Source organism: Gimesia alba (genome assembly GCF_007744675.1).
GTDB classification, from domain to species: Bacteria; Planctomycetota; Planctomycetia; order Planctomycetales; family Planctomycetaceae; genus Gimesia; species Gimesia alba.
The window spans coordinates 6757103-6814773 of record NZ_CP036269.1 but is presented as its reverse complement, the minus strand read 5'-3'; the positions used below and the strand labels follow the sequence as shown (position 1 = coordinate 6814773).

General features: G+C 44.9%; 49 protein-coding genes and 1 tRNA gene (2 of these 50 running past the window's edge). 25 read left to right on the top strand and 25 right to left on the bottom strand.

Going from position 1 to position 57671, the window contains the following annotated elements; genetic code table 11:
• The 3 genes from Pan241w_RS25375 to Pan241w_RS25365 form a co-directional block, all read right to left on the bottom strand.
• Positions 1-25: the 5' end (the start) of a helix-turn-helix domain-containing protein gene (locus Pan241w_RS25375; RefSeq protein ID WP_145221378.1), read on the bottom strand. Its footprint begins 248 nt before the window's first position; 25 of the gene's 273 nt are visible here — the first part of the coding sequence; it begins with the start codon at positions 23-25; its stop codon lies beyond the left edge, outside the window.
• A gap of 461 nt (positions 26-486) precedes the next feature.
• On the bottom strand, positions 487-2781 hold the full coding sequence (locus Pan241w_RS25370; RefSeq protein WP_198000147.1) for a serine/threonine protein kinase: 2295 nt from the start codon (positions 2779-2781) through the stop codon (positions 487-489).
• Between the two features lie 351 nt (positions 2782-3132).
• Positions 3133-3726, bottom strand: a complete 594-nt coding sequence (locus Pan241w_RS25365) for an RNA polymerase sigma factor (protein WP_145221372.1) — start codon at positions 3724-3726, stop codon at positions 3133-3135.
• Positions 3727-4144: 418 nt separating this feature from the next.
• On the opposite strand from Pan241w_RS25365, the gene Pan241w_RS25360 reads away from it, so the two are divergent.
• The 4 genes from Pan241w_RS25360 (at position 4145) to Pan241w_RS25345 (ending at position 8203) form a co-directional block, all read left to right on the top strand.
• Positions 4145-4933, top strand: a complete 789-nt coding sequence (locus tag Pan241w_RS25360; protein ID WP_145221370.1) for a hypothetical protein — start codon at positions 4145-4147, stop codon at positions 4931-4933.
• Positions 4934-5000: 67 nt separating this feature from the next.
• Positions 5001-5477: a hypothetical protein gene (locus Pan241w_RS25355; RefSeq protein ID WP_145221367.1), complete on the top strand. Its 477-nt coding sequence runs from the start codon at positions 5001-5003 to the stop codon at positions 5475-5477.
• 15 nt (positions 5478-5492) lie between these two features.
• Complete coding sequence (locus Pan241w_RS25350; RefSeq protein ID WP_145221364.1) at positions 5493-6419, top strand: hypothetical protein; 927 nt, start codon at positions 5493-5495, stop codon at positions 6417-6419.
• A gap of 23 nt (positions 6420-6442) precedes the next feature.
• Complete coding sequence (locus Pan241w_RS25345; RefSeq protein WP_145221361.1) at positions 6443-8203, top strand: type IV secretory system conjugative DNA transfer family protein; 1761 nt, start codon at positions 6443-6445, stop codon at positions 8201-8203.
• Here the strand turns inward: Pan241w_RS25345 and Pan241w_RS25340 are convergent.
• A complete protein-coding gene (locus Pan241w_RS25340) occupies positions 8143-8565 on the bottom strand; it encodes a hypothetical protein (RefSeq protein ID WP_145221358.1) in 423 nt (140 codons plus the stop codon). The genes Pan241w_RS25345 and Pan241w_RS25340 overlap by 61 nt on opposite strands.
• A gap of 158 nt (positions 8566-8723) precedes the next feature.
• On the opposite strand from Pan241w_RS25340, the gene Pan241w_RS25335 reads away from it, so the two are divergent.
• From Pan241w_RS25335 to Pan241w_RS25280, 13 genes are all read left to right on the top strand, one after another.
• Positions 8724-13313, top strand: coding sequence for an NACHT domain-containing protein (locus Pan241w_RS25335; protein ID WP_145221356.1), 4590 nt, complete (start codon positions 8724-8726; stop codon positions 13311-13313).
• A gap of 544 nt (positions 13314-13857) precedes the next feature.
• Positions 13858-14118: a type II toxin-antitoxin system ParD family antitoxin gene (locus Pan241w_RS25330; RefSeq protein ID WP_145221352.1), complete on the top strand. Its 261-nt coding sequence runs from the start codon at positions 13858-13860 to the stop codon at positions 14116-14118.
• Complete coding sequence (locus Pan241w_RS25325) at positions 14115-14429, top strand: type II toxin-antitoxin system RelE/ParE family toxin (RefSeq protein WP_145221348.1); 315 nt, start codon at positions 14115-14117, stop codon at positions 14427-14429. The genes Pan241w_RS25330 and Pan241w_RS25325 overlap by 4 nt, the downstream gene beginning before the upstream one ends.
• 281 nt (positions 14430-14710) lie before the next feature.
• Complete coding sequence (locus tag Pan241w_RS25320; RefSeq protein ID WP_145221345.1) at positions 14711-15583, top strand: replication-relaxation family protein; 873 nt, start codon at positions 14711-14713, stop codon at positions 15581-15583.
• Positions 15580-16002 carry a hypothetical protein gene (locus tag Pan241w_RS29510; RefSeq protein WP_198000146.1) on the top strand — a complete coding sequence of 141 codons (423 nt, stop codon included), beginning with the start codon at positions 15580-15582 and terminating at the stop codon, positions 16000-16002. The genes Pan241w_RS25320 and Pan241w_RS29510 overlap by 4 nt, the downstream gene beginning before the upstream one ends.
• A 219-nt stretch (positions 16003-16221) precedes the next feature.
• Positions 16222-16434 carry a hypothetical protein gene (locus Pan241w_RS25310; protein WP_145221342.1) on the top strand — a complete coding sequence of 71 codons (213 nt, stop codon included), beginning with the start codon at positions 16222-16224 and terminating at the stop codon, positions 16432-16434.
• Positions 16435-16753: 319 nt separating this feature from the next.
• Positions 16754-16879: a hypothetical protein gene (locus Pan241w_RS29950; RefSeq protein ID WP_261344270.1), complete on the top strand. Its 126-nt coding sequence runs from the start codon at positions 16754-16756 to the stop codon at positions 16877-16879.
• Positions 16880-17140: 261 nt separating this feature from the next.
• Complete coding sequence (locus Pan241w_RS25305; RefSeq protein WP_145221339.1) at positions 17141-17416, top strand: hypothetical protein; 276 nt, start codon at positions 17141-17143, stop codon at positions 17414-17416.
• Between the two features lie 85 nt (positions 17417-17501).
• A complete protein-coding gene (locus Pan241w_RS25300) occupies positions 17502-17717 on the top strand; it encodes a helix-turn-helix domain-containing protein (protein ID WP_145221336.1) in 216 nt (71 codons plus the stop codon).
• A gap of 20 nt (positions 17718-17737) precedes the next feature.
• Complete coding sequence (locus tag Pan241w_RS25295) at positions 17738-19369, top strand: tyrosine-type recombinase/integrase (protein WP_145221333.1); 1632 nt, start codon at positions 17738-17740, stop codon at positions 19367-19369.
• Between the two features lie 819 nt (positions 19370-20188).
• Positions 20189-20653 carry a BLUF domain-containing protein gene (locus tag Pan241w_RS25290; protein ID WP_145221330.1) on the top strand — a complete coding sequence of 155 codons (465 nt, stop codon included), beginning with the start codon at positions 20189-20191 and terminating at the stop codon, positions 20651-20653.
• Positions 20654-21053: 400 nt separating this feature from the next.
• Positions 21054-21767: a GAF domain-containing protein gene (locus Pan241w_RS25285; RefSeq protein ID WP_145221327.1), complete on the top strand. Its 714-nt coding sequence runs from the start codon at positions 21054-21056 to the stop codon at positions 21765-21767.
• Positions 21768-22651: 884 nt separating this feature from the next.
• Positions 22652-23230 carry a response regulator gene (locus Pan241w_RS25280; protein ID WP_145221324.1) on the top strand — a complete coding sequence of 193 codons (579 nt, stop codon included), beginning with the start codon at positions 22652-22654 and terminating at the stop codon, positions 23228-23230.
• 503 nt (positions 23231-23733) lie between these two features.
• On the opposite strand, the gene Pan241w_RS25275 is transcribed toward Pan241w_RS25280, so the two are convergent.
• Positions 23734-23973, bottom strand: coding sequence for a hypothetical protein (locus tag Pan241w_RS25275; RefSeq protein ID WP_145221321.1), 240 nt, complete (start codon positions 23971-23973; stop codon positions 23734-23736).
• 756 nt (positions 23974-24729) lie between these two features.
• Here Pan241w_RS25275 and Pan241w_RS25270 point away from each other — a divergent pair.
• Entirely contained in the window at positions 24730-26073 is a 1344-nt protein-coding gene (locus Pan241w_RS25270; RefSeq protein WP_145221319.1) for a sigma-54-dependent transcriptional regulator, read from the top strand.
• 100 nt (positions 26074-26173) lie between these two features.
• Here the strand turns inward: Pan241w_RS25270 and Pan241w_RS25265 are convergent, their stop codons facing one another.
• Positions 26174-26593, bottom strand: coding sequence for a hypothetical protein (locus tag Pan241w_RS25265; protein ID WP_145221316.1), 420 nt, complete (start codon positions 26591-26593; stop codon positions 26174-26176).
• A 429-nt stretch (positions 26594-27022) separates the two neighbouring features.
• Between Pan241w_RS25265 and Pan241w_RS25260 the strand changes: the two genes are divergently transcribed.
• The 3 genes from Pan241w_RS25260 to Pan241w_RS25250 all read left to right on the top strand — a co-directional run bounded on the left by Pan241w_RS25260 (position 27023) and on the right by Pan241w_RS25250 (position 31067).
• Entirely contained in the window at positions 27023-28261 is a 1239-nt protein-coding gene (locus Pan241w_RS25260; protein ID WP_145221313.1) for a sensor domain-containing diguanylate cyclase, read from the top strand.
• A 417-nt stretch (positions 28262-28678) separates the two neighbouring features.
• On the top strand, positions 28679-30049 hold the full coding sequence (locus tag Pan241w_RS25255; RefSeq protein ID WP_198000145.1) for a sigma-54-dependent transcriptional regulator: 1371 nt from the start codon (positions 28679-28681) through the stop codon (positions 30047-30049).
• A 496-nt stretch (positions 30050-30545) separates the two neighbouring features.
• The gene (locus Pan241w_RS25250) at positions 30546-31067 is read left to right on the top strand and encodes a hypothetical protein (RefSeq protein ID WP_145221307.1); all 522 of its coding nucleotides are present in this window, start codon (positions 30546-30548) and stop codon (positions 31065-31067) included.
• Positions 31068-31146: 79 nt separating this feature from the next.
• On the opposite strand, the gene Pan241w_RS25245 is transcribed toward Pan241w_RS25250, so the two are convergent.
• From Pan241w_RS25245 to Pan241w_RS25230, 4 genes are all read right to left on the bottom strand, one after another.
• Positions 31147-31899 (bottom strand): PilZ domain-containing protein, encoded by a 753-nt coding sequence (locus Pan241w_RS25245; RefSeq protein ID WP_145221304.1) that lies wholly within the window; start codon positions 31897-31899, stop codon positions 31147-31149.
• A 222-nt stretch (positions 31900-32121) separates the two neighbouring features.
• Positions 32122-35313, bottom strand: a complete 3192-nt coding sequence (locus Pan241w_RS25240) for a bifunctional diguanylate cyclase/phosphodiesterase (RefSeq protein WP_145221301.1) — start codon at positions 35311-35313, stop codon at positions 32122-32124.
• A 32-nt stretch (positions 35314-35345) separates the two neighbouring features.
• Positions 35346-35747 carry a transposase gene (locus Pan241w_RS25235; RefSeq protein WP_145209663.1) on the bottom strand — a complete coding sequence of 134 codons (402 nt, stop codon included), beginning with the start codon at positions 35745-35747 and terminating at the stop codon, positions 35346-35348.
• Positions 35744-36190, bottom strand: a complete 447-nt coding sequence (locus tag Pan241w_RS25230; protein ID WP_145209666.1) for a transposase — start codon at positions 36188-36190, stop codon at positions 35744-35746. The genes Pan241w_RS25235 and Pan241w_RS25230 overlap by 4 nt, the downstream gene beginning before the upstream one ends.
• A 570-nt stretch (positions 36191-36760) precedes the next feature.
• On the opposite strand from Pan241w_RS25230, the gene Pan241w_RS30050 reads away from it, so the two are divergent.
• On the top strand, positions 36761-37387 hold the full coding sequence (locus Pan241w_RS30050; protein WP_145223513.1) for a tyrosine-type recombinase/integrase: 627 nt from the start codon (positions 36761-36763) through the stop codon (positions 37385-37387).
• A 131-nt stretch (positions 37388-37518) separates the two neighbouring features.
• Here Pan241w_RS30050 and Pan241w_RS25220 read toward each other — a convergent pair whose 3' ends face one another.
• From Pan241w_RS25220 to Pan241w_RS25165, 12 genes are all read right to left on the bottom strand, one after another.
• On the bottom strand, positions 37519-37794 hold the full coding sequence (locus tag Pan241w_RS25220; RefSeq protein ID WP_145221298.1) for a hypothetical protein: 276 nt from the start codon (positions 37792-37794) through the stop codon (positions 37519-37521).
• A 155-nt stretch (positions 37795-37949) separates the two neighbouring features.
• A complete protein-coding gene (locus Pan241w_RS25215; protein WP_145221295.1) occupies positions 37950-40016 on the bottom strand; it encodes a GAP1-N1 domain-containing protein in 2067 nt (688 codons plus the stop codon).
• The gene (locus tag Pan241w_RS25210; protein WP_145114298.1) at positions 40007-40870 is read right to left on the bottom strand and encodes a TRAFAC clade GTPase domain-containing protein; all 864 of its coding nucleotides are present in this window, start codon (positions 40868-40870) and stop codon (positions 40007-40009) included. The genes Pan241w_RS25215 and Pan241w_RS25210 overlap by 10 nt, the downstream gene beginning before the upstream one ends.
• Positions 40863-41813 carry a TRAFAC clade GTPase domain-containing protein gene (locus Pan241w_RS25205; RefSeq protein ID WP_145221292.1) on the bottom strand — a complete coding sequence of 317 codons (951 nt, stop codon included), beginning with the start codon at positions 41811-41813 and terminating at the stop codon, positions 40863-40865. Before Pan241w_RS25205 ends, Pan241w_RS25210 begins: the two co-directional genes overlap by 8 nt.
• A gap of 2 nt (positions 41814-41815) precedes the next feature.
• Positions 41816-42934: a GTPase-associated system all-helical protein GASH gene (locus Pan241w_RS25200; protein ID WP_145221289.1), complete on the bottom strand. Its 1119-nt coding sequence runs from the start codon at positions 42932-42934 to the stop codon at positions 41816-41818.
• Positions 42935-42955: 21 nt separating this feature from the next.
• Positions 42956-44284, bottom strand: coding sequence for a metallophosphoesterase (locus Pan241w_RS25195; protein ID WP_145221286.1), 1329 nt, complete (start codon positions 44282-44284; stop codon positions 42956-42958).
• Positions 44285-44630: 346 nt separating this feature from the next.
• Positions 44631-44704, bottom strand: a tRNA-Arg gene (locus Pan241w_RS25190).
• A gap of 308 nt (positions 44705-45012) precedes the next feature.
• Complete coding sequence (locus Pan241w_RS25185; RefSeq protein WP_198000144.1) at positions 45013-45411, bottom strand: hypothetical protein; 399 nt, start codon at positions 45409-45411, stop codon at positions 45013-45015.
• Between the two features lie 492 nt (positions 45412-45903).
• On the bottom strand, positions 45904-46191 hold the full coding sequence (locus Pan241w_RS25180; RefSeq protein WP_145221283.1) for a hypothetical protein: 288 nt from the start codon (positions 46189-46191) through the stop codon (positions 45904-45906).
• Positions 46192-46511: 320 nt separating this feature from the next.
• Positions 46512-47444, bottom strand: coding sequence for a fumarylacetoacetate hydrolase family protein (locus Pan241w_RS25175; RefSeq protein ID WP_145221278.1), 933 nt, complete (start codon positions 47442-47444; stop codon positions 46512-46514).
• A 150-nt stretch (positions 47445-47594) separates the two neighbouring features.
• Positions 47595-49814: an ABC transporter permease gene (locus tag Pan241w_RS25170; RefSeq protein WP_145221274.1), complete on the bottom strand. Its 2220-nt coding sequence runs from the start codon at positions 49812-49814 to the stop codon at positions 47595-47597.
• Positions 49811-50944 carry an HlyD family secretion protein gene (locus Pan241w_RS25165; protein ID WP_145221271.1) on the bottom strand — a complete coding sequence of 378 codons (1134 nt, stop codon included), beginning with the start codon at positions 50942-50944 and terminating at the stop codon, positions 49811-49813. The genes Pan241w_RS25170 and Pan241w_RS25165 overlap by 4 nt, the downstream gene beginning before the upstream one ends.
• A 590-nt stretch (positions 50945-51534) precedes the next feature.
• Here Pan241w_RS25165 and Pan241w_RS29945 point away from each other — a divergent pair.
• Both Pan241w_RS29945 and Pan241w_RS25155 read left to right on the top strand, forming a co-directional pair.
• On the top strand, positions 51535-52086 hold the full coding sequence (locus tag Pan241w_RS29945; RefSeq protein ID WP_198000143.1) for a type II secretion system protein: 552 nt from the start codon (positions 51535-51537) through the stop codon (positions 52084-52086).
• Between the two features lie 498 nt (positions 52087-52584).
• Positions 52585-53421: an OmpA family protein gene (locus Pan241w_RS25155; protein ID WP_145221266.1), complete on the top strand. Its 837-nt coding sequence runs from the start codon at positions 52585-52587 to the stop codon at positions 53419-53421.
• Here Pan241w_RS25155 and Pan241w_RS25150 read toward each other — a convergent pair.
• Genes Pan241w_RS25150 through Pan241w_RS25140 form a run of 3 tightly spaced genes read right to left on the bottom strand, consistent with a single transcriptional unit; the run spans position 53418 to position 57115 of the window.
• Positions 53418-55058, bottom strand: coding sequence for a hypothetical protein (locus Pan241w_RS25150; RefSeq protein ID WP_145221263.1), 1641 nt, complete (start codon positions 55056-55058; stop codon positions 53418-53420). The genes Pan241w_RS25155 and Pan241w_RS25150 overlap by 4 nt on opposite strands.
• Positions 55055-55687: a MarC family protein gene (locus Pan241w_RS25145; RefSeq protein WP_145223511.1), complete on the bottom strand. Its 633-nt coding sequence runs from the start codon at positions 55685-55687 to the stop codon at positions 55055-55057. Before Pan241w_RS25145 ends, Pan241w_RS25150 begins: the two co-directional genes overlap by 4 nt.
• 27 nt (positions 55688-55714) lie before the next feature.
• Positions 55715-57115, bottom strand: coding sequence for a sulfatase (locus Pan241w_RS25140; protein WP_145221260.1), 1401 nt, complete (start codon positions 57113-57115; stop codon positions 55715-55717).
• Positions 57116-57230: 115 nt separating this feature from the next.
• Here Pan241w_RS25140 and Pan241w_RS25135 point away from each other — a divergent pair, with 115 nt between their 5' ends.
• Positions 57231-57671: the beginning of a neutral/alkaline non-lysosomal ceramidase N-terminal domain-containing protein gene (locus tag Pan241w_RS25135; protein WP_145221257.1), read on the top strand. The gene runs 1017 nt beyond the window's last position; 441 of the gene's 1458 nt are visible here — the first part of the coding sequence; the start codon lies at positions 57231-57233; the stop codon falls past the right edge of the window.

The following is a 57671-nucleotide window of genomic DNA, read 5'->3' as shown; positions in this document are numbered from 1 at the left end:
CCTGGGTAAAAACGGACTTTTCCATATCGCCTCTTGAAATAAAGAAAGGCGAATCGTATAGTCCGTATTGGAATAGTCCAAAATGGACTATAATGAGATTTTATGTCAACTGAGGAGAAAAGAGATGACCAACGGTGGCTCAAAAAGTCCAGAAGAGAAAAAGCAGGAACAGAAACAAGAGGCCAAACCTACATCTGAATCAAAATAGTGTGGTTTGAATCTTGAGCGCATAGACGAATATTCCCGTTTATGCGCTCTTTCATGTTTCAGAAAGTCGCACCAAATAAGGATGTTTTTTCGATTGAGGGTCAGATAGCGCGAAATGTTATTCGGAAAAGCAAATTGCTTTGCACAGCATGAAGCCGCTATAGCGGTTTAGCTGGAGTCTGATATCTACTAAATTGGGAGACTATTCAATATTTTGCCCGACATAATTTTACTGGTAAGCACTGAGGGTTAAGAAGGTTTTCACTAAATTATCTGAACTTACTGATACTCGATCAGATACGTTTCACCCGATTTGCTCTGAAACAAGATTTTTTGGAACCGGACAGCATCTTGGTCAACACCGAGTCCAAGAGCTTTGGGATAGATGCGCCACATCTCTCTGATGGATAATTCCGATTGTTTTCCTTCCCAATGAAACACTTCATTCTCATCGATTTGAAAATGAATGGCTACTTGATTATCGAGTTCCAATTGCACATCCACTTCTATGGTAAATTCTTTTCTATTTGCAAATAGCCCTGTTTTGCGCATGTCCCAATATCTTCCATTGACGTGTTGTATTCCAAATTGATTCCCATCTTTACCGAGAGAAATCATGCAATAGGCTTCTCCTACAGGGAGCATGAGGTTGATTTCCCCATTACCCTGGATGCGTGTCAGTTGAACCTGCAATTGGTAGCTGCCTGTCGGAACCACCGGCAAAATCAAGCTTGAAAAATCGCTTCCACCTTCGATAAAGAGTTCTTGTCTGAACTTATTCTCGTGTTCTTTCTCTGGAACTTGAGCGGTTTTCCAGTTTCCTCTGAATGCATGCTGGCTGGAATCGATTTCTTCCAGTAAGTTTTTTGGCTCTAGATAGTGATCGGTCCTGTGAAACTTCCAGCGGTTTTGAGAAATTATGCCCTTGTCTTCAACATTGAGTGAGAGACTGTGAAAAACTACTTCTGCCTGCTGGGCACCCAAACCAAAACTATGCTGCTGGACCTGCCAATCACTACGCAGTGAAAGCGATTCGAGGGAGCCCTGCCAGCTCAGTACAGTAGAGCCATTTAGATCTGCTGAAATGAAAGCCCGTGAATTGTTTGTGGCTACTTTTAACAGTAATTGGTGACGCTGAAAATTTGGAAGATGTCCTGGAAGATGATTTCCGAGTTCCTGTCCGTAAGGAAGTGCCAATCCACACCATTGATCACGCCCCACTGATAGCATTCCGCTCTTTTTGCCAACTGGGAAGATCAGGTTGATTTCTCCAGTCCCCAGTTTGCGAGTGAATTCGAGCTCCAGTTGGTAGTCGTCTTCTGTTTGAACGGGAATCGACAAGCGAGAAAATCCCCCGGGCAACACCCTCAATCCCTCCTGAGTCTTGGACCAGTCTCCAACAACAGTGTCTACAGGCAGTTGAACTTCTTTCAGGAGATCAACGTTTGCCCAGAGTGAGGGGCTAGAGGCTTCTGGTTGTGTCGAGGGATTTTGTGGAATAGCGGTTACCTGATTATCTGATGGCTTCAGCTGCGAGAACCACCAGATGGCCACAAGAATTAGAACAGCAACTCCAATTGCAGTCTTGTAATTACTCGAAATGGATAGATGAGGCAAAACTTTAGCTGTATCATCAGTGTTAAGTTGTTTCAGCGCAATCGCAAACTCTTGCATCGAGCTAAATCGGTCTTCCGGTTTCTTGGCGATTGCTTTAAGGATAATTTGCTCCAGTTCAGGACGAATGCTGGAATTGAGTGAAGAAGGGGACATCGGTTTTTTAGAGAGAATTTGACCGATCACCTGATTCACCGACCCGGTAAAGGGTAGCTCACCAGTACAAAGCTCGTACAGGATCATCCCCAGTGAATAAATATCGCTGGCAGGTCCGATTATTTCTGTCTCACCCCCAGCCTGTTCGGGAGACATATATGCAGGCGTCCCGAGAAGTTGTCCCTGCTGCGTCAATTTGGTTTCATCGCTCTGGTGAAACAACGATAAACCAAAATCAGTAATAACCGGTTGGTCTCCTTCTCTGTCAAGCAGAATATTGGCGGGTTTCAGATCACGATGCACGATTCCCGCATCATGAGCAGAAGCCATTGCTAAAGCCAGTTGTCTAACCAGCTTTATTGATTGATCCAGAGTTGGATTTTCTTGTTTCTTCCTTTCTGCCAATGATCCCCCGTCTATATAGGGCATCACCAGGAGGACACAATCATCTGTCTCTAACAAATCATAAAGGGGGCAGATATTGGGATGGTTGAGTGCTGCAATTGATTTTGCTTCTCGCAGGAACCGTTTTTCCTCTTCAGAACCAGGTTGTAAATTGTGTCTGGGGATTTTCAGGGCGACATCGCGCTCTGTCTTAGGATCATGAGCTCGTAAAACCTGTCCGAAAGCACCTTCTCCTAGAATTTCTTTAACCACATACCGTCCATATCTGCGACGCGCCAACTGGTGTCCTTCTGGAAGAATTGTGGTCTGATTTGCCAGTTGTGATTCGGTCCAGGGCTCTGACAGATTGCCGCGATTAGGCAGATCTTGTTTGGCTGCCTGTTGTAATCGAGGAATCAATGACTCCCTCAGTTGCGGAAATCGCGATTCATATTCGGAAATATCTAAATGGGAGTCGGCTCTTAATCGCAGAATATATTCTGCGACAATCAGTTCCTGGTACGAATCGTGATCTTGAATCAGTTCCGGAAATCGTTCCACATACTCTTCTACTCGAACTGATTGGTCTGCTTTCAGCCTCTGTTCCAATTCTGCATGAACAAGTTCGGTGAGCAAAACTGATCGATCAATTCCATCCTGAAGTAAAAAGTCTTCGATTGGGGATGAGACATTCGAGTGGAGTGAGTCTTCAAACTGTGCGACAATTGCTTCCAGTTGTTGCCAATCTGAGTGTGAATCAGACATTACGTACTACTCCAGCAATTCAACGAGTTCTGTCCTGGCCCGGCTTAATATCCTACGTACGGTCCGTTCGCTTCGGTTGACTTCCTGACTGATTTCCCGCTCACGAAATCCCTGAAGACGCATGGAAATCATGGTTTGTCCCTGTTCATCAAAAGGGCGCATTAAGTGATCAACGATTTCCGTCAGTAAAACTGCCTGCTCGGAAGTGGGCTCACGAGAAATTAACTCCCATCCTCCTATTGCCTGATTTTCAATTTCTGGACGATCGATGGCGTCTTCACGTGAAATGTCTCGTTTCTTTCCTCGGAAGTACCGAGCCTGTTTAGCACATTTTCGTACGGTGATTGTGACTAACAAAGCCCAAAGCCCATCCCAACTTTCCAGATCGAAATCATCACTTTGATTTCGACGAAAGAAACTCTGATAAACCGACTGGAGAATATCTTCCGGATCTACTTTCTGTTGCAACCTCGCATTGAGGCGGGAGCGTGCCAAGAGCAGTAATCTGCCTGTAAATCGCTGAAAAATCTCATCGGCAGCCTGCTCGTCTCCTGTTCCCAAGCGTTTCATGACTTGCTGAAAAGTGGATGTGGAGTCCATTGATCAACATCCAGAAACTATTTCAGAAAATTTGTGAAAAGCCATGTTTTACTGTCCTCAAAAAAACTGTTCCTCCAATTGGTCAAATAGGGGGAGACCTTGGAAATGAACCTAAGGCTCCATGATGAACATTTTGTCCCAAGAAAGAGGAAAGAACAATGCCATTGATCCTGATTACAGCTGCTTTCGTGAGAACTCTTTCCACCGAAACCGAACTATTCAATCGAGAAACGGTCGCCTTACCCGTCGTCAAGTTAGTTCTCGGGAGCCTGAAACTGAGGATTTAACTCGATGTTAAAACAAGTGAGCTCAACTGGCTCCCTTTCTGGCAAGAGAAAATGAATCAGGTTTGACTGAAACAACTCAGTTTATGACATACCCATTTCACAACAACATCGATTCAAAACAGGAGAAGACAATGTCACGATTCTTTTTTATCACAGTAGTATTTTCATTTGCATCACAGTCACTTATCGCTTTTGCAGAGAGTAAGCCGATCTACAATGCCAGATCATTGGTCGATCGAGACTGGGCTTGCGCCTACAGCATCACCCATACAGATTACAACAGATCAACCTTTGCAGATAACGATCAATCAACAAACCGTCGTACAACTCGCTACGGAGCTTCTCAGCCTTCGAAATACAATTCAACAGTTTCCACGATTCTCTCGTTAAAACCAGTAGAGGCTTGGGATGAAGGAAAAGCATGGATTCTCAAAGCAACTGAAAATGACGGGAACACAAATCAAACCACCTATGAATCCTGGAAGGGCTTTTATCAGTTTCTGGGGGATCCGGACGATGATGAGAACTTGGTTTTGCGTCTTGGTTTTACCAGAAAATATTCCGGTAAGAAAAGTCTTAACGGTATTACATGGTCCCTGGATACCCGCTATGAGAAAAAGGGAGCTGACATTTTCATTCCTTTGGATGGACGGACTGTCCCCAAAAATCGAATCACCCTTTCAGTGGTAGAAGGTTTTTTTGTTAATTCTCAAGGAGAGCCGACTATCGTCCGGCACGAACCCTATGGTTTTCTGCAAAAGCTTTCCGGCGTTGGGGATATTAAAACGGTCTATTCCACCGGATTTATCGGATTGGGTGATACCGTTGTGATGAAAGATGTTCCTGTCGAGGTTCTTCTGAAATCAACCGGACTACTCAATTCTCTTCCCACTGGCTGCAAGCTGCATCTCAGTAAATAAACCATCCAAAGCTTCATACCTGTTACAGACGTTCCATAGAGAATTAGAACCAAGAAAGGAAGTTACCATGTATGCCATCATCATCGCCGTTGCTCTGGGGAATTTTCAAGGACTTGATCAAATAGAGCCAGGGAACTGGGTTCACAAAAGTAATGATCAGTATCTGCAGCTCAACATGCAGTTGTTTGGACGGAATTCAAAATTGAAAACGGTTTCGTTTATGTTTACTAGAGTGGGTAAAAATCCGTCTGGAAAGCCTTATTTTGAGATCAAGCAACTTGGAGGACTGTATTCGGTCGAGCAGAAAGGAGATGAAAAACTCATCTATTGTGAATTTGCACGGCTGACCGAACTTTTTGAAAACAGGGGAAAGGAGTCCAGCAAGCGAAATGTTGATTATACAGTCGTATTTCACGCAAAAGTGACCCGCTCAGGAGAGCTGGAAATTTACTATACCAGTGACGATGTGAAAAACCTGATTGGATGGCCTGTGAATCAAAAAATGAGATTCCAGAAGAAAACGAAGGATTCGATTTCAAAATAACTTTTTGAACCAGAAATGCTGCCAATATTCGAATCAGATATCGGCAGCATTTTTTTTACGCTTGGGAATCTTTCATCGAAGGCGATAAAGATGGACTCATTATTCAGTGATACCGACTTATTCAGTTTGTTGTTTCCGGCACTGATTTTTCTTTATGTCGGACAGCTGTGCGTGAAGTCGAATTCAAAAGCTGACCTCTGGAGCAAACGGATCGCCTCTTTCCTGTTTGTATTGATGATTGGTGTAGAAATTCTTACTGGAGATGTGATTGATCCCTATCAGTTTGGTGGGACGGTGACCACGGCCTTGGTAGTCGCTGGCATGGCACTGGGACTTTGCTGGATCTTGCTTCCCATACTCTTTTCGCTTTATGAACAAACAATTGGGGCTGGTGTAGAACGCTTGAGATCTTTCCTGAGAAAACGACGTGAGCGTTTACAAGAAAAGAAACTGGAACAAGAACGGAAGCGAAGTCAAAAAGAGAGAGAAGCTGAATTAAGACGGAGAAAGCCCGAACAAGAACAACAGCAGCAAGAAGCAGAACGCAGGAAACAATATCAAGAGGATCAGCAGCGTCGACGGGAGGAAGTACGCCTTCAATGTCAATTACTATACGACCAACATGCCCTGGAATTGAGAGATAAGCTCAAGCCGGAACGATTGGAAGCTTATTTTCATGAATATCTCTCCGACCAGTATTCCGCAGAAATGGTGGAGAAACGGGGTGAATTACTCAAGGAGATGATTGCTCAGTCACTCGGCAGAGAACCAAATGGCCAGACTAATTTTAACTCGTTGCAGGAAATTGCTCTCTATTTTCGAGAACAGAGAATCGAGATTGAAAAACTCGAATACGATCCAATCACTCTTCAGACGATTCAAGCTTCGCTCAGTGCACAGGAGGAAGGACTGATTCGAGCATTTTTATCACGTAATCACTAACCTGCAATGATCAGGAGATTGTCATGATTCCTATTCAGCTCGGAGTAGACCGGTTGACTGATTCTCAGATCAATATTGAACCGGATCAGTTTCGTACGCATTTTCACTTAATTGGAGCTACCGGTTCAGGAAAGTCGACCGCCATTCAGACATTATTACGGCCGATTTTGATGCAGCCACGATCAGAGATGTGTGCTCTCTTTCTAATTGATCCCATGGGCAATTTGTCCCGGGATTTACTCGGTTGGATGGCCAATGAACGAATTTGTCCACAGCATGTGCGGGATCGCCTGGTTTATATCGAGCCAGCGCGGGAAGACATCATTATGCCATTCAATCCACTTTCGCATACGTCTGAAGCGAACCGCTATTACCAGACCATGCGCTCAGTCGACATTGTGCTGCGGGCCTGGGCAGCTCAGGATGTTTCTCAGCAACCCCGTTTATTGCAGTGGACATACAAGGCCTTTTGTGCGGCAGCGATGATGGGGCTACCCATAGCGATGTGCAAACATCTGTTGCATCCTGGATCTCCGGAGCATGAAGCCATTCTGAACCGGATCCCTGGCGATATCCGCTTTCATTGGAATGATATTCTGGGAGCACGTGGCAGTGAAGCGGTACGGATTCTGGAATCGACACGCAATCGACTGGACCCGTTTTTTGAATCCACCAACCTGCGTCGTATGTTTGGCTGTACACGAAGCCTCTTTGATTGCGAGCGTTTTATCAAAGAACGAAGGATCGTCATTCTCAACCTGGGAAAATACGGAAGGCTTCCTGGATTCGTTGCTGATACGATTGGTGCTTTGGCTCTCAATGAAATCGTGGAGACTGCCAGTCGACTTTCAACGAATGCAGGAAAACAGGCCGTTGATCCGACTTATGTTGTAATGGATGAGTTCCAAAAGTATGTCTCCGTTGATATTGAGGATGCCCTCCCTACTGTCAGGCAAATGGGACTGAGGTTGATTCTGGCCCATCAATCTTTTGCACAACTGGATCGGGAAGACGTGGATTTGACGCAGATGATCTGGCAAGCCCGTAGCCGGCTGATGTTTGCCAACAATGCCCGGGATGCCGACATCATTGCGGATGAACTGACCAAACTGACGTATGAATCCAGAAAAATCAAAGACATACTCAAGAGCAAAAAACAGTTGATTATCGGTTACCGCAAAGAATGGCTCGAAACGGAATCGAGCACCAGTACCAGATCGACTTCCAATATGGAACAAAATTCAACCGGTTACAGTCAGTCCAGCGGCGAATCAATTCCACCAGAAACATATCGCCCGACAAAATCTAAAAAAGATGGCAGGAACTCTTCTACTTCAAAAGGTCATACGCACGCTGACAGTACAGGGAACACCTCCGGACGCAGTGAGTCGAATGTACCGATCCATGATACGTTCGAGGAGATCAGCAACATCACCTACGAAAGTTTTGAAGAGCAGTCCCTGCAATGGGGCAAGCAGATACGTGGATTGCAGACGGGGGAAGCGTTTGGCATGTTTGCCGGTGACCCTGATGTGCATTTCGTGAATGTCGATTATTTGCCGATATACGACTCTCCTCAGCTGCGGGAGGCTGTCGATGCACTCATCGAAAAGAACTTTGAGTCAGATTTTTTCATCTCAGCCTCCGAAGCAGATCGGGAAATCGAACAGTACCGTAAACAACTCCTGCAAGTGCCACCGATACAGCTGTCCGATCAGGATTATCAGGTCAAACCGGAAGTGACCAGTGATGATCCAGAAAAATCCTCTGATCCGTTCCGTTGAGTGATCGCGTGTGTCAGGTTCGCTGCTTCTCGGAGCGAGAGTCCTCCATGTTCGGTGATCTGCTCCAGTACTTGCTGAAACTGAGACCGTTCATCAGCGCGAACGCCGAATTGAATCAGATATTGCATATTGAGTTGGTGTTCTGCCTGTTCATGTGCGATGTTATCGTTAATTTGTGTATTGAGTGCTTCCTGATGTTTTACAGCCGCTTCAGCTTGCCTGATTTCCTGAAGGCGGAGCCGTGCATCACCACGACGGATCGCGATACCGATATCCGAACTCGCCGGATGTTGTTCAAACAGCTTGGGTGCGTAGCTATCGAGCGGGTTGTCCTCTCTGATGTGACGAGAAGTCTTGCGCATGCAGGGATTTTATGCCCCAATCATAGTTATTGTCACTTGTGCGAAGGGCTTAACTATGGTGTAGTTTGCATTTCCTAGGCACATTGGCAACGGTATAATTTAATTTTGTGAATCAGTAACTGGCTCCTTGGTTATAAAATCAAATACTTGAAAGTGATATGCCTCGACCCGGTGGTGAATCTGACAAACTTGGAAACCAGTACGAAGCGATTTGGACTGTTGAAGCAGTCATTGATGTCGTTGTTGGAACATTTAAGTCGATCACCTGCGAAGCGTTCGGCAACGATTCGATGGGGGTCGAATTCCACCTAACAAATCATGATGACTCTTCTCAGTTTCATTCCGTCAAGCGGCAGAAACAAGGTGGTGATTGGTCAATTGCGGACTTATGTCGAAGAGACAAATCAACTGGGCGCAGCATTCTTGGAGACTTATTTGAAAAATGTCGTAAGTGTCCAAATGCGCGAATATGCTTCATTTCATCAACTGGTGCTAACGAACTTCGTGAATTGTCGGAGCGAGCAGATGTTCCAACTAACGTTCAAGAATTCAGAACGGCTCTTTCTTCTTCTGCGAAACTACAATCTGAATTTATAAAACACATCATTCCAATGTTCGATGATTATCAGGAATTTGCATTCAAAGCATTGAAGGCATTAGAAGTAATCCCACGAGGACATCGTGATCTAACTCGAACCGTAGACCGAAGAATTGACGAGCTCTTTTATAGTACGGATGGTTCTAATTTGAAGCCAGGCGATGTACGAAGAATGCTTGCAGAGTACATCCTAAATAACCTTGGGCGGAGGATTGACCATGATGACTTGACCCAAGTCCTTATGGAAAATCAGATAGGATTACGTGATTGGAAGTCCGACAAATCTATAAATGAAACTGTGAAGGCGATCAACAATCGTTACCTTTCAGTGGCTGAAAACGAGCTCATTAACTCGGCTCAAATTTCTCGGGAAGCCACCCAACAGATTATTGACACTTTGACAGATGATGCTTCACGCGGAGCTCTACTGGTGGCACCAGGAGGATTCGGAAAAAGTTGTGTTTTAGCTCAATGCCTGTCTCATCTTTCAAAAAATAGCACACCTTACTTATGCTTGCGAATGGACTCACTTGAACTTTGCAACACTTCTAGGCAACTCGGTAAGCAACTTGATCTACCGACATCTCCTGCAGTTGTACTTGCAGGAATTGCTAATAACGCTCCTTCAGTTCTCGTTGTGGACCAATTGGATGCAATGAGTCTTGTCTCAGGTCGAAATCCTCGCATGTGGGAAGTATTTAGTGAGCTATGCGACGAGGTGCAATCCTATCCTCATATGAAGATGATTCTCGCATGCAGAGATTTCGATCTAAAACATGATCATCGTTTGCGGAGTCTAGGAGACGCACAATCTGGCTATACAAAATGCACTCTAGATAAATTATGCAAAGCCGATATTTTGGCATCCCTAGACTTGGCTGGGTATGGACAACTCAACCCCGATGCCAAGCAAATTGAGATACTGGCAGTTCCCTTTCACCTGTTATTGTTCCTGGAAGGCGATCCGACACGAAGTTTCGCATCCGTTGGTGAATTGTATGATCGATACTGGGAACGTAAGCGGCAGAATGTTCGAAGGTACCTTGGGCGCGATCCTTATTGGAATCAGGTTATTGATGCCCTGACGCAAAAAATGAGTCAACAACAGGTTTTATTTGCTCCAAAGATAGTTACAGATGATTGGGAAGACGACGCCAAAGCAATGGTCTCTGAGCACGTGCTTGTTGAAATACAGGAGCAGCATCAATATCGCTTTTTTCATGAGTCATTTTTTGATTATGCATATGCTAGGCGTTTTTGCATTTCGGGGCGAGGTGTAGTCGATTTCCTAGAATCGACGGAACAACATCTGTTCCGTCGAGCGCAAGTCCGTCAAATTCTTGCTTACCGGAGAGAAAATGAATTTGATCTATATATCTCTGACTTATATGAGATCCTTAAGTCTCCCAAGGTTCGTTTTCATATAAAGCAAATGGTAGCGTCAGAACTTAAACGAATTGAGAAGCCAACACAAAAAGAGTGGGAGGTGATAGAGCCACACGTTTTGGATGGAGAACTTTCGCGTTATATTTCTCAAGCTTTGCGTGACCATGAAGGGTGGTTCGACTTACTGAACCTGCTACAAGTATTCAATAATTGGCTCGAATCTGACAATGCTCAACTGATTAATGCTGCAATCTGGTTTCTAGAATCCCATGGATTACATGATTATAGATCCGCACAAATTGCCGAACTGATTTCACCATATGTGGATCGCGAAGACAACAACTGGCGAGAGCGAATTTTGAGGGTCATGTCATGGGGAAAATCTCATCTTAGTAATGAGATGGCAACGATAGATCTTCGCCTCATCGCGAGCGGCGCGTATGACGACTACGAAAGTAGTGTTAGTGGCGGAGATTTTTGGAGTCAGTATTTCGATGCAGGGAAAAACTCTCCTACATTTTTCATTGATGTTTTAGCAACGTGGTTTGACCATGCTATAGAACAGTATGACGATGGTAAATCGTGGAGCTTTCTGCACAACTGCAAGCAGAATCATTCTCACGCGGGTGCGATGATGGTTGGCGAGGTTGCTTCTAATGAACCAGAGTATTTCATTGCGCAAATGCTTCCTCGGGCAGCTACTACTGTCCTGAACACGGGCGATTTGAGCAAAGAAGATGCACTCAATCGGATGTGGCCCTATCTTTACAATAATGGTGATCCATTTTACATCGACGAAGCAATCTTACTCCATTTGCGAAAGGCGCTCCAATATTTGGCTCAACAAGATGTCGAGTGCTTTCGCAAATATATGGCGACTATTATGCCATACCCATATCAGACCTTTGGATATTTACTACTTCGATCATGGACCGATAATCCAAAAGAATTTGCTGATGAGTGCGCCAAATATCTCATTGCTGATCAACGTCGATTCTATATTGGTTATGGAATTTATACGGGTGATGGTGAAGGAACTGGAGAGAGTGCAATAAGCCGGACTGCGTTAAGGGCAATTTCTCCACACTGCTCGAATAAACTATTCAAGCAAATGGAATCACTGATTATTGGCTATTGCGATGAGTACGAGAAAGGTACACCCAGGTGGCGTGGTTCCACAGAGTTGCTCGTGCTTCGTTCTCTTGACGTGTCCAGAATCTCTAAACAAACAGCGTTGAGGATTGAGGAACTCGAAAGAAAGTTTCCTAGTCTAACAGATGCAATCGTAGAAGAGGATAATACAGAACTTATGAAGCAGGTGGGATCACCAATACCGCCGGAAACAGCCAAACTCATGACAGACGAGCAGTGGATTTCGGCAATGCAGAAATATGACGGCTCGACCGATCGCTTAAAAGGTGGGCCAGCTGAGCTCTCTTGGCTTCTCGCAGACTTCGCGAGAAAGGACCGTGGTCGCTTTGCCTCACTCGCTGATCGGATGCCTGAGAACCTTAGTCCTACGTATTTCTCGGCCATTCTTGATGGGCTATGCGGGAGGTATACTAACTTCAATAAAGAAGAAAAAGTAGCTGATCAAAAGGTCTTCGAAGAGACACCAACGGCTACCTTCTTAAAAGTAATCGATCGCCTTCACAAATTGCCAAAGCGACCATGCGGATCTTCTATCACTAATTGCATCGGCCTGTTGTCTTCGCGGCAACTTCCCAAGCAAATTCTAGAGATTGTAATGTATTACGCTACAAGTGATCCGAATCCAGACACGGAAATGTGGCAGCAGACTTCAGGAGGTAATTATTATCACGGGGGTGACCCTTATCAGCACGGTATTAATTGTGTTCGAGGGCAAGCTGCTGAAGCAATCTCATCTCTACTTTTCAACGACGAGACGCGTTTCGAAATATTATTGCCGACGCTCGAAGCCCTATCACAAGACCCTATCATTTCCGTTAGAACTTGTGCGATCAATGCATTTTGCCCCTTGCTTAATTTCTCAAGAGACATAGCCGTTGATTTATTTTTTAAGGCGTGCAACGGTTCTGAAGCAATATGTGCTACACGTCCTTTCAATCACTTTATTCACTATGCGATTTATTCTCACTACGAGCAGTTGCGTGATTTATTGCAATTCGCACTTAGTTGTGAAAATACCAAAGCAATAGAGAATGCTGCTGGAGCAATTATTCTGGCAGAACTGTTTGAAGTCGATACTGGAGAAGATGCATCTAAAGTTCGTGCTGGGAATGAAACGATGAGGCAGGCAGCGGCAGATGTGTATGCAAGACACCTTTCACATGATATTGTCGGGGATAAGTGTGCCGAACATTTACGAGAATTCCTCAGTGATAATGCTGAATCCGTGCAACAGGAAGTATCCAGCGCCTTCTTCCACGTTTCGGGTGATCGCCTCCTTCAACTGGGAGGATTTATCGCTCAATTCATTGAAAGTAAATGCTTTGAGAATAAGCCTCAGCGGCTTCTCCATGCTCTTGATGAGTCGAACGTCGAACTTCCACAGATAATCTGTCGTGCAGCCGAACGCATCCTGGAATTTCTTGGTGAGGAAGGAACACATATTGCCTATCACGGCTCGATGATTGCTCATGATATTTCAACGCTCGTCGTACGTCAGTATGAGCAGACAACGGATAGCGCAATCAAATCTCACTGTTTGGACTTAATTGATCAAATGGAAAAAGTCGGTTATTTAGGAATCGGTGATGAGCTGAACCGGATTGATCGGTAACAAGTCCGTAGCTTTCTCCAATCTGAAAAAATGTTACAACTTGATTTCCAAGGAATTCCACCGGGGCCAGATAAGGGGGCCAAAGGGGATCCAGGCCGGGTCTTCGCATTGGCCCCAGCTACGATTTTCTAATGTATTCCCACCCAGCCGTTTAGGGGTCGCCAGGGTCGTGATTCGTGGCCTCATCAAACCCTGGCTATTATTGCTGCGTGGGGGTGGTATCCAGTGTTCGATTTCTCACACTGGTTTTCCCACCATTGGTCGGTCGTTCCACACCGCGATTCCCCCAATAATAGCCAGGGTTGCGACCCTGGCGACCCATCGCACGACGATCGACATAAGGTTTATTTGATCGATAACAGGAAAGAGGGCAAAACGACCGGTTCTATCGCCGGGTGCGATCTCGGCGGGGCCGAGTCTAAACGGCTCCTCCCCCCCTTTGTTGCAGGGAATTTGCCGATCAACGAAACAATCAGTTTTTGACACATTCACAATATTCATGGTATAATTGTTCCGTAATTACTTTCTTTGTCTGGAGACACTAATGTCAACCGCTTATCCCCCGGAGATCATCAAGTTCATCGAAGAAGAGATGTCTACCGGTAATTATGAAGATGAAACAGCCCTGGTGACGGAAGCATTGGAAGTCTTTCGGGAGTTGAAGCAAAGACACGCTGAGCTAAGACAGCAAATTCAACAGTCACTCGATGAAGAAAAAGCAGGTCGGGTGGCCCCCTTTGATGTTGATGAGATTATTTCAGAGCTGGAATCAGAAGTGGACGAAACAGGCCAGCCGATCTCATGAGCCAAGTCCTGCGAACAGATCAGTTTCGGTCTGCGATCAAAGAGATCGGAAAGTATATTGCCCAGGAGAGTGGCAGCCGGAAAATCGCCACTGATTTTTTACTTCGAATCGGTGAAAAATGTCAGGCCTATGCACGCCAGCCTGAAATGGGAGAGCTGAGATCCGAATTGGGCGAGGAGATCCGTTGCTTTCCCGTGGGCAGCTATGTGATTTTTTACCGTCCCATTGAAAAGGGAATCTTACTGGTTGCCATCATTCATGGGGCACGTGACATACCTGCCGTATTCAGAAAATTGTTTGATGCCAAATAATTCTTCTTGACATTTGAAGCTCCACGTTTATAAATGATGCATTGACCTTTTCAAGGTTGCCTCCGGTTGACGGATTGTCTGACACAGTCGCAAGGCTGTGAAGCCATTTCGCCCGGTTGTAAATTCATCCTTCGGGATCGTTTCACCGAGCTGCTTCCATTTTCGAAGTTTCGCTCGGTGCTCTTTTTGGTACCTGAGAGGTACACTGTTTTTACAGAACAGGGCTCCTGGCCCGGTTGCTGTGAAGAGATGAGAATTCAGAACGATCATCGGAGTGAAATATGCCCGTTACCGAAGCGGATATCCAGATTCTGGCCACGCTGGCTCGCTATTACGTTTTGACACGCGAACAGATTCAGCGACTTTGCGCTCCCCACTTGGCTTCAGGGCGTTCTCTGCGGAAACGTTTGACCAAATTGCGTCAAGCTGGTTATCTCACCAAGCATGCGATGCAGGTCACACTGCCTGGGGCGAATGGGGCCGCTCCTGTCTATTATCTCACAAAACCGGCCACGGAATTGTTGGCTTCCTATTATGATGATGAGACGTATCTGTCTGTCAGTACGCGCCAGCCCCGTGCAGATCGTTTAAATCATTGGATTGCGATGAACAAAACCCGGACAGTGATCGAACAGGGAATTGCATTACAGAGTGAAGTCAAACTCGATCGCTGGATCAACGAGTGGGAGACTGTCAACAAAACCGATCACGCCAAAGAACAGTTCTTTTTACAGACCAAACTCAACGAACAGCCTCCCTTGTCCTGTTCGCCTGATGCCGGTTTCGTGCTCTCATTACGGGGACATAAGAAAGTCTTTTACCTGGAACAGGATCTGGGAACCAGTTCACCGAAACAGATCGCGGCCCGGAAAACGAAAGGGTACGCGGAACTGGCCAATCGCAGGCTGCATCGCAAGCATTTTCCGGATACCACACTGGATGTTTTCAGTGTTTTGTTTGTCACTACCAATGCGTATCGCTGTAAAACGACGGCAGAGAAACTCAAGACACGCCCACGCCCCGATTTATGGCTCTGCATCGAACAACACGAATTAACGCCGGAAGCATTTTTACACGAACCGATTACACTGAATTGCCAGGGGGAACGGGCGCCGTTGGTCAATCCCCTGGAAACAGAATTAGAAACTCCATGACAGTAACCGTTACTAAGCAGCCACACCAAACCACTGTGACCGAGTTTGACGACGTTCAGGGACGTCAGCAAGCCAGAAAACAGGGTGTGGAGTTTTACGGTGGTTCATTCACAAAAGCTGATGAACCCCATTTTTGTTTTGTTCCCCTTTTTATGATGTCTGATAAGACCGATTCCAAAAAACCCGTGCAGTCATTCCGGCTGCGCGGCATTACTGCCAGTGTCTTCGAAAATCAATCCGAAGACGGCAAAACGACCTTCTATAAGGTAACGCTCCAGCGTTCCTATAAGCAGGGCGAGGAATGGAAATCGACCAACAGTTTCGGTCGGGATGATCTACCTATTGTCAGTTTGCTAACCAAGCAGGCCTGGGAGTTCATTCTTAACACCGAAACTAACGGTCAGAAGGAGAACAAGTGATCGTACTGGAAACGGGTGACCCTGATTGCCCGTTTCCCTCCTTCCATCTGGGAAGGGAAGCTGAGTGAGATTGACTGTGTTCAGCCCAGGTTGAACCTACTTAATATCATCGGCTGATCAACCGGATTTCAAATCATCTTTTCCGAGACAGGCAGACCTTTCCTGTACTGAACTCAACTTCGTTTTCTCAAATCCATTTAATCGGGAAAGGTCCGGATCATGAATGTCACAATTACGCAGTATCATTCGACAGAAACATGTACCTGGTGCGAAAAGAATAAGGAATGCGTCACCACTGATTTTGACGACGGATTCATCGGCAAGGCCCCTTTATGCTGGAGCTGTCTGCAGAAGGCCATCAAGGTACGTAGCAGGCAGGCTGGCTCCAAATCTGCTGAATCGGAGACAAAACCTGTTAATAAATCGAACTAAAAACCTTTCATCTTTTTTACTGGTCCTGCACACAGGGATGTAGGAACGGTCGAATCCGATGTTGAGGTGATAAATGATTCGATTCTGCACTGGGCAGATCGACATAATTTCTTTCCCCTCTTTTCTATGATTAACCAAATCATTCAAGCGTTTTGCAGGTCGTTAATGAACTGGATCAGCAGGTTCTGGATTTTGTTGAGACGCTTCTTTCGATACTGCAGAAGACGTTGTTTACGGGCTGGTAAATTCGTCTATGTTGAAATGCTGAGACCGCCAAAACGAGATATCCGTCCTACTCAGATACCTGGGGCAGGATTGGATGTCGCGATCAGCGGTCTCACATTGCTCTGCGGCGTTATTTACTTCCTGCTATGAACAGCGAATTGATGGGAGCCATTCCCTGGGGCTCCCCCAGTTTTATCTCTGCCAGGCGATGATTGGTTGAGTCTTCTATCTGGAAGACCTGCCGATAATCACTGGCTGTACATGATGGATTTCGTAGCTGAATCCCTTTCTGACCTGGATTCCCTCTCTCGGAACACCAATACCCCTTTTTCAATTCTGTCCTGATCTTCTTGCGCAGTGAGAGATCAGCTGGCATTGTTGCTTTCTGTCTGCATCGTGCAGGCACAAGCGAATCTAACGGGTTGCTGGTTCATTTGGAGAAGCAATCTAACACTGTTCCTTCCACAGAAAGGTTGAATCGATGGCTAAGAAAAGTGCAAAGCGAAGCAGTAGTAATCCTCCGGAAAAAGTGTTCCGGATTGGATTCATCTCGGCTTCCGTTTTCGGACATGAGATCGAAACAGACGAAGGCCCCATCACGGTCCGCAGCGTCAATGTGCAGAAACGGTATAAGGATGGAGAGGACGTTAAATATACGTCGTCCTTTAATCTGGCGGAATTGCCCCAGGCCATCCGCGTGCTGCAGATGGCACAGGGATACGTCGAACGGGCTGAAGCCGAAATCTTTCTGGACTAGAACTTCGGCAGATTCGTTTCTGGACGGTGATTGATCATTCGATCGCCGTCCTGCTTTTCGATTCTTTAATTCCAGGAACAGTACGATGAATAAAAATAGTAGTGGGATCATTCACGCAGCAGAAGCCTACAGTAAGGCGATGGTGATGCAACGCCTCGGTATCTCCCAGCGGTTCTGGGACAAGATGCTGGATGACGGCTTGCCGTATGTCACGGTAGGGCACACGCGTTGGATTACCGGCCAGAGCCTGCTCGAATTTTTCGAAAGTCATTCCCAAACAAAATCGAGTGAGGCAGAATAGCCTCTCCCCTCTGAACTGTCATGCCTCGCAAACCTGAAATCGGAAATGTCCAGCTCTACCCGAATCGGCCTCTCAAAGAGAAAGATAAGAACGGGTATGTTCTGAAATTCTATTGTCCGCTGCATCAGAAACGGATCCGGAAAAACTGCGGCACCCGGGATCGGCGTGAAGCCCGCCGGATCATGCGCGAGTGTCGTGAGCGATTATTGAACGGTCGCTATATTGAGTCTGGAGGCGTGATCACGGAAGCTCTGGAAATCCAGACTCACGTTCCACCCCCTGCCCCAGAGCCCCAGGAACAGGTTGAATATCTGAGCGATATGCACTGGCAGGATTGTGTGGAACACTACTATGAACACTGCAAAAAGCGTTTCCGGAATAAATCATTAGATAATTCCATGTCGCGAATCGGAATAGCTGGCCGGATCCTGGAAAATCAGCGGAAGGAGCAGGAACTTCCGGAGAATGGAAACATCGAAGAATACACCACTCTGACGGCGTTGGAGTATTTACAGGATCGGCTGCTCGCTGGTGAAGAAAGCCGGCAGGATTACCGGGCTCCGACGACGGTCAACTCTTCGATGGGGGCAATTATGGCATTCGTGCGGTACTGCTATCGTCACGACTGGATCCGGAAGATCCCTCCTCTCACCAAACTGAGTGTGGATGATGTGATGAAAGGGCGGCCGGTTAGCAGTGAAGAATTTGAAAAAATGCTAGAGGTCACTCCTGAAGTCGTAGGTAAGCAACCGGCAGATTCCTGGAAATTCGTTTTACAGATACTTTGGGAAAGTGCCTTTCGCATCAGTGATGTGATGAACTTTTCCTGGGATGATGAACGAAAGTTACACCCCGTCTGGCCGGACCGTCAGGATTTGCATCCCACAATCGTGATTCCCTCAACACAGAAGAACCGCAAAAACCAGGAAATTCCGATGCTGCCAGGTCTGCAAGATTTGCTCGAACAGGTTCCTGAAAAAGAGCGACGGGGCTGGGTGGTAAATCCTCAGCCGATGGAATATCAGATCGAAGCAGACGGTCAATGGTTCAGACCAACTAACCGGGATCTCGCCAGGCTGGCAGAACAGTACAGCAATACTGCCATCGGCCGAGCCTGCGGGGTTTCTGATACCACCATCCGGAACTGGCTCGGTAAAGCGAAAATCAAACGCAAGATCGAATTCAATCAGCATCAGGGGGAAATCGCTCCCAATTCCATTGCGAAACTCAGAAAACGAGCTGAGAAACAATCCAGCAGGCAGGCACAGAGAGCGGAGAAACGACTGTCAACAGACCGAGTCAGCCGAATCATTGCTCAGATTGGAGAGCAGGCCCGGATTATCGTTCAGCAGCCAGATGAAGAAACGGGACGCCGTCTGAAGTATGCCACTGCCCATGACCTGAGACGGGGTTGTGCTCACCGGCTGATCAACGCCGGGATCTCTGCTGAAACACTCAAAGTCATTTTACGGCACCGAGATTTTTCAACGACTGAGAAGTTTTATGGTGCGACCAAAGCTGCCCAGGCTGCTGCTTCTGAGGTTCGTGAGAAATTGGAAAATAAGAACTCTAATAATGAGCCCGCAGAATCAATGTCTCTGCTTTCTGCTGAAGAGATCCAAAAGCTCAAGATCATTCTTAATTCAATTTGAGAGGATCAATTTATTTTTGATCGGCTTTCTCAAATATATCGGACTTTTCATCCACACGACAAAGGCATCATGGAGCGCAGTGCCATAATGTCATAATATACTGAGCTGATTGAAGAGTAAACCTTGCCTATCGATAGAGCAAAACGTGTGATGTCCAAGAAATAGACATTATTCGGACTTGAGTCAGTGGTCAACTCCCCGCACACTCATCCCAATCGTCATCCATAAATGGGAATTCCAACTGTACTTCCCATGGTGGCAATTTCCGGAATGTTTTACCACGGACCGCTCTCCACAGCAGTCCAGGGGCGATTTTGAAAGTACGACGAATGGCATTCGCTTCAGCAAGCGTTAACCCTTCGAGAAACAACTTCTTGGTATCTCTCTAATATTTCGCTCCCAAGCTGCGGTCGATAGTGTCGGCCCAGGGGTTCTCTTTCATGCTTGGCGCTGTTGAAATTGACGGTTGTAGACGCGTTGTCCCAATACTGATCGGTAATGCGGTCTGCGTAGAACCAGCTGTCTTTTTCCAGAGGCATATTCAGGATTGTGATCTGGAAACGCTTGGGCGGAACTCAATGAGTGGATGGAGTAACCTTGCAACGAATAATGGCCATGAGATCACATATAGTGCATTAACAATAACCTAAATTGAAATAGAGTCATGCTATTTTGTTAATCTGGTCCGACAATTATTCGATAATTTTATCTGATTGTATTTAATGTCATCGAATTTTGAGGCTTTTACCTCCATTTGAAACCGATAAGCCAAATCAGGTATTTGAGAATTTTAAATTTAGATCTCCTGGCTGATCTGCAATGAAACTCTATCAACTTATCTATGTCAGTAAGAGTGTCGTTCCGATGTCAAAAGAGGGACTAAATGAAATCTTGGGCGTTGCCTGTCGCAATAATGCAACCCAGGAAATTACCGGAGTATTGGTCTATGATCGTGGTCATTTTTTCCAAGTACTGGAGGGGGAACGCGATGACGTAGAGTCTGTGTTCTCCAAGATTCAAAAGGACAACCGACATTATCAAATCAACCGAATCATTTCCGATACGATCAAAAAGCGGTTCTTTCCTAACTGGAATATGGGTTTATACAATATGGACGATTGTAAGAAGATTGACTTCTATAAACTGAAAAGATGTATGACGTCACTCCACGAAAAAACTACCGTGAGTGAAAAGAGAGCTTTGGCAAAGTACGCCTTAAGATTATTTATGGAACTAAAAAAGCACAGAACGGATCAATCAGAAGACCAGATCCAGCTAGACTGAACTGATGAAGAATGAATACCCCCTCCCTCTCAAACATGAAAGGAAGGGGATCTCATGCCTGCCTTAGTGCCTGCTATAAGGAGGCCCGACTGCCACTGGACTGCGAAGATTTTCTGGAACTCAACTTAGAATCAATATATTAAAGTACACTTTTGGATAATGGTATCAAGATTCTTATGTTTGTAAAACGGACATTTTGTGTTTTTTATCAAGAGTAACAGGAGCATCAAGGCAATCACCCCTCATCATTATCGATCTGGAGGGGAACCGGTTAAACCATCATTAAGATTGAGGCTACAGGACACATATCTAAGAAAAAAATGGAACTGTTCATACATCTCGAAAACAGTAGTCTACAATTGCAGGTAAGGGTGTCATATTTACACGCTGGAATTGAATAATGAATGATTCACATACTGAAGGATCTCAAAACCTTGTTGAGAAAATGATTCATGCCTACCTTCACAGTCAGTTATCAGGAATACCAGGAGAAAAAAGTAGTGATCATAGAAGCCGACTAAGCTTGGCTCTATCAGAACTTTCTCAAAACCTTGATCACAAATTTGTTCAGATGCAAAAACTCAATGATGATGCAATCCACCTCAATTCAGGGTATTTTTTAGACGAAACGCTAAACCGGTTATACGATTCATTTCGTAACAGTATCCCATACGACAGAGTCAGTTTTGCGGTTCTAGAAGAGGATGGACGTATATTGCGAGCTTATTGGGAACGGTCTGAAGCAAATCATGTTTACCTCACAGCAGGATTTAAGGCTCCAATGGCAGGGAGCAGCCTTCAACAGATACTTGAATCTGAAACCCCTCGCATCATCAACTGTCTCAAAAAATATCTGCAAGAACATCCAAATTCAAAGTCAACTCGGCTGATCTATCAGCAAGGAATTCGATCGAGTCTAACTTGTCCAATCGTCGTTCAGAGTCAACCGATCGGATTTATCTTCTTTTCCAGTTTCGTAGCCTATGCTTATCGAGACACTCATATCAACCTATTGGAGCAAATTGGCAATCAGCTTGCATCACTTATCGAAAAAGGCAAAACATATGAGGGGGTTTTGGCTGCCAAATGTGAATTGCATCGAGATAATGAATGATGTGTTTCCGAGAACGATAACACGACTTGCTGATCTGTTTCACTGCCTGCAGTCAGAAGTTCTCAGTGTCCTCACCAGGAAGCCTCAGTGAGGGCACATAGTCAGTGCATCATTCCTAAAACGCTGATGGAATATAAGGAATTTGTGTTTCATAGAAGAATTGATCATCACGCACCTGGTTTTTGCAGGAGTTTTTCGTGATCTCTGATATTCACATCTAATCTATTCACGTTGTTTACTAAATTGATGATAATAATGAGCACTGATTCATTGAGACGATCCAAGCGACGATTGATCTCAGAAAGCTCATCCTTTGTTGCCATACCATCTTACTTCGAGAGAATCGCCTGTATGTCCGCTTTTCTGGCCAGTTCTATGTCAGCCTTACTCATGGATCGCATAGTGCCGGAGGCTTTCGCATTTCACAAGTATTTCTCCAGCGGATAATCCGAAGCCCCTGAGGGGAGTCGACCTGATGCCAGTGTTCTTGGCCCGGACCGTCGATACCATGAGTCGTCATTATTAGAATGTAGTGTGCACTAATTTAATGTGAGAATCGATTTGATTATTAGTGCATTGTCACTCGAAACATAGACATTAGCGTTTGTATTCATCGGGGCATGTGTTGAAGGTTTTCTATGCACTCTGTTTTGCAGATTCTGAGGTTAAATTCAAACTTTTTAAGCCCAATAATCCTTGATATGTCCCTGCTTTGATATTTTACCATTTTCATATTGAGGTAAATACCTCCTCACGCCGATAACTTATCTGGACTCACAGATAAATTATTATTGAATTCTATTCTTTAGGGATTATTTGAAAAAAACTCGTCACCTGATCTCTGTTGGTTGGCGAGGTATTTTTTTAAATCGTCAGACAGAATTATGAAAGTTCTTGTAGTCGATGATATTGGATATTCCTGCCACTATTATGCACGTCTCGTGGAAAAAATTGGGTTCACTCCAATGAGAGCATCGTCCGGTTTTGAAGCTCTAGAGGTGTTGAAGACGGAAAAAGACATTCATGTTGTGCTCACAGATCTTATGATGAGTGGCATGGATGGAGTGGACTTATTCCAACAGGCACAACTCGTCGAACGTTACTCAGATCAGGGGATCTTACCATCTCCTCACTTTATTCTAATGACTGACCTCAGACTTGAAGAAGATTCACAGGATCGAAATCAGCAAAGAATAAAACTTGCCAGAAAATTGGGATTTTCCAAAATCATGTTGAAGCCAGTGGATTATAAAGAACTGAAACAGGAACTGAATGATCTGGCTTTAAATGTCATTCAGTCATCCACAAGTGAACCGGCTCTTGACCTATACTCTTTGGTTCAAAAACTCAGAATGTCAGTTAAGGAAATTGTCACAGCAGGAAACAAAGAGGCGGGAGCTGAGTTCCTCAAAATTTTGCAGGAAGAAATCGACAACCTAAAGAAACATCTAAAGATTAATTGATCTGAATTCATTCATAGCGCAGTTCAGATCTATATTTTCCACGGAGCTATCTCCGCAATTCCTCTGAATCAGAAACTCGATCATAAATCTGTCAGTTGGGGATGACCTTGCAATGTTATTGCAAGCAACAGTTTAACCATTTTGAGCTTACGGTGACTGATCGATTCCTTAGTCTCGTGGCAATCAAAGAAAATCATAATCTTTGTATCTTTGCCACGATGAGTCAGGCTAACTAGCTTACGCTCTATTTTGTCGAAGCAAACGTAGCCTCAGCAAGTAAAGGTACCCCTTGCGATCATTGCAGGAATAACCCTGCTCAATCCCAATTAACTCACAATCTGTGAGATTGAGATTCTAAACTATTTCCCTTTATGGGCTTTTTGACAAACGGCACAAGATTGAGTTATTTTCTTGAAGGCGGCATTTGCTAATTTCAGATCTTGTTTCTCGCATGCTGCAAGAACAGCAGAGCTCTCATCGCGCAGTACCTTTGATGCACTAGCTCATGTCCCGTCTGGGCAACGACCATCAGGCATCATGAGGACACTCATCTCGTTTAAATACGAAACCTGACAAGCAGTTGTGTCCCATGCCTTTTCGTCGGTTGGACTATCACCAATGAGCAATTTGCCCAAGCCAGCACAGTTTGGTTGCATCATCCCACGTATCAAATACTTCGTCACTGCCGGACGTGTTTTTTCTTGCTTCATTTGAGCAGAAGCTATCGCTAACTTGATTAACATGGAATCATCTCCAAAAGTTAGAAGAAACAGAACTAGCTGTAAATAACAGTCGGAAAGACGAGCATGTTGTACCACAAGCGTGCCCACCATTTCTGGGGAACTTCACTTTTAACTTGAATTTCACTTTGGGGAGACTTGGTGAAACAGGACGGCAGAATCGTTGGCAAATCCTTATCCATCCATTCCCGATCCATTGAATTGGAAGAACTGTGTCAAGATGACACACCATATGCGCGACTCTGTGTCAAGTGGTTACAAGTTTTTCGTTCTATATATATTCAGTCATTTAAGTGATATAGCGCGACGATAGTTGCATTAACCGAATAGCCTCTGATCCGAATAAGCATAGAGGTTATTTCAAGACATAGGTCAATGTGGTAAAGGAAAAGGTCATGAGAACAGGAATCGGCCACGAAAACTTATTTGGAAGATTGCCTTTCGGGATACCACCCAAATCGTCTGACCACTTGACTGGAATCGACATTTTGATGCAACTTTCAAAAAGTAATCAATCTAAAACAGTAACTCCGGATAACATCAAGAACACGCAAATCATACCAGAGAGTGAGTTCCTAAAACTCTTAAGAACTAGGTTCAATAAGTCCGTGGATCAGTCTCGGATCTATTCCGGATAGTGAAATACCGAAGTTAATGAATATTATTGGGTAGTCCGACATTCCGATCGTATTGGGTTCAACGTAAGCACTTTTTGATTGGAGATTCTTCGTGATTTAGCATCTGTAGGGAGACAGGCTAATGAGAAGCAATAAAACGGTCCTGGTTATTGATGATGATTTAAGCATAGGGAGATTCATTCGAGATTTCATCTTTAAAGATGGAAAGCGAGTGTTATTCGCTTCGAATGCAAAACAAGGCTTAGAGCACCTCGAATACAATCAAGTTGATGTCTTATTTATCGATCTCCATCTCCCAGACGAAGGCGGGCTTAATGTAATTCAAAAAGCACTTCAGATCCACCCGAACATCGCTTCGGTGGTTGTAACAGGATTTGGCTCTCTCAAATCTGCCATCGAAGCGATGCGTTTAGGAGCCTGCGATTACATCACTAAACCATTCAACCAACAGCAAATCATCAATTCCCTCAATCGTGCCCTGAATCAAATCAATATATCTCCAATGCGGCAAAGATCCTTACTCACTCTAAAAGGGAAATTATCACAAGAAAAATTTGTCTTTGTCAGTAAAACTATGACTGAAGTTATTTCAAAGGTAAAAAAACACTCACATTTGGACGTACCTGTTTTAATTCAGGGTGAAATTGGTGTTGGAAAAAGAACTCTGGCGAAATTCATTCATAATCTTAGCCCATTTGCAGAAGGTCCGTTTTTTCATATCAATTGCGCAGCAATCATAGAAAACAATCATGGACATGACCAACAAAAAAGTAATCTGTTTGACAGTCTCCAATCGAAAGAATTGCCAAATAAATCACAAGTGAGAACATTATTTTTGGAAGATATTGAGCAACTTCCAAAGTGTCAACAAAAACAACTTTTGAAACTGCTGAAAGAAGGCCGTATTCGGACTCCCTGGAATGCATCTTCCAGAACAAGTTCAACGCGTCTCATTGCATCAACGAGTGCTAATCTTGAATTAGAAATCGCTACGAATCAGTTCCATAGAAATTTATACGATAATTTGAATGTATTGCCGATTAATATTCCTCCACTTTGTGATCGACAAGAAGATATTATTCCCCTGGCATCCTATATTCTGGAAGAGCTCAGTCATTCCTGGAATTTAAATTATGAGGAATGCAGGCAAAGGATCGGAAAAGATGTGTGGAAACAACTACTTAATTATAAATGGCCGGGCAATGTTCAGGAGCTTGCTAGTGTGCTCTCCAGGCTGGTATTACTTGAGGACGACATGATCCTCACAAAACAATTCAAATCAACACAAAATCTTGCCCAGAATAAGGAAGCAATCTGTGTACCCTTCATTGGTGATTTGAAATCGATGGAACGCCACATGATTAATGAAGTTGTCAAACGCTTTGGTGGGAATAAGGCTGCAGCTGCCAGAAAACTCGAAATGCATCGTAAAACTCTCTATCGCATTTTAGATAATGAAAAATAGAACTTGAAAAGGGTTCAAGCTGCCAGCACATAATAAAGAATTGTGACGCGAATAGATCCCACTATTATTTTGGGATCTGCTTCAACTCAATTATTATCTATCAACTTCTTTCAGGCTCTAATTGAGGTTTGATTTGAACCCAGCAGCTTATCAATGAAATAAGTTCATCATCGGACGAATATGTTTCCATTTCTGTCTTCTCGGGGCAATGTTCCTCAAAAGCAAGACGGTCTAACTCCGCATTGAGCAAAGCCGTCGTTTCTTTTCCATTTGAGATTCTTCTCAAGTCATGTGTAACACGTGACTCGGTGACCTTCTGCTGATTCTTCAATCTTGACCATTGTACAACTTTCAATGCAATCATTGAAGCTAATCCGAACAACCCGATATTTGCCCACAGATGCCGGATTGTGGTATCCAATTCCGCCCCCCATCCTGCTGCCACGAGACACAAACTGAGCCAGCCAATCAGGTTTGTCAGCGAGTTTCTACCGGGTTCAAACAAAAGATTGAAAAACATTTATTTCCCTTTCGTAAACTTGGCATTGCGTAGTGAATTATCTCACTTTTCTTCGTCAGGAGTTAGTTTCATGAATCTTATATTTATCGATTCACCATAGTAATTCACGTTCTATTGAGACAGATGTTTTGACTATAAGTTCCATACACTAAATCAATTCATTCCAGAAAATGAGCGATCATCTGTCCCTGCAGTAACTCTGCATAAATTGAGTATAAAACACGCTGAGTATAGTACTCGAAAATTCTCTAAAATCAGTAAAGGAAAAATCAATTCTGAGACATTTGGACTACATAGTTGAGACCATTGGCCACACTTTTAGTGAATCTGAATCCGTTCCCAGTAAGCAGATAGTTATGGGCTATATTCACGATTGAGATAGTCAGATTATGAACTGGTTACGAACATTATTCAGATAGGATACTTACTATGAGTGATTCTCGAATTCAAGAATATCAAACGGTCATTCAGAAAATGACTGAAGGTTACTTTCCACGAAAATTTTCAAGTGAAATGGATGTTGATGACATAGGACGATTGGGCACCGCGCTGTTAGAACTTTCAAGAAACCTTGAAAATAAATTTGATGAGATGCAAAAGCTGAGTGAAGTTACTACTCACATTAATGCAGGATATTTCTTAGATGAAATACTAGACCAATTGTATGATTCATTTCGCAATATCATCCCATATGAGAGAATTGGTCTGGCGATGTTGGAAAAAGGTGGGAGTACACTACGAGCTCGATGGGAACGGTCCGAAGCTAAACAGGTCTGTCTCAGAGTAGGATTCAAGGCTCAAATGGCGGGAAGCAGCCTTCAAAAAATACTCGAATCGGGAAACCCTCGAATTATAAACAATCTCAAAAAATATCTCCTTGAACATCCAGGGTCGACATCGACAAAATTGATCGTTAAGGAGGGAATACGTTCCAGTTTAACTTGCCCTTTAATCGTTCAGGATCAACCGATCGGATTTATCTTCTTTTCCAGTTTTTTGACAAACGCCTACAAAGAGTCACACATCAGTATATTCAAGCAAATATCAAATCAACTTGCGTCAATCATCGAAAAAGGCAAAGTTTATGAAGAGCTATATCAATTGAATATAAAATTACAACGAGCAAATGCTCGCCTGGAAAATCTGGCTACATACGATGACCTCACTGGTGTATGTAATCGGAGAATATTTAATGAAATGTTATATAAAGAATGGTTTCGTGCTATCCGTCATGAGACAGCGATTTCGTTGATCATGATCGACGTGGACTATTTTAAAAATTACAACGACTCATACGGGCATGTTGCTGGTGACATTTGCTTGAAAAAAATAGCTGAAACGATTGCAAGTATTATAAAACGACCTGGCGATCTGATCGCTCGCTACGGCGGAGAGGAATTTGCTGTACTGTTACCAGAAACAGGAATAAACGCAGCTCAAGAAATTGCTGAGCGAATACGAAATGGAATCCAAGATCTAAGCATAGAACATCGTGAATCATTGGATGCGGACGTCGTAACAATCAGTGCTGGAGTGGCGACGATGAAGCCACAAAATGATCATGATCCCCTCCAGCTAATTTCGGAAGCAGATGCCGCATTATACAAAGCAAAGTACGGTGGAAGAAACCAGGTTGTTACTCAGGTAGTCGAGTTAACACATCATTAGCAGAGATTACCCACCAAAGTGTGTTTGCATACCCTGTTCTTAAAATTTTGAACCGATTGATATTTTATCCAATCACTTTTGAGCTTTTTCATCCCAAACAACAAAAAACGGTCATATCATTGGCTCAGCCTTAATTCGTCCTCAATCATGCTGTAATTACTGGGCTGTCAAAGTAAATAATTTCCTTAAAAACCCCTATCTTAAATGATAAATACTAGATACAAATTGGACTTCCAGATATTATTATTAGCGTGAGATGTAAACGAGAACACCAGCTAGATGGGTGATAACACCTAAGTGTTATGCATGAGATCTGGATTTTTTGTTTCTTATTTACTTTTTGCAGGCACACCCAAATACTCGTTCATTTTTTCGATTAATTTTCCAGTGGTTCTCTTCTACCTGCAGGAGGAGCTGATGTCGAATCTGGAAACCGTCCTGATTATTGATGATGACTTAAATATTAGAAATCTTGTTCGGGATTTTATCCTGAATGAAGGAAAGAGGATCCTGCTAGCGTCCAGTTCTGGTGAAGGTTTGGAATATTTAAAAACTGATTTGATTGATGTTTTATTCATTGATTTACAACTTCCCGATGAAGACGGTATCAGTTTACTCCGTAAAGCAATTCAGCTTCACCCAAATATCGCGTCAGTAATAATGACAGGATTTGGTACACTCGAATCTGCTATCGAAGCGATGCGTTTAGGGGCCTGTGATTACATCACAAAGCCGTTCAGAAAACAACAAATTATCAAGTCCCTGCAACGAGCGATTAATATCAACCTAGCCAACAAAATATTGGAACAAAAAAACGCGCATGATGAGATAGCAAGCGAGTTTCCACATGAAAATTTCGTTGCTGTTAGTGCTTCCATGCAGAAAGTTCTTTCGCAAATAAAGAAAATCTCTCTCTTTGAAGTTCCAATTATGCTGGAGGGAGAAATTGGAGTCGGCAAAAAAACATTAGCAAGACTCATTCATCAAAAGAGTCAAAATGTTAATGAGACTTTTATACACATCAATTGTCCAACAGTAGTCAACAGCGAGCCGTTTCAAGAATCTGATAATATCGTTTTGAAAACGCTTTTACAAAATAATTCACCAGAAAAGATTCGGAACGGAACGATCTATCTAGAAGACATTGAGCAATTGCCAATTATAGAACAAAAACTATTGGTAGGAATGATCGATGATGGTTATATAAGGACCCCCTGGTCGGTTCACTCAAACAATGATTCATTTAGATTGATTGCATCAACTACTATTGACATTAAGGAAGAAGTTTCAAAAGGAAACTTTCACAGAAGTCTTTATGATCGTTTGAGTTTTATGCCCATCAGAGTTCCTCCTCTTAGAGAAAGACGTGATGGAATCAAAGCATTAGGAATTCATCTTTTAGAACAGCTTAGTTATGCTTGGAATTGGAATCTGGAAACGTACCGACATCGAGTTGACAATAATGTCTGGGAATTACTAATTAAATATGAATGGCCTGGAAATGTTCAGGAACTGGCTACGATGCTATCGCGAATTGTATTTCTGGATGAGAGCGGTGTTATCACACGCGAACTACAGCAGCTTCAAGAACCTAAGTCTACCCAGAACAACGATACAATCTCAGTCCCCATGAATGGCGACTTGAAATCGATTGAACAACATATAATTAAAGAAGTCATCAAACGCTGCGGAGGAAATAAGGCTGCTGCTGCAAGATTGCTCAGACTACAACGTAAAACACTATATCGAATTCTCGATGATAAAAAAAATAACAGAAGTCTGGATTAGACCTTTAAACTGATCAACTTTCATTTCCAGTTCTAGAACTGAATTCTTTGAGCGAGTTTGAGTCTACGAGTCCCTTTTCACAGTTCACGATACACTCTGACACACACAACGATTGACATATCTCCACTCATCGTAAAGCAGTAGAGTAATCTTCCAGACTTGTTTTGATTCCGCGTTTTCATATTGTGTCGCGTCAAACTGCTGGTTTGTATTTCAGGATTGATTCGAAAGGTCCTGGATGACCCATACTTACACTAGAACAATAGAATACACGAAACAGATGGCTCCATCTAATTATGATTTCAGGCCACTTGTCCATGTTGATTTTCAAAGACTATTTTTAGATCAAATTATCCTTAACAATCAGCAATATATTGGTACTATATAGGTAATAATACCTAAATAAGACAATGGTAATTTATAAAAAGTCTATTATTTCGTGATGTATTCATTTTTTTTATTTCTCGAGAATTACTAATTCTACCAGGAAATACTTATGAACCCAAAATCGTGGCAGAAATCTAAAGAATTTATAAACCTGATTTCCGATAACATTACCGTTTTAATGGAATCATCTGAATTTGGAGTTATTCAGTCTCAGTTGATGAGTCTTATTCAAAGTCTGGATAAACGATACGGAGTTACCATTAACTGTGTTATAGATGTGATAGACTGGGAAAAGGAACGAATTTTACCGCTTTTAAATACTGGAATATCGACTGAAGAAAGTGGAGATGTATTTCGCACCTGGAATGACGCATTACCGCAGAAGTATGTGGTTAACGGTGATATCCATGTCGTTCCACAAGACTACTGTCCAAACTGTTGGAGTGACTGGGGTTTCAAATGGAAAAAACGGACCTGCCCGGAATGTGGGATTAAATTAGGAGAGGAATGTAAGATTCTTCTTGATTCAGATGTGTGTCCCCACTGCAAAGACGGAATAATATCAATGAATAATCCAGTATGTGACAAGTGTAGATTTAAGATAGATCCCAATTGTGTTGTCTGGGGATAGCAGCGTTTATTCCAGTGACTGATGAAAATGCTGCTAAATTCTCGCCACCGGTATCAGCCTGAGGCACGCTAGGGATTGATTATTCGCAGGCTAAGTTGTCGTCATGGTGCGTCTCCTCATGCAAAATGGAATTTTGACATCCGACTCCCTCTGACACCGATTCTCGGAGATTGACGGGAGTTCTCACTTTAATCAATTTACCTCCACTCGAAAACTTTCCATCTGGCTGATGGTGCTGCCATAATAATTTGGCGAATATCGAAACTGTTTTAGCATTCCGCAGATTGAACGTTAACATCACAAGCCCCGGCGGGATCGGTTGGTCGTGGATCAACCCTACGCCGCCTGAGGAGATGTCCCGTATGTAGGCAGTGAACGTAGTTTGTCCGTGTTCGGTTGATAGACTCTCACTGTCATCTAGAGGTTGCACTTGGACCGGGTGATAAAACGGCAGTCGCGTTTCGTCGCGTTGTTCGACTCCTTTTCTCTCTCTATTGTGATGGCCCTCTCCGTCTTCGGCTATTCTACGTAACGCAGTATTGATGAGGTCCTTAATCGCTCCGTTTTCAGCTGCGAACCTATTCAGGTAGCGTTCGATATGCCGGGCCGTGATTATTCGCTGCTTTCGTTGGCGATTTGCCTCTCTCGCCTGCTGCCCAACTCCCAACCCGACTGCCGAAACTAAGCCGAACAGACCGACGTTCGTCCAAAGCTGTGTGAGAGTTGAATCTAGCTGTGGTCCCCATCCTGCTGCTAATAGACACAGGCTGAACCAGCCGATTAGAGTTGATAATGTAATTCGTTCCGAATTATTTGCATGAGTGCAGAACATAATTGTTTTCTTTCTGGTGCCGAATTATAAGATTGACTCTGCCTTAGCAGAGAGAACTTATGTCAAAAGCATTTCGCAAACGAAGTTCAGTTAGAAGGCTCGGCGAGATGGTTTGTGAATTAAAAAAGAAAACGTGACATTCGGGATCACCATCAGAATGTTGAGCCACGCAGTATCTGGCCTTCAAATACTTCATCGAGAATTCCAGACATTCCAAGAGCATCAAAGATTCGACAGAGTTGCAGTAGCCATCAATTCATGTTGATCAATTTGTGATTCGTTAAGCAATAATGTGTGCACCTTGTCAGGTGGCAAAGGCTTCGCAATAAAGTAACCCTGCATAAAATCACACCCAAGAGCTATGAGTCGTGACATTTGGTCTTTCGTTTCCACGCCTTCAGCAACGACGGTCATCCCCAGATTGTGGGCCAGGTCAATAGTAGTGTGTACAATGTGCGAGTTCCGCTTGTGTAGGTCGGTACCGCTGATAAATGAACGGTCAACCTTCAGAGAGCTAAAGGGAAACAACTGGAGGTGACTCAGAGACGAATAGCCCGTTCCGAAATCATCTATTACCAGGCGAACCCCTTGCTCATGCAACTCTGTCAAAACAGCTAATGTTAGTGCGGTATTTTCAATGGCAGCGTGTTCCGTGATTTCCAGGTACAGGTTGTCTGCCTTGATGCCGGTCTCGTCAATAATTCGAAGAGTTTTTTCGATAACGTTAGGCTGTATAATTTGTCTGGGTGAGAAATTCACGTTGAGAGTCAGTGCCGTGGCAGTAGGAAATTGATTCTGCCATTCACACAGTTGGCCGCATGCTGTCTGCATTACCCACCAGCCAACCGGGATCATCAATCCACATTTTTCCGCTACGTCGAGGAATTCCGATGGTGGTATGATCCCACGCTCTGGATGCTCCCAACGCAGCAGAGCTTCGAAACCGATAATCGTCATCGTCGTCAGCGATATAATAGGCTGATAGAATACCCGAAATTCTTGGCGATTGAGGGCTTGTCTCAGTTGATTTTCTAATGTCAGGGTTATTTTAGAATTGGTGGACATCTCGGAGGTGAACAGCTCGAAGCGTGAATCCCCTTGCGACTTGGCTCGATACATGGCCGTGTCAGCGTCACGCAGGATATCGTCCGCGCTATGGTGTTCAACAGTACTCACGGCAATTCCGATACTGGTGCTCGTAAAGACCTCTTCACCTTCCAAATTGAACGGTTGCTGCAAAGCTTCATGAATACGCTCGGCAATTAGAATCACATCATTGACATCAGTAATATGCTCAGCCAGCACGGCAAACTCGTCTCCACCAAGACGCGCTACGATATCTGTTTCTCGTATCGCTTTCTGTAACCTTTGAGCCGTCTGCACCAGCAGATTGTCTCCAGTCAGATGCCCCAGGCTGTCATTGATGGTCTTGAAGCGATCCAAGTCAAGAAACAGAACTGCAATCGAATAATCATTGTTTCTCTTATATCGCTGGATTGCCAGCTCAAGTTGCTTGACGAACAATGCTCGGTTAGGCAAATCTGTCAGAGGATCATGCAAGGCATCATGTCGTAGCTTTTGCTCCAACTGCTTACGTTCAATGGCGACGCCAGCCATTTGTGCCGACGATTCTAGCAACGTCGCTTCGCCAGTGAGAGGACCACGTGGCTCCTCGCAGAACATGCAAAAAGCTCCCAGCACCTTGCCCTCTGATTCAATAATCGGTTGAGACCAGTAGGCCCTCAGCCCATCCGCCAGCGCCAGGCTGTGGAAATCACCCCAAAGTGGGGCGCTCGTGAGATCATTCACAACCACGGTTTCTCGAACGTCAGTTGAGGTAAAATTTGTTCCCGCGCAGGGTTTAACCTCAAGATTGTTGAGCGCACGTTGCAGCTTCTCTGAAAGGTTTGGAGCAGCACAGACTTGCAATCGTCCAGTATCTTCATCAATCAACATGACCGAACACCGTATCTCAGAAACTTGTTCCTCCACAATCTGGCACAGAAGCGTGAGCACGCTGAGTAACGAATTGCCAGAGTAAATCTGATGGATTATTTCATTCTGACCATCCTTCAGTCGCTCTGCGCGCTTACGATCGGTGATATCACGAGCCGTCGCAATCAGAATCGGTTTATCAGTTGAGGAATCCAAGGCCTGGAAAAGTATTTCGACGGGGAAATCTGAGCCATCTTTGCGGCGGTGCACAGTTTCAATCACCCCCTTTTTCTCTTGTTTCGAGGAAATCACTTTGTCGAACTGAAGCGCCAACTCATCACAGGTGATATTAGTTTTGATGTCCCCTGGCCCCATGGTGAGTAGTTCCTCACGAGAGTAGCCCACACTCGCACAGGCGGTTGCGTTCATATCAATGAATCGCATCTTATTCCGGTCGATAAGAAAGACGGCATCGGCCGAACAATCCAGGGCTGTCCGAAAGAGTATTATTTCTTCTTCTGCACGCTTACGCTCACTAACATCGCGAATGGAGGCGGTGACGAGCACTCCAGAGTCTGTCCGCAGAGGCCCTAGGTTGACCTCAATGGGAAACCGACTACCATCTTTCCGTAACCCGTAGAGATCCGCCGATTTTCCCATGGGGCGTACCTTGGGGTTCGAGAAATACCCAACATGTTTTTTCTTGTGGATGGCACGAATATCTTCAGGAATGAGAACTTCGACAGGCTCCCCAATCAATTCTTCTTGTGAGTAACCAAATATATGTGTCGCCTGTGTATTCGTTAGGATTATATTTCCATCCTGGTTGCAAATCACCAATGCATCAGGAGCGCACTCCAGCAGCCCTCGATATTTCTTCTCTGACTCCCTATATTTTCGAGCATTCCAGTACGCAGCGATGATGGTCGAGAAAGTGGTAAACAGTGGCTCCAGATTCTTCGCCAGCGATTCGTCATATCCACCAGTACGATTTGCCATGCCAACCATACCAATCAGATTGCCATCGTGAAACAGAGGCATTCCTAGAAACGACTCGATCAACGGGTGACCGAGAGGCAGGCCTCCGCTACGCACGTCATTCGCCGTGTCGTTTGTCAGTACATACTTGCCAGACGTGAGTACTGCACCAAACAGATTCTTGAGATTGAAAAAATCAAGACCGTTTGGCGAATGTTCTACAAAATACTCAAGAGATTTCTGGTTCCAGGCAATGTTGGAGACGGCCCGCATCTTGAAATACGGATCGCCTGCATTTGTGTAAAGAAGATCTCCGATGAAACCATATGAACTTTGACTTGATTTAATAAGATGCGAAAGCAGCTTGTCGTAAAACTTGAGTGGTGGCTCATCAGAAGTAAACTGCGACTGTATCAATCGGATCGTATTCAAAAGATCGATTTCTTCGATTGTTGGGAACTGTCGGTTGTCAACAATTCTTTCATTGTTGTGTTTCTTCATTTGTACTCTCACATTTGAAACTAGAGGGCATCTCAAAACCTTTTTAATAGTGTAAATAAACACCCAAGAATTACAAAGCTTTCGTAGAGGTAATCGTGATATTCCCAGCGCGTGACAATGCGACGATAGTTGTGGAGCCAGGCAATACTGCGTTCCACAATCCAACGTCGTTTGAAGCGTGGAAGCTTTCGACCATCTTGCGTCGGCGGTTTGACTCTCGATTTTCGATGCGGGCAGATCAGATCGATATTCTTTTCCATCAGCCGTTTGCGCAACGAGTCCGAATCGGCGGCTTTGTCATAAACAAGTCGCTCGGGTTGTCGATTTTGCAATGTGATTTTTTCAAGCAGCGGTTCGATCAGCTTGACTTCGCTACGACGGGCCGATTCTGTGTCGATCGCCACAGGTGTCCCGTGACGATCGACAAAAATCATGACCTTTGTGCCTTTGCCACGACGAGTCGGGCCAACTCTTCTACCCCTTTTTTTGCCGAGGCAAAAGTGCCATCAGCAAAGGTTTCCGAGAAATCAATCTGGCCAGCATCATCCATTCGTTCCAAGATGATTTGCCAGGCAGATAAGAGCCGCCCTTCGATCGTCCATTGCTGGAAACGTCGATGGCACGTCGCTTTTGAGGGATACTCTCTTGGTAAATCTTTCCATCGTGCTCCTGTCACCAAAATCCAGAGAATGCCTTCCAGGCAATCTCGTGGATGGGCTTTTGGACGTCCTCCCTTTTTGGAAGGGGGAGTCCAGGGAAACAGTTTTGCGACTAAAGACCATTGTTTATCGGTCAAAACGACCGGGCGTTCCGTCCTGGACGCTGTTTTTGTGGAAACCCGTTTTCGTTTGGGCCACCAGACCAGCGTCATATACATAAGAAATTCTCCTTTCAGGAGAACACTTCATGCAAAAGACGCGCCAAACCGTTCACTTTTTTTGACGTTATGAGACAACCTCTAGTCAGTCAGACGAGTGTATAGGAAGAGTAGGTTATAGGGTGAAACTGTCAACAAAATGCGTCGAAAACAGTTAGTTGTGACAACAGGTCTCACAAGAGCGTTCCTTTTGTGGCGTCATGACACAATTTAATTGTCGGACCGATCTGATTCTTGACAACAAACAACTCGTGGAAGAAGACTTGTGATGCAAATCATTAGGTGAATCGCACTCAGACTGTTTTCGAAATGAGTAATTAGTGAAGGGTGGCCACATATAATTGTCAATTCATTTCAGCAAGATGTAGCCGCGATTGATCAGCGGCGAAAGTCATCCGAAACACCTCTCGTCGTTTGGACTCGAATTAGTTCGCTAAACTCGATGAATGCCAGGCAGTAATCTATACAGCCCTTATTCGCGGACTCGGTGTGTATGTTTGAAAGACAGACGTATTAGCGATTTCATAGCAAAATGGAAAAATATGATCAGAATGACTCCTGAAGTGTTAGATCGAAACTCATAGTGAATGGTTCAGACCAACTAACCGGGATCTTGCCAGGCTGGCAGAACAGTACAGCAATACTGCCATCGGCCGAGCCTGTGGGGTTTCTGATACCACCATTCGAAACTGGCTTGGCAAAGCGAAGATCAAACGCAAGGTCGAATTCAATCAACATCAGGGGGAAATTACTTCCGATGCTATTGCAAAACTCAGAAAACGGGCTGAGAAACTATCCAGCAGACAGGCTCAGAGAACGGAGAAACGGCTGTCAACGGACCGAGTCAGCCGAATCATTGCTCAGATTGGAGAGCAAGCCAGGATTATCGTTCAGCAGCCAGATGAAGAAACGGGACGCCGTCTGAAGTATGCCACTGCCCACGATCTGAGACGGGGCTGTGCTCACCGGCTGATCAACGCCGGAATCTCGGCAGAAACCCTCAAAGTCATTTTACGGCACCGAGATTTTTCGACGACGGAGAAGTTTTATGGTGCGACTAAGGCGGCTCAGGCTGCTGCAGGTGAAATCCACGAGAAGCTCGAGAGTAAGGGCTCCAAAAATGAACCCACAGAAACAAAGTCTCTACTTTCCCCTGAAGAGATACAGAAGCTAAAGCTTATACTAAATTCAATGTGAGCGACAAATCATTCAGGAATGAATTGCACTCTTGACCGTAGCTTAGAATCCATGCACAGCACTTCGTCTTTGCCTTCACCATTCTTACCAATACTCAAAGACGCCTTCACTTCATCATTCAACTCTATTTTTTATTTAATGATTTTAGCAGCCCGTAGCTTCTGCACAGCGGGATCAAGTCGCGCAGCAATAGGGCGCATATCAAAGCCGAATATTTCGTCATACCATCTATCTACTCCCGGTCCGGTTAACGGTGGATCACCTGATTGCAATCGTAACATGCAAAGTGCGACTACCTGAAGCGCGAGGGCGAGAAGTTTAGGGTCAGAAGATTGATCACTCTGAGCTGTTTCGGCATAGTGGACAATCTGCCGAAGTTCATCATTTGTTAGTTCGAGATCATTCATTGGAGATTTTCTCCTAAGTTCACACAGATTTATTCGATTAATGTGACGTTTATTTGTCAGCCGAACCTATTTTGGGAGACAGCTAGATTTTATTTATCATAGCTACTCATTTTTTAGATCTTGGCATTGTAGAAAGGCGTATAACATATCTTCGATCAAATAAAGTATTTAGAGTACTTTCGAAACCTCTTGTATATTTTCCGCGAAATGATGTCTTGACCACTCTCCAATGCATAACTGACTACATTCGTCAGAAACTCCATTTCTTTCTCATCCCATCCCCACATTCCGCACACATCAGTAACAAATTGTTCATCTGGAATCGCACGTAAAAAGTCATTGACAGGCCATTCGTTATTTATGAATACAGACACGAGTCCTATGCGAAATCTTTTTGCTGGGCTCCAAAAAAAGCCACGTGGCAAAAAGCGATCCAACAAACTCCACGCCTGTCTCGCGAGACTAGACCTACAAACAGAAGAATATAAGGATGGGAACTGTCGTGAAACCATGCAGGACAATTCTTTCTCAGAATGCGTGAGCGCAATAGAGAAAAGAAATGCATCAAGGAACTGGTTTAAGTCACTACTATTATTGCGATCAAAGTTTGAGATATTTTCCAAAGAGGACGAACTACAATGCAGAAATGCCTCACTAGCTGGATCTAAATTCAAAAATAAGCTACCGAGAAATTCGACTGAAATACTTTTCTCTTTGTCGAGCCACTCGCAAACCAGATCAGATCGACTACTAAGCATCGACATTATCCGACTAGCCAGCCTTGTATCCTGATTACCCTTATCTAGGATTGCTCGGATACCCAATTCAGGATTGGTACTTATTATATGAGATATCGCTTCGAACTCTGAAATTTCAATAGTAGTTTCAATTAAGCTATTCACCCAAGTTGCTTCGATATTTGCAGTTTCTAGAATTTTGTTGAGCTTTTGTCTATCTGCCAATTCCCAGACTTTTTTACATATTAGGTAATCGGGACGCAGTTTAATTAATTGGCATATCTCATTCTCAGACAGTTTTTCCAGAATATCAGTGCTTACTCGTTCTCTCAATAAAACAATAGTATCTAATGCTACGGAAACAAAGTCCTTCTTGTTCTTTGTAATTCCTCGCGATAGAAGTCGGCATACTTCTTGACTTCTTGTAACACTAGCTCCTTTTAATGTATTTGCGACTTTTAGTTCTTTTAAATCAAATGCATGGCTGACCTTGGGAGAAATTATTGATTCAACAATTACTAGTTCGTCGTTTTTGAGAAAATACTCTCGGACTTCTGATGATCCAAATACGCTTGTCTTTATACCTTGTGCTTCTTTCGAACTGGGCCAATTAGATGCAATCTTTTCAGCAACATTTGAGATAGGAATTCCTCCAGACTCCGCATCTGCAATATTTTTCGCAACAGAATATAATTGACCAATTTCTGCTCTTGAGTCAGAACTTAAATATTTAGACACAAAGGCAAAGCCTTCCTCCTCCTTCTTCTCCTTTTTATCAGTGGTAAGGGATGTAGAAATATCACAAATTTTAACTTGAGAATGTGATCGTATTGCATCTCTTATACCCTCTGATGTTGATAATTGAACATCAAGATATTGATTTTCAATTTGACGTAATCTGATCGCACCGGTACAAAAAGAAAACAATTTAGCAGTAAGTCTTGCGTGAAATAACCATAGTTCAAATACGTCTCTCTCAAAGAGCTCCGAGTTTTTTACTCGAACACAAACTGGATCCTCAGTTTTATAAAAATCTTCTGCAATTTGAAATGAGATGGAAGATAAATGTTGAGAACGAATGTTATTGTGGCTACTTCTAATAGAAACTGGCTCTTCATAACGCTCTAAACCCATGGACTCTGGATGAATAAAAGCATCGAGGAGATCTTCGATGGAATTCAATTTCAGTAAGTCTGTATATCGAAAAATGAGCGTATGGGTCCATACACACCCTGGACGTGAGAATTCTGTTGCTATCCATGTTTTTGCAATTGCAAAATATTTATTTTGTATGAGGGGGTAAGCAGTCCAGTATTTTTCAAAACCTTCACTAATAGTCGGACCAGACAAGTCGCTCAACATTCTCATTTGTCGTTCAACCTGCTTTCCAAAAGATTTGGATGCAGCAAGTAGGCGATGCCCATTGGAGTAACCATGCACAGCTTGGTCAGCAATTATTTCGCTGCCTCTTATGCTTAATCCCATCGAATCGTCCATCGCAAAGGTAATGTGATATCATTTGTTTTTTTGTGCCCTGTTGATATCAATTCAATGCGTTGCGAGGGTGACTCGATTGATTGTAGTTCATCCTTGTTTTTTTCTATATCTCCCCCCTGAGCGCTAACGCCAAAGCATTTACACTCGAATTTTTCAGAATTTGCTTGGAGAAATTGCATTAATAAAGGGGCTCGTTTACCTAACCACTTATCAGGATCGGATTGATTTTCGTGTACCCGGTCCCACGCAGAAATTATTACAGCTAATCGAATCGAGCTTCGTCTATTTAAAACAGATATGAACTGCAATAATTCAACAAGTTGAACTTGGGTGGGCGATTTATGAGGATCCCATTCTATTGGCTCATTACTATGATTATCTTCAACATTGGACTCAGGTGATTTGATTCTATTCGCTAGTTGCGATGCGTTTGTTATCAATTCACTTTCACGGATATCAGGATGTATGAATAAAAGACCTCCTTCAGATTGGTCAATAATCTCAGAATATCCTTTTTCGGCATATCTTTCTGTCCATTGTTGCTCAAATGATTCGCCGGACAAGTCAGGTATTGAAATATCAGTCAAAAGCTCTGTCTTTGGGTCTCGTAGCTGAATCAATGCAGTCGATTCCATACCCAACTTGGTGCGTTCAAGACGCTGTACTCCTACCCATTCTTTGCAAATATTATTTAGATATGTTTTATCTCCAGTGAGATTGGCAAACTGCAAACTACCGTCTACATCTTTTTCAAACAGCACATGCCATAAGGCTGCCAAAAAAGTCGTTTTACCAGATTCTGGAAGCCCAATTAGAAATTGTTGTGAATGTCTCTCATTCATTAATTCCGCTTTCTCGTCTAGCATAGTTCCGACCAAAATAGTCGAATTCACAACACCCCTCTAGATTTTCATTATAGAGCTCTATTGGAAAGTATGAACCTGGGTTATCTTCTACCCAAGATGGAAAAATTTCATTCAAACCGTATCCGAGCTTAATCGCTTTAGTCCCAGTTTCCGGAATAGCTGCAATGTTGCTAAATCTAATTCGCCCCAATAAATCTCCAAATCGGCCTTTTATTGCTGATTTGATTGATTCAATAAAATTTAAGGCAGTATCATCATGCACAAATAAATCATACTTAGAGAATATAACATCTACCAGCGAACGTTCTCCCAACCGATTCGATTCAATACAACTTTGAAGCAACAATAATGCTTCTTTCTTTGCATTTTGACGAAATGCCAAATCAATCATTTTGCTACCATCAACCAATAAAACAAAATGATCTGAGCGACGGAGCAACGGTACCTGTGCGCAATCATCTACAGAATTGATTGCATCTTCAAAAGATTCTCCTGAAACATCAGCGAAAAACAAATGTTTTGGTGTACTTGGATTAGATTTTTGGGCAACTTTGAGATGCAGAAGCTTCCTTTTTTCACCAAAGCTAGTTCGGTCCATTGTGGGTGTATCTCGATTTGATGCGACACGAGCTTTGTGACACCTTCGTTCAAATCCAACTAGTGTTCGTGAACCGGCGAATAAATACCCCCCTAGCGGGCCATTTTGAAAGCAATGGAATAAACTTGCAATTAGAGAAGATTTTCCACAATCCACAGCCCCTGCCAAAAGAATCAACTGAACGCGGGACGACATACTTATTGACCGACTTTCTTCAACTGAAAGTGCATCTCCACTATAAAAATCAATTAACGAATCATCTTCGGCTTCTACTCCATCGTCTATATCAACCTCTTGCGTTTCCTCTAACTCCTTAGACAAAACTATTCCCCCTCGATTTGAATTGCATTAAATTGACGAAGCAAAAGTGTCTCTAAATATATCTGCATTGCAAAATCCACGCAATTAAATTGAGTAGTGTTAGAAATTGAAAACTCCTGTTTCAAGGGTTGCAACCACTCTGCTTGCCTCTTAGCTCCTCTTGACCTAACCAATGACTTGATCAACGGACATAAAGATAAAGCTGGATTTTCTGAGTAGAGAGACTCTAATTCTGAAGAAAATTCTTTTTCCAATTTTGACACTACGGACGAAATCTTAATCATTTCATTTTCTTCTTTTCCTGAAAGCTGGATCGCTCTAGCCAACAGCTCTTTATAGGAAAGCGGGCCGGGAAACCTTCTTACCATTTCTGCTAGCTCGACCCCGAGTATAACTGTAGTCGCTGGCCAGTTAAGATCCTCAAATACTACAGAAAGTTTTTTACTGACTGCTGTGGTCAGCCACCATAAGATATCTGATTCTTCTCTAAATAACTCTAACTGAGAATTTAAGTATTTATTATTTTGATTAGTTTGCTTGATCGACTTAGCAAGACCATTGAGTATCTTGTCAAGTGGTGCGTAAGCCTGTGGTAACTGCGTCTGTACTTCAAAATTCTCTTTAATTGAATTTAAGCTAGTTGAGATGTTTGGAACGCTTGAACGATTAAGTGAGTGTTTCGTCAGATCACGCAGCGATGCACTTTCAGAGTGAAGAGCATTCCAAGAGCGCCTAACGATCTCTTCAATAGCAGAAATATTATTCTTGCCCATACAATTTGGGCATATTACTGCTAGTGCAGACAATCGTGCTTCGGTAGTCTCAGGTTGACTTTGAATCACTTCTCCAAGAGCTGCTCCAGCTAGACATGAAAGATAAAGCCGATTATCAATCATTGGAAATGTATTATCTTCATCTTTAAAGAAACCAGCAAACTCATCTGCAACTTCATCATCTATCGGCAGTCTATAAAAAAGCAATGCTAAGTTTAATATTTGATCTGACGAGATATCTTGAATGCTATTTTCTAATCCTGACCAACGTAGTTGAAGCCTATCGCCATCTCCTTGGCAATCTTCAATATCTGCTAGACGCAACCAATCTGCAAAGTGTATATCCATTATGCTCCTCAATGTTTTGTGTTAATCAAATGGATTTTGATCATGCTTACCGTCCGAATATTCATGTTCGATAGCATCCCATAGTTGGCTTAATACATCACCAGTTTTCGCCCGATCAAAAATTCGGTTATATAATTCATGGTCTTCAATACCTTCATCAGTATCATTCAGAAGTTTTAGCCGAATCGCTATTTCAATCCGTTGTGTATGCGAAAGGCCAAAAAAACGATATGCTAGAGTTCGAGCTGGGTCCATAGCCTTACCCTCAGGTACATGGTCAATTGATGTGCTCATTCCATTTTCATCATTAGCTTGATTTCCAGATACATCTACAACAATATTTTCACTTAATTGACGTTCCCACATTGGCAATTCGAAAACATAATCTAGGAATTCTCTTCCTTCACATCTGTTGTGGTCCGTCTGAAATTGTGTTTTATCTTCTGACCAAATTCTCGGATAAACACGGATTTTTAATTTTCTACTAGAATCTACTTCTATTGAAATCGAAATCCAGTTATATCGAGGCACCCAATTGGACTCTCGTTTGTCGGGATGAACTGCACCTGCCACTAGATGTAATGAGTCATTCATTCTGTCCATTGATTGAATATGCTTATGCCCGAAGAGCTGTAAATGTGCCCTGGAATTTGCTTTATTAAAAAAACCAGTCGAAGACCGAATCCAATCATGAGGATGGTGGCACATAATCACGTCTACTACTCCATCTTCTCTCTCTGGAATTTGATATTCTCCGACTACTATAAATCCTTTTTCATTATCAAGATGGTTAGAACAGAGAGTAGACATCAAACCGTTCAGCCTTAACTCTGAACCATCGTCAAGTATAAACTTTTCCTGCCACACCTGTTTCTCAGGTAGAATTTCACAACCAAATGTAGCTGCAAATTTATTGTACTGTTCTATCGGTTTAAACAAGAATTCGGTTGCCAACTCATCTGTTATCAATGATCTCAGATAGCTGTCTAATTCATTTGATTGAGTGTTGGCAACATTGCGAACTTCAGCCTGTGTGCTTTCTAGAACCTTACTTTTCTTAATAACGCTTTGGTCAACATCATGATTTCCAGGCACACACCAGACAGATGTTTCCTCGCACTTTACAAGACTAGCTAAATTACTAAGCCAGTCTTTCGCAATGGAGTATTCATCTTCTTGACCGCTAAATGCAATATCACCGCTGACTAGAATCGCGTCAGGGACAAAGTGGGTTTCTGCAAACCTTTTTGCATCCAATTCAATTTCATTTCGGAGATCGCCATCAGTATCAAAATTATCATTGCTGTATTCTCGAAAATGGATATCTGACAAATGCAAAAAATTTACCATGATCACAGCCACCTTGTTTCTTCATAAAACCATAACTGAAAAATTAGTAGACATAATCATACAAGTTCAATCTGCATCTGTAAATTTGATACCCGGGCTTGAAGTAGAGATAAAAGTTGATTGTGCACAGAGAAATGAGCGAATCAAGCTACGTTTGATTACTATTATGTTTTTCAATCAGCAAACCAAAATTTGATCGCTTAACAAATCAAACTCAAATCTGAAAATACCTGACAATTGAAACTTCCCATTAGTGGGGGGATAAGTGGGGGGAATGCAAAAGGCCTTCGCCGGGGTGACGAAGGCCTTGTAGTTGTAAGTGGTTTTCTCAGCGTGAGATAAGAAGTACACCCCGCAGGGTTCGAACCTGCAACCTTCGGTTTCGTAAACCGATGCTCTATCCAATTGAGCTAGGGGTGCCTATCCCCGATGGGGAAAGGGTATTCTAGCGAGGCGGTTCTCCCTTTTAAAGCCTTTCGCAAGCAGGATTTGAATCTTTTTCGTAGCTCCAGGCCAGATTTGGGGCCTCAAACCGGGTTTCAAATCGCCTGAAAACCGGTTCTGGCTGGATTGTCTCCCCTTTTTTTAAGATCAGGGGCTCTCTTTGATTCTTTAAGACACCCGGGTTAGTGCTCTGGTTCCCGGAAGCAGAATAAAAAAGGCTCTGTTCATGAAGAACAGAGCCTGAACACTTTCAAACCGTATTGAAATCGGAGTCGAAGCCGAATTTAGTGATGGCCGTGATGACCATGGCCGCGATGTCCGCCATGATGGCCGTGACCGCGGTGACCACTTCTGTAGCCGCTTCGGTATCCGCCATAGTACCTGCCGCCGTATCCGCGGCCGCCACTGTAAATTCCGATCCCGAATGAGGGACTGCTATAATAGAAGCCACCCGATCCATATGAGGGATAGGAATTATAATAGCCGCCGTAACTCGGATAGGAATAACCGTAGCCACCATATCCGTAGCCTGAATAGCAGCCACCTGCCTCGGCCTGTTGAGTTGGCATTAACAACAGGGTGCCCCCCATTACCAGCCCCATACAGAGAACCAGTTTCAAGGCCTTTGATTTTTTGTTCGGTTTTGACTGAGCCTGGTCAACCGCATCTGTTTTGCTTTGCATCGTTTCTCTCCTTGGAAAAATGAATCAAACTGAGTGCTGGCTTATTACTGAAAAGCGTCCTCGCTTCGTGTCAGACACTCGATTGCAGTACGGTTGAGATTCCATCACTCATCACCTACTTATCCGTCTGCCGTAATGAGAAGAAACGCGAGAATCGTGCCAGAACGATGCCTTTTAAGTAGCATTTACATAACTCATTAAGTTATAAAAGCTTAAGATGCGAAGCTTTTTCAGGTCTGCTCAACGAGAGCTGAAAACCGTCCCGAAAACGCATCAACTGACATCAAACTGAGGACAGGAAAATCGAGACGTCAGGCAGGAACTGCCGAAGGAGGGGAAATAAAAAAACAAGCCTCTCAATCAAATGATCGGGCCAAACCAAATGAATGAGAGACTTGAGAAAACGTGCCAATTTGTTTGTTCCTGAGAACAGGAACCGGCCCGACAAGATCAGCTAAAACCTGATCGAGGCGGAATTATTAAAAACATGGATTACCATCCATAATAGAAACCGAAGCCGGGTGTATAAAAACCGGCACCATTCCCGCGGTAATAGTAGTTGTTATACCGGCGGTTGTATCTGTCATACCTGTTGGAATATCGGTTGTAGTAGTTTCTATAACGTCGACCTGCGTTGCGGTAATCCCGTCTTGCCTGACGGTAATTCCGTTCAAAGTGTCGTTGATAACTTCGGTAACGCGGTCTGGCCTCACTGGTATTCATTGCGCCTACAAGTAAAACACTACACGCCAGCGTGGCGATCGTCAGTGCACGTTTCATGGTCTTGTCTCCTTGATAAGAACCGTGTTGTCTGCCTGCATTCCCGATTGAACGAAAGCAGCAACCCATATTTTTTCGTTTGTCTTATCTCAGGAGAAATGCAACAGATGTGCCATTTGCGCAGCATTTAAGGTGAAACGACATAAATCATGTCTCAGATTAGGCTTAAAAAGCAAATTTTTCTCAAGTTCTAAAAACCAGCGCGCAGAACCTGTTGTAGAAATGAGAAAGGTGTGGTCGAAAGGAGAACAATCAAGCCGTTCTACTGCCAGTAACTCTCATGATACATGATGCTTCGTGCCGTGATGTAGAAACGACATTCAGACGACCGGATTTTTCAAGACGCCGATCTGTTCAATCTCAGCGTGCAGTTCATCGCCGTTTTTGAGGAACTTATTCTTCGAAGCGCCAACACCACTGGGGGTTCCGGTGGAGATGATGTCACCTGGTTCAAGCTGCACAAAGCTGGAAATGAATTCGATGATGGCGGCGACGGGGAAAATCATTTCTGCTGTCGAGGAATCCTGTTCTACATTTCCATTGACTGCCAGTTTCATTTTGAGTGTCTGCGGATCTTCGATTTCGTTGGCAGGAGTGACGCACGGTCCCATCGGACAAAACGTGTCGTGCCATTTTCCGTGCAACCAGTCAAAGAAGCCATCTTTTTCGCGCTGGGTGCGTTCCGGATTCGGTCGGAATTTTCGATCGGAGATATCATTGATGACGGTATAACCGGCGACGTAGTCGAGTGCCTCTGCTTCCGAGACGCCTTTGCAGGCTTTGCCGATGATGATGCCCAGTTCCAGTTCCCAGTCAATATGATCGGGAGAGACTGCGGGAATTTTGACCGGCTGTCCGGGATGCGTCAGCGTTGTGGTGGGCGGTTTCATGAATACATAGGGAAATGTTTTTTGCCGTTCCTCTGCTTTGCCGCCCCCCTCTTCGATATGTTTGGAGTAGTTGCCCGCCAGCAGCAGGAGTTTGGACGGATTGGGAACGGGAACCAGCAGCTCAACATCTTCGATCGGAATGGACATTGGAAACAGTTCTTCATCCATCGATTGCTTCAGTTGTTGTTCGATGGTCAATATTGTTTCGTGTTGTGTGCCTCCCGGGAGGAATGGAATGAGGCCTGCCTGCTCGTCCACGTCGACTCCTGCCATTTCTGCAGCAGCACTCAGTGGGATGATCGTGTCTTCCGAGTAGAACCCACAAGAAATCGTATTTTCAATCTGGTATCGACATAATCTCATAATTTGCAGGCTCCTGTAGGGAGAGATCAAAGTGGTGTGAATGGATGAGGGACAATCGTATTTGCTGCGAGACCGTGGAACCAATCCACGGGCGTTGATTTCATTATTATCCTACCGATTTTTTTGCAGCAGACCAATTCTCAGGTCCCTTTATGATAGCTGCTTTTGGAATCTCTTTAAACTGATGCCAATAATTGCAATGCAGCATAGAGTGAGTCCTATGATATGCGGCAGTAAATCGGTGATATCGGCACCACGCAAAACAATCCCCCTTAGAATTTCCAGGAAATAGGTGACGGGGATAATGAAGGTAAAGAGATAAATAGGGAGTGGCATCTGTGAACGCGGAAACATGAAGCCCGATAACAAAACGGAAGGCAGCATAATCAGAAACGCGAACTGAACCGCTTGCAGTTGTGTGCGGGAAACGGTGGAGACTAACATTCCCAGTCCCAGGCCACAAACCAGAAACAACAGGGACAGCACTAATAATTCCCAGAGAGATCCATGAATGGGAACGCCAAAAAAGAAGACCATGACGGTTAATACGATCAACGTTTCGACAAAACCAATCAGCGCATACGGAACCAGTTTTCCCAGCATCAACCCGGATTTACTGACCGGAGTCACAAACAATTGCTCCAGCGTTCCCAGTTCCCGCTCTCTGACGATTGCGAATGAGGTCAGAAACAGCGTGACCAGCTGTAAAATGATCCCCACCAGCCCGGGCACAAAGAAGTGTGAACTCTCCAGATCCGGGTTGTACAACAGTCGCGGCCTGACTTCGAGCGGTAGCGCCGCTGCGCCTTGTGCATCGCGGGCAGGGACCCTGGGCAGAGTCTCGGCAAACTGTTTCGCCATTTGGGTCGAGAGATTCAGCCCCAGGAGATTGGAAGCGTTCAACGCGGTTGTTGCGACCTGTGAATCGCTGCCGTCAATCAGTACCTGGACAGAGACCTGCTCCCCTCGTAGCAGTCGATCCGAGTAATCGGGAGGAATGATGACTCCGACTTTCGCTCTACCCGACTGGAGCGCGTAGTGAAAGGCATCCTCATCAAACACGCGTTTGATAATCTCAAATGTACGCGTATTGGCAAACGCGTCTCTTAATTCGCGCGCACTGGAGCGTCCATCCAGGTCATAGATGACCGTCGGGATATTTTCGATTTGCGTATCAATGGCAAAACCAAAAATGATCGTCTGTAACACCGGAACAGCAAACACGAACAGAAGCGTTGCCGGTTCGCGACGGACGTGCGAAAATTCTTTGACCAGAATCGCCCAGAAGCCTGCCATGAGACCTGCGCGCGCAGGAGCCGGCTTTTTCCTGACGAGTTGGTCTTCCGAGACGTCTTTCGATTCTGTCGGCTCGGGGCTCTTCGGTTTCGGGCAAACTTCTACTGGTGTCTGTTTCGAGCGATCTATATCGTGATGATTGAGTCCTTCTGCCCGGCTTAACGTGACAAAGACATCTTCCAGTGACGGAGTAATCGGTCTGATCTGAACGGATTTATCTTCTTTCTGTATCTGCTCGATCAAGTCCGTTTCTGATAAACGCTGGTCTGCCAGCACATGAATAGTTTGTCCGAAGAGTGTTGCATCCCGCACGCCCTCTAATTCGCGAAAGGTGGCCAGTTTCGTGGCGGGGTCAACCGTTTCAATTTCAAATCGCGAGGTCCCCTCGGGGGTGACGCTGGGCAGATGTTTTAATTCATCCGGTTTGCCGCAGACAATCAAGCGTGAATCGTAAATGTATCCGACATCGCTGCAGCGTTCGGCTTCATCCATATAATGTGTAGTGACAAACAGCGTGACACCCTGCCCGGCCAGATCAAACAGGAGGTCCCACAAATCTCGCCGCGCGACCGGATCGATACCTGCGGTTGGTTCATCCAGAAACAGGACCTGCGGTTCATGGATCAGGGCACAGCCTAACGCCAGACGTTGCTTCCAACCGCCGGACAAACTGCCGGCCAATTGATCCAGCCGATCGCCCAGCGATGTCAATTCGATGATTTCCTGAAATCGCTGTTCCAGTTTCTCGGGACTGAGTCCATAGATGCGACCATAAAATTCAATATTTTCCCGCACACTCAAATCGGAATACAGACTGAAACTCTGCGACATATAACCAATCTGGCGTTTGATCTGTTCTGCATCATGTGCGACGTCAAATCCTAAGACGTGCGCCGATCCTCCTGTGGGCTGCAGCACGCCGCACAACATGCGGATGATCGTCGATTTGCCACTCCCGTTCGGGCCGAGTAAGCCGAAGATAGCGCCCCGTTCGACTTCAAAGCTCACCTGATCGACGGCGCGGAGTGAACCAAAATCGCGCGTCAGTCGATTGAGTTGGATCACAGAACTCATGGTCTGGAATCCTTTTTGTCTAACCAGACATCCGCCGACATCCCCGGTCTGAGCAATTTATCCTGATCTTTGATTCTGACTTTGATGCGAAACACCTGTTTGGAACGTTCTTCGGGAGTCTGTACATTGCGCGGCACAAACTCAGCCTGACGTGACACAAAGGTCACACGTCCTTTGAAGACTTTGTCAGGGTAGCTGTCGATCGTCACATCCACTTCCTGATCGACGTGAATATCCAGATGATTTTCGGGAACATAGCAACGCACCCATAAATGATTCCAGTCCAGGATCGAAATGACAGGAACATTACTGCCGACCAAGTCCCCTGGCTGTAAAGTGACCGCTTCGATTGTTCCATCGAGAGGAGAAAACACTTTCAATTCCAGAATCTGATCGTCGATGACCTTTAACGCCGCTTCCGCTTTGTTCACAGCGGCTTCAGCCTGTGCGATGTCTTCGCGGCGATTTCCATTTTTCAATAATTGCCAGGCCTCTTCAGCCTGTTTTAACTGGGCGCGGGCTTCATCAATCTCTTCTATCCGTGTTCCTTCTTTTAATAAATCAAGGGCCTTCTGTCGGACCTCTTTTCTGGCAGCGGTTGCCTGCAGTTCCGTGTTCGCTGTATCTAACTCGTCTTTCGAGGCCGATTTTTTGGCGAAGAGTGTCTCAATCCTCATGTGTTTTGCTTTTGCCAGTCGGTACTCTGCATCCGCCAGTTGCAATTCTGCGACTGCAGAATCGATCTCTTGTTGTCGGGGGCCGTTCACTAATAATGTTAGCCGTGCTTTGAGCTGGTCAACCTGAGCTTGGGCTTTGGCAATTTCTTCGGTTCGAAAGCCTGCGACGAGCTTTTCATAATTGGCCTTTGCTTCGGCGAGTCCTGCGACTGTTTCGGCGCGTCGCTCCTGTAAGTCAAAGGGTTCCAGTTCAAACAGCAATTCACCTTTGGACACGGATTGGCCTTCTTCGATCAGGACCTGTTTGACTCGTCCTCCCACGCGGGAACCGGGACGGATGTCATCTGCTTCCAGAAAGCCAGAGACTTTCAAAGGTACATGCCGATTCTGACTCAGAATCAAGGCGACGATCAACGCTGCCGCTAAGACTACTAATCCCAGAATTCGTTTCAAGTCTGTCTCCTCATCGCGATCAAATAGAAGAATCTTACCGGCTTTCGCCGGTTTGATTGGTATGCACTGAAAACAGTTTATATTACAGGAACCCGAAACAATACAGTAGTAAGCCTGTCTTCTGTCTGTGAGTTTGTGCGCGAAATGATCCGTCTACTGTCAATCTCCGGCTGAAACGGTGATTCCGGTGAGGTCGGGTTCAGCCTTACACCAGTCAAACATTGCCGGTTGATATTTCCCGGAAATCAGATTGCACAAGAATCGGGCATCCCAAAAGTCTGGCTGTGATTGTTTGATGAGTCAAAAAATAAATTCTGGTTAAACCGTCAGTCAATCCATGCTCTTATCTCATGGTACATTCACAACATAGGTGTTTTGTAAGAACGCCAGGGTCAGTCAGATATCCGCTTTGGCACGTGATTCGCTTCGATTCTAAATCACGATAATCATCAAACAGCAACATTCTCTTAAACATGTGCCCTTATAACTCCGGGCGTTCAAAGTATGTGCTCGAAACTGTTTGATGAGCATATTGTCAATCTGTTTAATAAGGAGAGATGGTGAGTGACTTCCCATCTAAGAAGAGAGGAATGAAAAGAGGCTTTACCCTAATCGAATTAATGGTGGCTATTGCAACAATAGCCGTTCTCATCGCTTTGTTGTTACCTGAAATTCAGAAGGCACAGGACGCCTCCTTGAAGCACAAACAGCAAGAAGGTCCTTATTGGGTCTACCGTGAATATGAGTATGCTGGTGGCCCCGTCATTTCCGAAATATCAGGCACCTATAAGCATTCACTCCAGGAAATTCTGGATATGTATGCGATCAATTTAAAACAGGAGCAAAAAGAAAACGCCTTGGCGTTACAGGCAGAAACTGATTCTTCAACTGAACCTGCTTTTACCTCAGCACCTGTCGATGGTGTCGCCGTGGAAGACCCAGTCTGGCAGGCAGAAGATCTTGCTGTAGAGGGAGTTCCAGAATTAACGAAAGCAGAAAAAATCCGCAAGACAAAACGGGCTCTGAAAAATTTCAAGCTGGATCTGTCTCAAAACAAGGCTTCCCTCGTTGCCCGAAGAAATGTGGTAGAGGCGATTAAGCTACTGGAACAGGATTTGAAACGGCTTCAATCAGAGCCTTAATTTGCGGAAACGGTTTTCGTTACTGCAATTGAATATACTCTCCAACAAAACAGGTGGCGTCTGGCTCGTTGTCAGGCCTCACCTGTTTTTGCTTTTTACTCCTGTTTTTCCACCAGGCGCAGCTTGAATCTGGGCTTTCTTTGTAGATATTTCAAACTCTTAAAATCTGTCTTTTTTTGATCATGTTGCTCTTGGCATAAAAAAACAGACGCGTTATAAATCCGCTTCTGTTGGCTTTTGAATGAGTAAACCTCTCTCACTTCACACTACAAATTCAATTGCCCAGCAGGATATGCAATCGCATGTCACATCTCAAAAACCTACCAACCCATTAAAATTGATTTTTATTCCATTCATCTTTCCTTGAATCAGCCTGGCTTTTCAAGACTGTGTGAATTTTCATGGAATGTCTGCACTCAATCTGCGATGACATTTTTATGAAGACTTGCGCAACTGGAATCGTGATTCTATTCAGAGTGAGATAAAGGAGCACCGAAGATGCCCATCATCGTACGGGTATGCCTGCTTAGTGCAGTGTGTTTATTTACTATGACTCAGACAGCCTGTAAACGCGGACCGAATGCGCAGCTGCGTCAGAGCATGTATCGTTCGCAACAGCTTTACGATCAAAACATGGAACTGTCCATGCAGCGTGATCAGTTTCAGCAGTCGGCGAACGCACTGCAGCACGAACGCGATCAGCTGGCAATGCGCGCCCAGTCGCTGGAATCGAATTTGAACATCGCCAATAAGCGGCTCGACAATTTGAATTCTGAACGTTCTGAAATGCAGCAGCGCTATGTAAGCCTGATGAAAAAAGCAAAAGGCCAGCCGAGCCCACTGGATGGGGAAGCAACCCGTCGCTTTCAGGAACTCGCAAACAAATATCCTGATTTCGAATTCGATCCGCATACCGGCGTCAGCAAATTTCACTCAGACATTCTGTTTGATTCCGGCAGTGATGTTCTCAAGCCTTCGGCCAAAGAGATCCTGAATCAGTTTGCCGCAATCATGAATGACGGCAATGCATCACGCCTGAATGTCCTGGTTGTGGGGCATACGGATGACAAGCCGATTTCGAAAGCAAATACGCAACGTCGCCATCCTACAAACTGGCATTTATCCACGAACCGGGCGAACTCAGTCGTTCTTTCACTTTCCAAATTTGGTGTGAAACAGGGCCGGATGGGTTCTGCTGGTTACAGCATGTTCCAACCTGTTGTACCTAACGCAAATAATTCTGCCCGGCAGAAAAATCGCCGCGTCGAAATCTTCGTACTCGCTCCGGATGCCGTCGTAGCAGGCTGGGACCCAAATCCCACACTACTCCACTAATCGGTGTTCCGATTTTCAAAACGTAAATGACTTCCCGGTAATGGCTCATCATGTGTCTGAATGGTGAGCCAGCCGACCGAAGTAATTAGCGTAGCGATCAGAATGATTGAAGCGAGTTTTGTAAGCGGGCTGAGTGACCAGCGTCGATCAGACCAGGGGAGTCCTTGTTCGGGCAGCCCTTGATCGCTTTCTTTCAGTCTCACCGCAAGCAGTGTGCAGAGCGCCCCGGTGATCCAAAAAGAAGTCTGGACGAGGAACACGGATCTTTCTGCCAGGCGAGGCAACGCTTTACTGAAATCGCCTGCGAGTGACATCCAGAGAATTAATAAGAACAGCCACTGCGCGCGACCCAGGTTCGAATCGGGGACCAATGCCAGCTTCTGACCTCTGGCTTCCCAGATCGCAGCGATGATTGCCAACGAAAGCAGCAAGCCCACGATCAGAAACCAGAACCCCGCGGGCAGATTCCAGAACTCTTCGGGAATCCATTTTTCTTTCTGCCACTGAATGACATTTTTGTGGAGATTTTTCCAGGGGAGAATCACCAGGAGAAAAATCAGTCCGACGAAATTCATGCCCCGTGCGGTGGAATCTTCTTCGGGAGCAGCGAGGACTCGTGAGTATACTTCTTTTGAGTCAGCTACATTCGGTTGCCGGTCCTGGTCTGACTGCTGGGAAAGCAGGCTTTGCGCGCCCCAGCCGATGCCGGCCCCCATGACCAGACCGAAAAACTGTTCCATCCATTTCCAGTAATCAAGACCTTGCAGCATCGGCCAGCTTCCCAGAATCGACCACTGGCCGCGACCGAGCATATTGATAAAGTCTCCGAGCAGAAAACCGATCCCGCCAAACAGAAACCCATACGCGGACAAACGCAGCGCGACAGTATTCTGTTCTCGTTTCAAATAGAAAACGAGTGCGAGATAAAGGCCGATGCATCCCGCCCAGTTATCACCGCGCGGGGGAGTCATTCTTAAACCCAGAACAGGTGTTAGGATGAAAAAACCGGCTAACCAGCCAAGTGAAAGCAAGAGTAGAAACCGGCAGGGGCGGTGAAAGTCTGGCTTGGTGCGATACAGCATCAGGAATAACAGTGCCGCGGAAACTGCGGCAACCCAGTCGACATCGTAGGAGTTCCCGAGTTCATGCAGGTATCCTGACAGTCCGCTCAAATCCATCGCCAGCCAGAAGACCCAGAGAAAGCCGAGTGGAAAGGAAAAACGTTCCAGCTCTGAACGTTTCAGCGTGAGCGCTAACGCTAGAATACCGGCTCCGATGCCGCCCCAGAGGGCGCCAATTAAAAACAGGCTGGCATAACCATAGGTGACATCAATCAACTCTGAACCAGCCGTGTATCCAATCACGCGACCGTAGCTCATCTGGCCGCCGAACGCCCAGCCGATCGCACCGAGAAATGCCATGATCGTGGCCCGGTTCCACCAGTCGGGACGGCGGGAAGTAAGACAGACAGCTAACGCGACCAGAGCACCGGGGACCATGGCACCGGCCTCGTGACCATAATTACCTCGGAACCCCCAGCCAACCGACATCGCCAGAGCGGGCAGCAGAATCATACTCAAATGATGCGAATTTCGAATGAGCGTCCCCTTGGTTCCGGGTTGGATTTTCAGATTCAACCAGGTATTTGAATATCGAAGTACGATTTAATTCCGCTCAAAACACTATCGACGGCTACGGAAGCCAGAATCAGGCCTCCGATTCGACTGACGACGCTGGCGCCCGAATCGCCGATCAATTTTTGAATGGGACCGGCTAATAATAGAAAGCCTAGAGTAATCAGCAAGACGGTTAACATGGTCAGTGTGGAAATCAGTTGTTGACTGATGTCAAAACGATGGTTGTCTGTGATTAAGACGACCGCCATCATTGCGCCGGGAGAGGCGATCGACGGTATGGCGAGGGGGAAGATGGCTTTACTTTGATGAGCATCCACTTTATGTGATTCTTCGATTTCCGCTTCCGGCTTGCTCTCACCAAAGATCATGGTCAAGGCAAACAGAAACAGTACCATCCCGCCGGCGATCTGAAAGGCGGCCAGTGGAATTTCTAATGCGTCGAGTAATAACTGGCCTCCCAGGATAAATACAATCAAAACAATGGCTGCGGTCAGAATGGCCCGGTATGCAATATGTCGCTGTACTGCAGGACTCGTCCCGGAAGTGACGGCGATAAACACCGGGATGGACCCAATCGGATCGATGACGGCCCAGAGGTATATAAAATCCTTAAGAATATCTTCCCACATCATGTTCTATCTCGACTTCCGTTTCTATTAATCGTTGGATTCATTCCCCGAACGATACTGAGGATTGGGTTCTGAAGGGATTGCCGCTCGAACCTGTTTCTGCCAGTCATGCAGCGCCGTTGCTAATTCCTTTACTTTCTCGGGATGGCTGTCTGTCAAATTCATCGTTTCGCTGATATCGAGCCGCGTATTATAGAGTTCCCGATGTCCGTCTTCAAAGAACTCCAGCAATTTCCAGTCGCCTTGTCGAATCACAGAAACCGGTGTTGTTCGAAAACGTTGTTGCATGCCTTTGTATTTTTGCAGATAAGCGGGAAAGTGCCAGAACAATGATCGCGTTTTCAATTGACTTTGTGGATCTTTCAGCAGGTGAACCAGGCTTGTACCGTCCAACGCATATTCCTCCGGCTGGGGTATTCCTGTCATTTCCAGCAGAGTGGGATAAAGATCCACGTTAATGACTGGTTCCTCACTGGCGCTATTCGCTTTTGTGACCCCGGGCCACTTCACGACCAGGGGAACGCGAATGCCTCCTTCATACAACATGCCTTTGGAACCGCGTAACGGTTGCATGCTGGTCGCTGGTCCGTAGCCGCCGTTATCAGAGGTGAAAATGATGATGGTATTTTGCTCCAGCTGTTGTGCTTTCAATGTTTCCAAAACGCGACCGATACTTTCATCCATGCTCTTAATCATTGCAGCATAGGTTGCATGCTGATGAAGTTTTCCTGCGGGCTTGGATTGGAAATATTCGACGTCCGCCTGTTTGGCTTGTAGCGGCGTATGCACGGCGTAATGTGTCAGATAGAGAAAGAAGGGAGTGTTTGCATTGGCTTTGATGAATTCGCAGGCTTCATCAGTCAAACGATCGGTGAGATACTCCCCTTTCCTTCCGTCGGCGAGTTGTGGGTTTTTATAAGGACTGAAGTAACCGCCGCGCGGGCTGCCCGTCGGGTTGCCGGCGATATTGACTTGAAAGCCTTGCGAGAGTGGCGACTTTCCCAGATGCCATTTCCCGACACTGGCACAACGATAGCCGGCTTGGGAAAGCGTGTCAGCGATCGTGATAAATTTATCGTCCAGTACCGTTTTGTTTTTGGCAGGGACCAACTTTCGATAACGGTGATTTCCGCGTGCGGGATCTCCGACCGTGTAGACTCCATGCCGGGGCGTGTACTGACCTGACATCAGACAGGCACGACTGGGCGCACAATTGGGGGCTGCTGAGTACGCGGATGAAAATCGCATCGATTCTTGCGCCAGTCGATCAATGTGGGGCGTCTCAAAGAAATCGCTGCCCATAAAGCCGACATCTCTCCAGCCCAGATCATCGATAAAGAACAGCACGACATTCGGTCTGTCGGTAGAGGCGACAGCCGGAGTCAGATTCCAACAGAACAGCAAGGCGAGAACCAGGAAACGGCGCATCTTGTTCCCTTCCACAGAGAAAATGAGTGGTTTTTCTTCAGACGATTGTTTACGATGAAACGTAGTGTTTATTCTAGACTCCCCCCTGCCTCCTGTCATTCCAGTGAGTTAATTGATGTTCAGAATCGTGCATATTCTCTCTATCGTACTGCTTTCCGTTTCCAGCACCATGTTTGCCGCGGAGACGGATGAGTTCAAAGTCGGTCTGGCTTCTGTGGAAATCACGCCGCCTGTCGGCTATCCCCTGAGCGGTTATTATCACGAACGAAAAAATACAGGCGCGCTTGACCCGCTGCAAGCCAGGGCGATGGTCTTTGCACAAGGTGAGACCCGACTGGCTGTCATCGCCTGCGACATCCTCGGCATCTCGGCAGATCTGGCGGGACTGGTACGAAACCAGATCGAATCTCAAACCGGAATTCCCGGCGAACAGGTTCTGATCTGCGGTACGCATACGCATACCGGCCCCGATTATGCCAATGATCTCTGCCGCTTTATTCTTTCTCAGCAGGGTAAAACACCGAAGACAAAGCCCACCTCTTATCCGGCAGCACTG

Coding starts and splice junctions, on each gene's coding strand:
- Pan241w_RS25365 (WP_145221372.1), bottom strand. CDS start 3,726: ATGGACTCCACATCCACTTTTCAGCAAGTCATGAAACGCTTGGGAACA.
- Pan241w_RS25360 (WP_145221370.1), top strand. CDS start 4,145: ATGTCACGATTCTTTTTTATCACAGTAGTATTTTCATTTGCATCACAG.
- Pan241w_RS25355 (WP_145221367.1), top strand. CDS start 5,001: ATGTATGCCATCATCATCGCCGTTGCTCTGGGGAATTTTCAAGGACTT.
- Pan241w_RS25350 (WP_145221364.1), top strand. CDS start 5,493: ATGCTGCCAATATTCGAATCAGATATCGGCAGCATTTTTTTTACGCTT.
- Pan241w_RS25345 (WP_145221361.1), top strand. CDS start 6,443: ATGATTCCTATTCAGCTCGGAGTAGACCGGTTGACTGATTCTCAGATC.
- Pan241w_RS25340 (WP_145221358.1), bottom strand. CDS start 8,565: ATGCGCAAGACTTCTCGTCACATCAGAGAGGACAACCCGCTCGATAGC.
- Pan241w_RS25335 (WP_145221356.1), top strand. CDS start 8,724: ATGCCTCGACCCGGTGGTGAATCTGACAAACTTGGAAACCAGTACGAA.
- Pan241w_RS25330 (WP_145221352.1), top strand. CDS start 13,858: ATGTCAACCGCTTATCCCCCGGAGATCATCAAGTTCATCGAAGAAGAG.
- Pan241w_RS25325 (WP_145221348.1), top strand. CDS start 14,115: ATGAGCCAAGTCCTGCGAACAGATCAGTTTCGGTCTGCGATCAAAGAG.
- Pan241w_RS25320 (WP_145221345.1), top strand. CDS start 14,711: ATGCCCGTTACCGAAGCGGATATCCAGATTCTGGCCACGCTGGCTCGC.
- Pan241w_RS29510 (WP_198000146.1), top strand. CDS start 15,580: ATGACAGTAACCGTTACTAAGCAGCCACACCAAACCACTGTGACCGAG.
- Pan241w_RS25310 (WP_145221342.1), top strand. CDS start 16,222: ATGAATGTCACAATTACGCAGTATCATTCGACAGAAACATGTACCTGG.
- Pan241w_RS29950 (WP_261344270.1), top strand. CDS start 16,754: ATGTCGCGATCAGCGGTCTCACATTGCTCTGCGGCGTTATTTACTTCC.
- Pan241w_RS25305 (WP_145221339.1), top strand. CDS start 17,141: ATGGCTAAGAAAAGTGCAAAGCGAAGCAGTAGTAATCCTCCGGAAAAA.
- Pan241w_RS25300 (WP_145221336.1), top strand. CDS start 17,502: ATGAATAAAAATAGTAGTGGGATCATTCACGCAGCAGAAGCCTACAGT.
- Pan241w_RS25295 (WP_145221333.1), top strand. CDS start 17,738: ATGCCTCGCAAACCTGAAATCGGAAATGTCCAGCTCTACCCGAATCGG.
- Pan241w_RS25290 (WP_145221330.1), top strand. CDS start 20,189: ATGAAACTCTATCAACTTATCTATGTCAGTAAGAGTGTCGTTCCGATG.
- Pan241w_RS25285 (WP_145221327.1), top strand. CDS start 21,054: ATGAATGATTCACATACTGAAGGATCTCAAAACCTTGTTGAGAAAATG.
- Pan241w_RS25280 (WP_145221324.1), top strand. CDS start 22,652: ATGAAAGTTCTTGTAGTCGATGATATTGGATATTCCTGCCACTATTAT.
- Pan241w_RS25275 (WP_145221321.1), bottom strand. CDS start 23,973: ATGTTAATCAAGTTAGCGATAGCTTCTGCTCAAATGAAGCAAGAAAAA.
- Pan241w_RS25270 (WP_145221319.1), top strand. CDS start 24,730: ATGAGAAGCAATAAAACGGTCCTGGTTATTGATGATGATTTAAGCATA.
- Pan241w_RS25265 (WP_145221316.1), bottom strand. CDS start 26,593: ATGTTTTTCAATCTTTTGTTTGAACCCGGTAGAAACTCGCTGACAAAC.
- Pan241w_RS25260 (WP_145221313.1), top strand. CDS start 27,023: ATGAGTGATTCTCGAATTCAAGAATATCAAACGGTCATTCAGAAAATG.
- Pan241w_RS25255 (WP_198000145.1), top strand. CDS start 28,679: ATGTCGAATCTGGAAACCGTCCTGATTATTGATGATGACTTAAATATT.
- Pan241w_RS25250 (WP_145221307.1), top strand. CDS start 30,546: ATGAACCCAAAATCGTGGCAGAAATCTAAAGAATTTATAAACCTGATT.
- Pan241w_RS25245 (WP_145221304.1), bottom strand. CDS start 31,899: ATGTTCTGCACTCATGCAAATAATTCGGAACGAATTACATTATCAACT.
- Pan241w_RS25240 (WP_145221301.1), bottom strand. CDS start 35,313: ATGAAGAAACACAACAATGAAAGAATTGTTGACAACCGACAGTTCCCA.
- Pan241w_RS25235 (WP_145209663.1), bottom strand. CDS start 35,747: ATGATTTTTGTCGATCGTCACGGGACACCTGTGGCGATCGACACAGAA.
- Pan241w_RS25230 (WP_145209666.1), bottom strand. CDS start 36,190: ATGTATATGACGCTGGTCTGGTGGCCCAAACGAAAACGGGTTTCCACA.
- Pan241w_RS25220 (WP_145221298.1), bottom strand. CDS start 37,794: ATGAATGATCTCGAACTAACAAATGATGAACTTCGGCAGATTGTCCAC.
- Pan241w_RS25215 (WP_145221295.1), bottom strand. CDS start 40,016: ATGGGATTAAGCATAAGAGGCAGCGAAATAATTGCTGACCAAGCTGTG.
- Pan241w_RS25210 (WP_145114298.1), bottom strand. CDS start 40,870: ATGAATGAGAGACATTCACAACAATTTCTAATTGGGCTTCCAGAATCT.
- Pan241w_RS25200 (WP_145221289.1), bottom strand. CDS start 42,934: ATGGATATACACTTTGCAGATTGGTTGCGTCTAGCAGATATTGAAGAT.
- Pan241w_RS25195 (WP_145221286.1), bottom strand. CDS start 44,284: ATGGTAAATTTTTTGCATTTGTCAGATATCCATTTTCGAGAATACAGC.
- Pan241w_RS25185 (WP_198000144.1), bottom strand. CDS start 45,411: ATGCAAAGCAAAACAGATGCGGTTGACCAGGCTCAGTCAAAACCGAAC.
- Pan241w_RS25180 (WP_145221283.1), bottom strand. CDS start 46,191: ATGAAACGTGCACTGACGATCGCCACGCTGGCGTGTAGTGTTTTACTT.
- Pan241w_RS25175 (WP_145221278.1), bottom strand. CDS start 47,444: ATGAGATTATGTCGATACCAGATTGAAAATACGATTTCTTGTGGGTTC.
- Pan241w_RS25170 (WP_145221274.1), bottom strand. CDS start 49,814: ATGAGTTCTGTGATCCAACTCAATCGACTGACGCGCGATTTTGGTTCA.
- Pan241w_RS29945 (WP_198000143.1), top strand. CDS start 51,535: ATGAAAAGAGGCTTTACCCTAATCGAATTAATGGTGGCTATTGCAACA.
- Pan241w_RS25155 (WP_145221266.1), top strand. CDS start 52,585: ATGCCCATCATCGTACGGGTATGCCTGCTTAGTGCAGTGTGTTTATTT.
- Pan241w_RS25145 (WP_145223511.1), bottom strand. CDS start 55,687: ATGTGGGAAGATATTCTTAAGGATTTTATATACCTCTGGGCCGTCATC.
- Pan241w_RS25140 (WP_145221260.1), bottom strand. CDS start 57,115: ATGCGCCGTTTCCTGGTTCTCGCCTTGCTGTTCTGTTGGAATCTGACT.